The following is a 54342-nucleotide window of genomic DNA, read 5'->3' on the forward strand; positions in this document are numbered from 1 at the left end:
CACCTCACCAAATTTTGGTCTGTTGTTTAACGTGCTCAGCCAGCACCTCGTTCGTTGCGCCGTTGCGCTGGAACGGGGCGTAATTTAGGGGAAAGGGCTGCCGGGGTCAACCACTTTTCCCCTTATTTTTCATAATCTTTATCGAATGCCTATCCCTTGAACAGAATGCCGGTTTTTTAATCCTGTTCAGGGCTTGTCGAGGATGATCAGACTGTCCGGCAGCTCGTTCTGGTCCCGGGTAGCGGGGAAGGCGTCGGTCAGAATGGCGCTGGTCCGCTCGATGCACTCGAGGAAACCCTGTTCCACCTCCTTGTTGCGCACCCGGCGGGTGAAGTCATCGATGATCTCCTGCCACTGACCGTTGTCGATGTGCTGGGCGATGCCGTCATCCACCAGGATCTCCACGTAGTGCTCGGCCACCGAGACGAAGATCAGCACCCCGAGCCGATCCCGGGTGCGGTGCAGCCCTTGCTCGACAAACTGCAGGCGTGCCATCAGGGCGGCCCTGTGCTGGCGCACCTGTTTCGGGATCAGGTACATCTTGATGGGGGTCCAGTGGAACAGGATGCTCAACACCAGCCAGACCGACCACTGCACCAGCAGGATCTCGTACCAGCCGAGCCAGAAGCCGAGCTCGAACACCAGCAGCGGTGTCAGCATGGCCAGCAGGGCCGCCCACAGGGTGGGGATGTAGCGATAGCCGTCGCTGGCGGGGGCCAGCACGGTCACCAGCTCGGCATCGGTTGCCTGCTCCGCCTGTTTGACCCTGGCCTGCAACGTGTGAAAGAACTGTTTCGAAATCATGTGTCGTCTCTTAATCCCTGTTACCAACCACCGGAAGCGCCGCCGCCACCAAAACTGCCGCCTCCTCCGCTGAAACCACCGCCACCACCAAAGCCGCCGCCGGAGCGACCGGCACCGAAGCCACCGGCGAGGTAAGCGGCGCGGCGCCGGCCACCTCGACCACCACCGCCGCCACCGCCACGCAGGTTGTGCAGCACGATCATCACAATCACCATCAGGATGAACAACCAGGGGCCGCCCAGCTTGTCCTTGCTGGCGTTGTCTACCGGTTTGTACTCGCCCGCCAGCGCCTGCATGATCGCCTGGCTGCCGGCCACCACCCCGGCCACCATGTCGCCGCGTTTGAACGCGGGCAGGATCCGGGTCTGGATGATGTTGGCGGCGATGGCGTCGGGCAGGGCCCCTTCCAGTCCGTAGCCCACTTCGATACGCACCTTGCGCTCATCCTGGGCGATCAAGAGCAGTACGCCGTTGTCCTTGCCTTTCTGGCCGATCCCCCAGTGCCGGCCGAGCTGATAGCCGTACTCTTCGATGGTGTCACCCGCCAGCGTGTCAATGGAGACCACCACCAGCTGGATACCGCTGCGCTTCTCGAATGCCGCCAGCTGCTGGGTGAGCTGGTGGGCCTGCTTGCGGGACATCAGGTTGGCCTCGTCCACCACCCGCCCGCTCAGGGCGGGGAAGGTGGGGGCGGCGGACACCACCGCCGTCCACAACAGCAGGCAGGGCAGCAGGGCACGGATCACGAGGTTCATTGGAAGCTGACCTTGGGCGCCTCATCGGCACCGGGTTTGGCGCTGAACGTGGGTTTGGCCTCCAGATCCGAGTAGAGCAGCTTGGACCAGATGACGCCCGGGAAGGTGCGGATCTCGGTATTGAACTGGCGCACTGCCTCTATGTAGTCGCGCCGCGCCACCGAGATGCGGTTCTCGGTGCCTTCCAGCTGGGCCTGCAGGGTGAGGAACTGCTGATCAGCCTTGAGCTCGGGATAGCGCTCGACCACCACCATCAAGCGGGAGAGGGCGCCGGAGAGCTGGTTCTGGGCCGCTTCAAACTCCTTGAGCTGGGCAGGATCGCTCACCTGCAGGCTGCCGACCCGGGCTCTGGCATCGGTCACCGCCTTGAGGGTCTCCTGCTCGTGGCTGGCGTAGCCCTTGACGGTGGCCACCAGATTGGGGACCAGATCGGCACGGCGCTGATACTGGTTCTCGACCTGGCCCCAGCTCGCCTTGACCTGCTCATCCAGGGTGGGAATGTTGTTCATGCCGCAACCGGTCAGGCCCAGCAGCAGCGTCAGGGTCAACAGGGCGCGGGTTGCCCGTTGCCAGAGTGAAGTGCCCATCTTGTTGTTCTCCATTGATATTTTTTACAGATAACGGCTCACCATAGCAGCTTGTGGTCAACCGCCACAACGGGCGGGCAGCCTGGGTTTGTGATAAGCCATCGAAACCTTGGGCAACTGCGGCTTGTCCTTGAGCCAGGAGGCCAGCTCGGCGCCGCAGCCGTTGCCGGGCGGGATCGGGGCCTGGGGCTGGCAATCCGGGCTGTCGGCCGGGCAGCGCAGGCGCACATGAAAGTGGCTGAAGTGGCCGACCCAGGGACGCAGCTTGCCGACCCAGGGCTCATCGGCCGCCCGTTTGCATACCTCGGCCTTGAGCACAGGGTTGATGAAGATGCGGGCCACCTCGGGCTTGCTGGCCGCCAGGCGCAGCAGATTGAGCTGCTGAGGGCCGAAGCGTCCGGGCAGCACCCGGTAGCTGGGTTCGTCGATCAGCGCCCACTCCTTGGGGGCATCCTGCTCCCAGCGGGAGATGGGCTGGTTGGCCATGCGAAACCAGATGTCGGCATCGAGGCCGGTCTGATGGCTGCGATGGCCGGAGGTGAACGGGCCGCCGCGGGCCATGGCGAGATCGGCGATGTAGAGATCCGGCATGCCGGCCATGCGGGTCTGGTTGGCCAGGGTGGTGAGGTAGGCGATGAGCTCGGGGTGGCCGTAGTAGCGCAGTCGTTTGGTGCGGATCACCTGATAGCCGGGGCCGCTCAGCGGCAGCGCCACCCCGTTCTTGAGGCAGCCGGCGGCGTAGCCGCCAATGGCCTCGGCCTGGCGGGGGTGAGGTTCGGCAAGAAAGGCACTGGCCATGAAGAGCAGGGTGGTGGCAAGCATGAGACTCCCGACAAGCGTGCAAATGGACTCAGATGGAGGGAATCATATCAAGAGTGCGGCGAAGCCGTCATCCAGCTGGCGGCACGGGTTGCATCCTGCGGGGCGGCTCGCGCACAATGCGCGACAAAAATGGCGCGTCCAGCGTCTATGAATAAGGAGAGATGAATGAAGGTCAGTGAGCTGGTGAACAAAACGGGGCTGGTCTGGCTGATGCCCCCCGCCCGCCGTTTCTATCCGGTGATGGCGGTTTTGCTGCTGGCGAGCCTGCTCACCGTGCTGGCCGCCATCGCTTTGGGTTACCCACAGATGGGGCTGCTGCCCTGGGTCGGGCTGGTGTTCGGCGGTATCGTGCTGCTGATGATGGTGCTGCCTCGCAGCTGGCAGCGCTGGCGGCTGGCGGAGCTGGCCTGGGACGAGACCCATCTCTATCTGCTCAATGGCAGCAACGATCAGGCGCTGGCGCTGCCCAGGGCGGCATTGGTCGGGGTCGAGCGGGATCGCAAGGTGGGCCACGATGGTCAGTGGCTGGCCTTCAGCCTGGATCTGGCGCTCGATGAAGAACAGCTGGCCGCCGCCACCGCGCTGATGGGGCTCGGCCGTGAGGGAACCCACGCCGTGGCACCCGGTATCTATCGTTTCGGCTTTAAGCGGGCCTGGCATGGCCGGCGTACGCTGCAGGGGCTGCTGGATGCCCTGCTCCCCATATGAGCTGACTATTTTCTCGACAATCTTTGCCAAAGCTCAGATACTGCCAGTGACTCGAATTGATCTTGTCCGCTCTGTTCGCCCAACAGATCAATGAGTTGAGTAAACGGAGCGGGGAAGTGCCCGGACACGACGTCCCGGCAGGTCCGGCATGGGGGGTGTGCCCTTACCTTTGTGTTGGTGATTGGATAGAGAAGGCACCTTGAATCGAGAGTGGATGGCATGAAGATTTACGTAGGTAATCTGTCGTACCGGATGACGGCCGACGAACTGAAAAGCGTGTTCAGCCAATTTGGGCAGGTAGACAAGGTCGATATCATCATCGATCGCGATACCGGTCAGTCCAAGGGGTTTGGCTTCATTGAAATGCCTGTCAATGGCGAGGCCGAAAAAGCCATCGCCGGTTTGCATGGCACCGAGATTGGTGGCCGTACGATTACTGTCAACCAGGCCAAACCGAAGACAGATGCACCACGTGGTCGCCCCCAGCGTCATCGCTGAGCTGCCTCGATAACGCAAAACGGCATGGGTTTCCCCCATGCCGTTTTTGTTTCTGGCGTTTGCCGGATAAATCAGGGCACGTCGTAGCCGAGCGCCGCCTTGCGGATGCGGAACCACTGCTGACGGCTGAGGACGATGGACTGGGAGGCCACGGCGGCGGCGATCCGCTCCCGCTTGCCGGAGCCTATCAGCGGCAGTGGCTGGCTTGGCAGCATCATGACCCAGGCATAGACCACCTGCTCGATCTGCTCTGCGCCCACCTCATGGCGGATCTGCTCGAGCTCGGCGCGCAGCGGGGCATATTCGGGGGCCTGGAACAGGCGTCCCCCCCCGAGGCAGGACCAGGCCATCGGCTTGATGCGCAGCTGCTGGCACTGATCCAGGGTGCCGTCCAGGGTGGTGCTCTGATTGAGCGGCGAGATCTCCAGCTGGTTGGTCACCAGCGGGAAGGGCAGGCGTGACTGCAGCAGCTCGAACTGGCGGGCTGTGAAGTTGGAGACGCCGGCATGCTTGATCTTGCCCGCCTGCTTGAGGGTGATGAAGGCATCGGCCACCTCGTCGGCATCCATCAGGGGATCCGGGCGGTGGATCAGCAGCAGATCCAGGTGATCGGTGCCGAGCTTTTGCAGGGAGGCCTCGGCGCTGGCGATGATGTGCGCCTTGCCGGTGTTGTAGTGATTCAGCGCGTGCTCCGGCTTGGCGGTGAGGGCGATGCCGCACTTGCTGACGATCTCCATCCGGTTGCGCAGGGAGGGGTCAAGGCGCAGCGCCTCGCCGAAGGCCTGCTCGCACTGGTAGCCGCCATAGATGTCTGCGTGATCGATGGTGGTGACCCCCAGATCCAGGTGGTACTTCATCAGATCCAGCAGGGCGCTCGGGGAGAGCTGCCACTCCATCAGGCGCCAGTAGCCCATGATGAGACGGGAGAAGGTCGGGCCCTCGGGGTGGAGGGGGAGGCGAGATACGGACATGGAGGCTCCTTGGCTCATAAGGGTAAAAAGATGCTGCCCGCATCTTGGTCTCTTCTGGTGGGCAAGGCAATAATGCGGCTTTTGTTAATTCGAACTTTGGTTCTGAGGGAGAGGAAATGGACGGTTTTGCCGAACGCTTGCAGAGCTTGATAGGAACGGGCAGCGTCAGCGCCTTTGCCCGCAAGGTGGGGTTGAGCGAGGCTCTGATCCGCAAATATCTGAAGGGTGCTGAACCCGGGCTTGGCAAGGCGAACCAGATTGCCATGGCCGCCAACTGCTCGCTGGAGTGGCTCGCCACCGGCTGTGGCTACCTCTATCGGCAGGCTGAGGTAGTGGATCGGGAAGCCCTGGAGGCGGCCGGCAGCCTGTTACAGGAGCAGAAGCCCGGATTGTCGCTGCCGGAAGCAGACGCGCAGGTGATCCTGCTCGCCTATTACCAGTTCTTGCGCAGCCACAAGCAGTCTGACGGGTTTCTCGATCTGGCGCGGGCCCGCGAATTTGGCAGGCACCTGCATGAGGCATAAGCCCGGATGGGGATGGCCCGGCTACGGCCGGGGATTATTCTGATACCCTCTAAACAGATGAGGGCAGCGGGGAGAGGGCGATGGGCTATCTGATCTTGGGCAGCGGCGGCTTGGGCACGGCACTGGCACATGAGCTGTCCGCTCGCGGCGAGGAGCTGGTGCTGGCTGGCCGGCAACTGCCAAAAGGGGTGGATCCCGCCTGTTATTTCCCGCTGCAGGAGGTGGACGCCCTCTCCTTCGATGCCCTGTTCACCCTCTATGACACGGCGGCGTTGCCGAGCGTGGTGATCAACACCATAGGTCTGCTGCACGACATCAACTTCATGCCGGAGCGGCGGGTGGAGGAGGTCAACCCCAGGTGGCTGTGCGACAGCCTGCTGGCCAATGCCTGGCCGCACCTGGCTCTGGCCGCCTGCCTGAGCCGGCGCATGACGCCGGACACCCGGCTCTGGCTCTGCACCCTCTCCGATCTGGCCGGCAGCCTCGGCGCCAACGAGACGGGCAGCCGTTACAGCTACCGGATGAGCAAGGCGGCGCTCAACATGGGGGCGAAAACGCTGGCCCACGAGTGGCGCGAACGCTTTCCCGCCGCCGGAGTGATCACCGTCCATCCCGGGCTGATGGATACCCCCATGAATCAACCCTTCCTGCATGAGCTGGCAACCGAGACCCTGCAGGATCCGGCGCTTGTGGCGCCGCGTCTGCTTGATCTTCTCAACCAGTTGTCGCCGGCCCAGTCCGGCAGCTTCCTCGACCTGCAGGGCCAGCCGCTGCCCTGGTAAGCCGTCACCGGCTTCACATTCCGGAAACGGTCCGCTTGCCAAGCCAGCCATGGCTGGCTAACGTCATGCTCCAGCTTCAGGAGGGATGTCATGCGCTATATCGATTTACGAAGTGATACGGTCACCCAGCCCACGGATGCCATGCGCCAGAGCATGCTGCATGCCGAGGTGGGGGATGATGTATACGGGGAAGATCCCGGCGTCAATGCACTGGAGGCCCGCGGGGCCGAGCTGCTGGGCAAGGAGGCCGCGCTGTTTGTCCCCTCCGGCACCATGTCCAACCTGCTGGCGGTGATGAGCCACTGTCAGCGCGGGGAGGGGGCCATCGTGGGCCAAGGGGCCCACATCTATCGTTATGAAGCCCAGGGGAGCGCCGTGCTGGGCTCGGTCGCACTGCAGGCGGTGCCCATGCAGGCTGACGGTTCGCTGGCGGTGGCCGATGTGGCCGCGGCCATCGCCCCTGACGATGCCCATTTTGTGCAGACCCGGCTGGTCTGCCTCGAAAACACCCACAATGGCAAGGTGCTGCCGCTTCACTACCTGCAGGCGATGCGCGAGTTCGTCGACGAACGCGGGCTGCAGCTGCATCTGGACGGGGCGCGCCTGTTCAACGCCGCCGTGGCGAGCGGTCACGGGGTACACGAACTGGCTGCTTCCTTTGACAGCATCTCCATCTGCCTCTCCAAGGGGCTGGGGGCGCCGGTGGGATCGCTGCTGGTGGGCTCTCGCGCCTTCATCGCTCGCGCCAGACGGCTGCGCAAGATGCTGGGGGGCGGCATGCGTCAGGCGGGGATCCTGGCCCAGGCCGGTCTGTTTGCCCTCGAGCAGCACGTCGCCCGCCTGGCGGACGATCACCGCCGGGCCAGACGTCTGGCCGAAGGGTTGGCCGCCTTGCCCGGTATCACCCTGGATCTGGCCCAGGTGCAGACCAACATGGTCTTCCTGCAGCTGGCAAAAGAGCAGAGCGGCCCCCTGCTTGCCTTCATGAAGGAGCGGGGGATCCTCTTCTCCGGTTACGGCGAGATGCGGCTGGTGACCCATCTGCAGATCACCGATGACGACATCGACGAGGTGATCGACGCCTTCACCGAGTACCTCGGGGCCCGCTGAGCGCCTCACCACAAAACAGGGCGCCAAGGCGCCCTGTTTTCATTGTGCTGCAAAGTGTCTTCATGCCTGGCGCTGGCCGCGCATCAGCATGGCTTCGTCGGTGGCGTCGTAGATCATCACGGCGATGTGGGTCACCTGACCGCCAAAATCGGCCAGCGGCACCAGGGTCAGGTTCTGGAACATGTGGGGTGCTGAGCCCGTGATGGGGCGGTAGTTGGAGAAGCGCAGCAGGTAGGGTTTCTGTTCCCAGGTGCTGAAGGCGCGGTTGTTGAGCTTGAACACCATGTTGGCCTTGCGCTCGAACCAGGCGCGATCCACGTCGGGGAAGAGGTCGAACAGCACGCCATCGCGCACCTCGCCGGCCAGCCGGCCGCTGTGGCTCTCCATGAAGCCGTTCCACACCTGCACCCTGTACTCCTTGTCGAGCACGACCAGCCCCACGTCCAGGTTCTGGACTATGTTCATCAGCCAATGAAATTCACGGATTTCCATGGTCACTCCTAGAGCATGTGCATGATTTTGTTGTTCATGGTGGCGATGGAATCTTCGGTAAACAGCAGCAGCAGATCGCACTGCACCGCGTAATCCTGGACCCGGTAGTTGATCTCGATGGCCAGCGTGCGGCGCCAGCGACTCTTGTTGGTGTTGATGAGCTCGTTGATGGGTCTGTGCTGGCCGAGCACCACGGGATGACCCTGACTGAAGGGGGTATCGAGCTGGCTGGCGTAGCCGCGCAGGAAAGCGCCGATCAGCACGTTGGCGGTGTCCATCAAGAGCTCCAGCTCGGCGTTGCGATCGAGCGTGCCCTGATGGTTCATCAGCCGGGCCAGATCCTTGAAGCTGGAGTCGTGAAACAGGATCAGCGCCTCGCCGGCGATGCCGGCGCCGATGAAGCCCTGGCAGACGGCGGAGAGGGTATCCGAGTCGGCGGCGGCCGAGAGGGCCATGTGCAGCTCGGACACCTCCAGCACGTTGACGTTGGGGATGGGCAGCACCACGAAGGCGTTGAGCAGGCGGGCCAGCAGGTCGGCGGCCTGACCCATGGAGACGTTGGCGAGCTCCTGATAGGCATCGCGCACTTCGGGGCTGATCTTTATGCCGGTATCTATGCTGCCGGCATCGACCATCGCCTGAGCTGCGGGGCTGGCGGCTTCCGGTATGGCGCTGCCCTTGGCCTGCCACAGATCATGCTGCTTCAACAGGGCGCTGAGGGTCTCCGGGGCGGCCGGTTTCTTGATGAAGTCGAGCGCCCCCAGTCCCATCACCCGCTGATAGGCTTCCGGCTGGATGTCGCCGGAGACCACGATCACCTTGTTGCGCAGCCCTTCGCGCTTGAGGGTCTCCAGTACGCCGTAGCCGTCCATCTCCGGCATGGTCAGATCCAGAAAGATCAGATCCCCATGCCCCATCAGGACCTGCTCTATCCCTTCCAGCCCGTTGGCGGCGTAGTGGAGCGTCACGTCCCAGTCTGCGGGGAGGGCGCGGGCCAGCTGTTTACGGGCGAATCCTGAGTCATCACATATCAATACATTCATAGTGTTAGGCCGGCCTGGTCAACGAGGATTGCTATAAGTGTGGCCCGCCAACGGTCAGATGCAATGAGACAGGCTGGTCGCCGGTGAAAATTGGTTGTCCCACTGCAGGCTCCGGTAGCGCGCTGAGTATTTTTCAACAAAATCAGCGAACATCTTAACACGCAACGGGGCAAACTGAGGTTGGCAACGCAACATGTAGAAGGGGCGGTTGCCAGTTTTCCAGTCGGGCAGCACCGCGACCAGCTGCTCATCCTGCAGGAAGGGGTGCACGTAGTGGAGCGGGGCGTTGACGATCCCCAGGTGCCGTCTGGCCGCGCGAACGGCGGCCTGGGTCTGGTTGACGGTGAGCCTGGCGGCCCGCTTGATCTGCACCGTTTGCTCCTCCCGGTCGGTCAGTTGCCAGTGCTGATGGGGCCAGCAGTAGATGAGCGCATGCTCCTCCAGCTGGCCCGGATGGGAGGGGGTGCCCATCTTCTCCAGATAGAGGGGGGAGGCAAACAGGCCGTATTCGATGTGACCTAGGCAGAGCGCATTGGGCAGGGACTGGGGGAGCTCACCGTTGAAAAACACCAGATCCCGGTCGTTGTCGAACAGGTGTTGATGATCGTTGGTCTGGGTGATGTCGAACTGCACCTCGGGGTAGCGCAGGCCAAAGTCCGCCAGCATGTCGACCAGGATGGTGTTGGAGAGGGCGATGGGGGCCGCCAGGCGGATTACGCCGTTGAGGTCGGCCTCTTTGCCCTGGATCTCGCCAGTGGCCTGCTCGATTTCACCGAGCGGGGTGCACAGGCGCTCGTAGTAGCGCAGTCCTTCATCGGTCAGGCGGAGTTTGCGGGTGGATCTGTGTAGCAAGGAGCAGCCGAGCTGCTCTTCCAGCTGAGAAATACGTCGACTGATGGTGCCGGTGGGCATGCCCAGTGCGGCGGCCGCGTGGGAGAAGCCTCCCTCTTGTACCACCTTGACGAACAGATAGAACTCTTCGATGTACTTCATAAGCGGTGTTCTGGGTGTAACAAGGCAGTGACCTTAAGAAGTGCGGCCAGCCTTGGCAAGCTCAATTCGGCGTTTAATTGATCTGGATTAGATTCGACTCCCGCTGGTACTGGTGCAAAAGTCGGACAAATTCGGCCGGATCCCGGTCCAGGCTGTTGTCCGGCACCAGCAGATCGTAGCCGAGCAGATCACGCAGCCGGGTCATGCGGTTGGCCAGCATGGCGATCACCCCCTCATAACGTTGACCGGAGGGGGAGCGAAAGTGACTCTCTTCCAGCAAGCCTTCCCCCTGAAAAGGGTCGCCGCAGCCCCCGCCGATGCATTCGGGTTGCTCACTGCGCAGTGCCTGCAACAGGACGCCACGCTGCTCGGTCAGCAGGCGCACTGCCAATCTGGGTGTGATCAATGTCAAAAAATCGTCGTAATCTTTGATCTTCAAACCTATGTAGGGCAGGGGGACCAGATCCCAGCCCAGATGAATGCGTGGCTGGTCGATTCGCTGAATATTTCTCCATTTCAGGATCCAACCGCCGTATTTGTGGTGATATTGCAGACAATCGTGACAGAGCGACAGGCTGAAATGGGGCTCGACCAGCTTCAATGAGCCGATAAAGATCATCATCAGACCCGCCAACAGGCCGGAGACCGGGGGGATTAGTGGTTGTTCACCGAGTAAAAAAAGTATAAAAATCATAGCAATGCTTACTATGATGCCCAACAATACCAACGTGAGTCCGTTTTTCCTGACCATGGGTTTCACATGTAGCGTTTTCATATGAAGTCAGCCCCTTGCGCATGCTTGTTTCCATTATGGGCTGGATCCGATTTTGTACCAGCATCGGTTGCCCGGGAGGGCTCTCCGCCGCTGGGTTTCCCAGTGATCACATACCATGAATCACCATATTAGATGAATACGCTAGACGAACGGTTATTGAACGGGATGGATGTGTTGCATACCCCAATCTGGGTGTATGACATCCGGCATCACCATATCTATTGGGCCAATCGCGCCGCTTTGAATGTGTGGGAGGCCAGCTCGCTGGACGAACTGCAGTCGCGCGATTTCTCGGCCGACATGGCACAGGCCATCGATCTGCTGTTGCAGCGCTACCTCGGGGACTTTCAGCAGGGGCGCAGCTACAGCGAGTGGTGGACCCTCTCCCCAAAGGGGGTAAAGAAACAGGTTTATTTGCGCCTCTCCGGTATCCAGCTGGCGGGGCGGCTGATGATGATGACCGAGGCGGTCATCGATGCCGACACCCTCTATCAGGAGTCCTCCCTCGCCACCGGCGATACCCTGGCCTGCCTGTTTGACAACCTGGGCCGGCTCGAGAGCGGCAATCACCACTTCGAGATGTGCTTCGGCGATGAGGTACATCACCTCTCCCAGCTCTTCTCCGGCAATGACGACGCCTTCTATCAGAAGCTCTCCCGGCTCGATGAAGTGGTGGCAGAGGGGGAGTGCCGCACCCTCAAGGGGATGCGCTGGTTTCAGTACCAGTTTCGTCACATCCAGCAGGGGGCCCAGATCCTGCTCACCATGCGTGACATCACCGACCGCAAGCTGGAGGAGCTGGAACATCGCCACCTGGCCTGGCACGACTCGCTGACCGGGCTGCTCAATCGCTATGGCTTGATGAAATCGCTGGAAGCCTATTGCGGGCTGGGCGGGCGCTTCGCCCTGGTGTTCATGGACCTGGACAACTTCAAGCTGGTCAACGACAACTACGGCCACAAGGCCGGTGACCGGCTGCTGGAGCGGGTCGCCGGCCGGCTCAAGCAGATCTGTCCGCGCGATGTGGAGCTGGCCCGGCTCGGTGGCGACGAATTTACCGCGCTGGTGCCGCTCAGCCACTCCAGCGATCGGGCGCAGGAGGTGGCCGATCTCATGCTTTCCCAGATGACCAAGCCGTTGCAGTTGAGCGGGGTGCCCGAGGTGACCATAGGCGGCAGCATCGGCATCGCCATCTATCCGGATGATGCGGACGATGGCGACAACCTCATCACCCGCGCCGACATGGCCATGTATCAGGCCAAGCAGATGGGGCGGCTGCGCTGGCAGCGTTTCACCCCCAGCATGCAGCAGACCCTGCATCGCAAGCTGACCCTGAAGCAGTTTCTGGCCAAGGCCATCGGGCGGGGGGAGCTCAGCCTCTGCTACCAGCCCCAGGTGGATGTGGCAAAAGGCAGGTTGCTCGGGTACGAGGCGCTGCTGCGCTGGCACAATCCCGTATTGGGCCATGTCTCGCCGGTGGAATTCATCCCGCTGGCGGAAGAGATGGGGCTCATCCGCGAGATAGGTGGCTGGGTGTTGTCGACGGCACTGGCCCAGATGGCACACTGGCAGAAGGAGTGGCGGGTGAGCGTGCCGGTGTCGGTCAATCTATCCGGCTTTCAGCTCTCGTCCTCCCTGCCGGAGCTGGTGGCCCAGCAGCTCAAAGAGTTTGGCGTGGATGCCGGCCTGCTCACGCTGGAGCTGACCGAGACGGTATTGATGCTGGACATGAAGGGGTGCATCGAGATCCTCGATGGCCTGAGCGAGCAAGGGATCAAGATTGCCATCGACGATTTCGGCACCGGCTACTCGTCGCTGGCCTATCTCAACCGGCTGCCCATCGACACCATCAAGCTGGATCGCTCCTTCGTGGTGGGGCTCAACCTGCCGGTGATCCGGGCCACCGTCGCCATGGCCACCAGCCTGGGCCTTGGCATCATGGCCGAAGGGGTGGAGGACGAACACGAACTGGCCGCCCTGCGCACCCAGGGCTGCCACGTGTTTCAGGGGTTTTTGTTCAGCAAGCCAATGTCGGTGGCGCAGGTGGAAGAGAGCGGCTTCGTGGTCAGCTGCAAGGCGGGCAACTATCCGCTGGCCGGTTAGCCGGTGTGCGTGTTGTAATGCTGGTACGGGGGGCCTTGGGCCCCCCGTAGTTTTTGGGTAGAGTGTGGGCTTCTTCATATGGAGGCAACATGAACCCGACTCTCGACCTTATTCTTGCCCATCGCTCCATTCGTCAATTTACCGCCGAGCCCATCAGTGAAGCCCAGCTCGACCAGATCCTGAGTGCGGCCCAGGCCGCCTCCAGCTCCAGCTTTCTGCAGGCCAACAGCATCATCCGGGTGACCGACAAGGCCCTGCGCAGCCAGCTTGCCGAACTGGCGGGGCATCAGGCCTATGTGGCCCAGGCGGCCGAGTTCCTGCTCTTTTGCTCGGATTATCATCGCCACTGCGAGGTGGTTCCGGATGCCCAGACCGGCTTTGTCGAACAGCTGTTGATCGGCGCCATCGACGGCGCTCTGATGGCCCAGAATGCCCTGCTGGCAGCCCAATCCATGGGGCTTGGCGGAGTCTATATCGGCGGGATCCGCAACAACCCGGCTGCGGTGAGCGAGGCGGTGGGTCTGCCGCATCAGGTGATCCCGCTGTTCGGCCTCTGTCTCGGCCATCCGGCTCAGGCGCCTGAGCAAAAACCCCGCTTGCCCCGCGCTCTGGTGGTGCATGAAAATTGCTATCAGGCCGAACTGGATCGGGAGCTGCTTGCCAGCTATGACCGGCAGATCGAGGCGTATTACCAGTCCCGCAGCAGCAACAACAAGCAGCAGAGCTGGAGCGGCCAGATCCGGGGCATTCTTGGCAAGGAGGCGCGGCCCTTCATGCAGGATTTCCTGCGATCCCGGGGCTTCAGCCTCAAGTAATGAGCCCGATGGGCGATACTAAGGGGTAATGGCGGTGTCGCCAGCGCCGCGTGATCCCGGTTTTCCCCCGTTTTTACGGCTACCTTGCGGCATAAATCGGGGGCAAGCCTTGCGGTGCGGACTACCTTAACTAGGTAAGCTGTTGTAGGATCACGCAATTGAATTGGGACAGGAGTTTGGACTTCCTATGATTTTAACCTTGGTATTGCTGTCTATTGGCGCACTCCTGTTTCTGGTCATCGCCTATAACGTGATGCAGCAATATAAGCAGAAGGCTGAGGCCGACAAGCGTCACGCCATCGCCCGCTACAAGTCGGTGGTGGATGAAACCGAAGAGATGCTGCTCAACGTCAACCTGGTGCCCTTCTCCAAGAACATAGTGCTGCTGTTGCAGCACCGGATCCTCGATGCCTATCGTGCCATCGCCCTGGTGATGCCCAATGCCCAGATCAAGCAGCGCATTGTCGATGTGCAGACCCAGATCAAGAACGTGCAGGAGAATTACAGCAGCCAGGATGAGGGGCACTTCAAGACCCCCGAATCGGATCGTCAGGCCATCCAGATGTTGCAGCTGGTCAAGAAGATGCGGGCCGTGCTGCGGGTCGAACACAACAAGGGCAAGATAGATCCGCAGGGCTTTGCCCAGGAGGATCGCCGCCTCGAGCTGATGCAGCTCAAGGTCAACATCGCCAACCTGGTGAAGCGAGCCATGGATGCCCAGATCCAGGGGCAATACGGCACCTGTCGCCAGCTCTACACCAAGGGGCTCTCCGCTCTGGCCAGCGTCGCGGATAAAGATCCCTACCTGATGGCGCGGGAAGAGGACATGCGCCAGGGGCTGGCCGGACTCGACGCCCATCTCCAAGAGCACAGCGAAAAAGAGCTGCAAAACATCAAGGACAAAGAGGCGGACGAACTGGACGTCTTGTTCCAACCCAAGAAGAAATGGTGATCATGTCACATCCACTCGATACCACACTGGGGCCGATGGCCCCATTTGTTTGCCAGCTGTTGACCGAGCTGGACGCACTTGCCATTCATCCCGCCGCCATCGAGGTCGACCACCTCTGCTATCGGGCCGCCACCCTGGTGGAGTACCAGACCCTGAAGGGGCTGCTGGCAACCCATGGCGACCTGCTGGTGGAGGGGATGATCGGCGGACGGCCCATCGCCACCTACCGCCTGCATCAACCTGTGCCCCATGCCCACGGCAGCGTGCCCTGCATCGAGCTGGCGGCGCCCAAACCCGGTCGCAGCCATCAGGCCGGGCTGGAACATATCGAGCTGGTGGTGCCTTCGCTGGACGCCTTGCTGACGGCCCATCCCGAGGTGGCCTTCAAGACCGGCAACCTGAATGATGAACGCAATCCCGATGTGGCGGTGATGCTGGCCTCTGGGCAGATCAAATTCCATCTGCGCACCTTGGCCGAGGTGATCGAGGAAGAGCTGGCGAGCGGCGCCGTGGTGCCGGTGCCTGCCGGATACTACGACCAGGCTTGATGAGACGGAGCCGCTTGACTGGCCCCGTCTGATATCAGGAATGGCGTCAGGGATGACAGATGCGGGGGCGGGCGGGGCGTCCCTTCAAATGGCCGAGCCAGAGGCTCAATCCCGCCGTGATGACCAGTACCAGCTCGATGCCGAGCACCAATCCCCCGAGTCCTCCCTGCTCCCAGAAGGGGTGAAGATAAAGTCCCCCCAGACTGGCCCCCAGATAGTAACCCACCAGATAGAGCGATGAGGCGAGCGCCCGGTTGTGCTCCACGTGCTGGCCGACCCAGGCGCTGGCGCAGGCGTGGGCCAGAAAAAAGCCGAAACTCGAGATGAGCAGACCCGACAGGATGGCTCCGAGCGAGCCGCACAGCAGCAGGGCGCTGCCGAGCGCCATCAGGGCTATGCCGATCAGCAGCAGACGCTGTGCCCCCCAGCGATGGGCGCAGCGCCCGCTGAGGGAGGAGGCCACCGTCCCCGACAGATAGGTCAGAAACAGCATGCCGAGCCACTGGGTCGGCAAGGAGAAGGGGGGGCTGGCCAGCAGGAAGGTGAGGTAGCTGAATTGGTTCAGAAACACCATGAAGTTGAGGCCGCCGATGAGGTAGGCCCCCACCAGCAGCGGGTTGCCGAGGTGGCTGGTGATGGCCTGGCGAAACTGGCCCGGCTTGGCGATGATGGGCACGAAACGGGTCTGGGCCGGCAGCAACCAGATGACGAGGGGCAGCAGGGCCAGGCTGATGAGGCCGATGCCGAGAAAGGTGTGCTGCCAGTCGCCAAACCAGCCGGCCAGCAGGCCGCCGACCACCCGGCCGGCGATGCCCCCCAGCGAGTTGGCGGCGATGTAGACGCCGACGGCGGAGAGCAGGGCCCGCTTGCTGAACTCTTCCCCCATGTAGGCGATGGCGGTGGCGGGCAGCCCCGCCAGCAGCACACCCTGCAGGATCCGCAACAGCAACAGCTGTTCAAACTGGCTGACCAGGCTGATGAGCAGGGAGATCAGGATGGCGCCGGCCAGGCTCCACAACATGATCCGGCGCCGACCGAAGCGATCCGCCAGCCGGGCGCAGACGAGCAGCGAGGCGGCGAGCCCTGCGGTGCAGCCGGCCAGAGTCCAGCCGGCCGACAGCGAGCTGACGGAAAATACCTCGGCCAGCAGCGGCAGCAGGGGGTGGGTTTGATAGAGATTGAGAAACACCAGGAAGGAGCCCAGGCTGAGGGCCAGGGTGGCGCGGATCCATTCACGACTACCGACTTCGATCATATGCAATTGTCCTGACAGCTTTGTTGCAGGTTAGTGCGCGCCAGAACATAAATATAATATATTTAAGTTATCCATCTGATAAACCAAATTGATATGGACCTCAAACAGCTCACCTATCTGCTGGCGGTGCGGGATGCCGGCTCCTTTACCAAGGCGGCCAACGGGTTGCACGTGGCACAGCCCGCCATCAGCATGGCCATCGCCAAGCTGGAGCAGCAGCTCGAGCTGCGCCTGTTCGACCGTCAGGATCGCAACGTGCGGCTCACCCCGGAAGGGGAGGTGCTCTGCCGTCATGCCGAGCGCCTGCTGCGCCAGATGCACCAGGCCGAGGCCGAGATGGCCGAGCTCAAGGGGCTGGAGCGCGGAGAGGTGCGCATCGGCATCCCCTACATGATGGGCTCCTATTACTTCCCGCCGATCCTGATGGCCTTCAAGCACCGCTACCCCGGCCTCAAGATCCGGGTGGAGGAGGCGGGTACCCGCGAGCTGTTGAGCCGGATGGTGGACGGCTCGCTGGATCTCGCCATCCTCATCACCAGCGATCTGCCGCCGGCGCTGGAAGGGGCCCAGCTGCTGCGTGAAGAGATGTTGATGGTGGTGGGGGAGGAGCATCCGCTGCGTCAGGCCCGGAGTGTGTCGTTGAGCGAGTTCTTCAGCCAGGAGCTGGCGATGTTTCGCCGTGGCTTCTATCACCGCGAGCACATGGAAGCGCTGGCTCAGGGGCTGGGCTGCGAGCCCGACATCGCCTTTGAGAGCAACCTCATCCCGCTGCTCAAGGCGGTGGTGAAGCAGGGCTTTGCGGTGACCACCTTCTTGCGGATGGCGCTGGACGAAGAGCCGGCCCTGACCGGGATCCCGTTCGCGCCCCCGATCTTTCTCGATCTCTGTGTGGCGTGGCGGCGGGGGGATCCGCTCTCCATGGCCAACCGGGCCTTGCGGGATTTTCTGCTGGCGCAGGCACAGCCATAAATGGCCAAGAAGGAAAGGCTATCAGGCAAAAGTTTGTTAGTATTAGTTCAAGTCGCCTTTAGAGCCTAACATCATGAAACTCCAACAATTGCGTTATATCGTTGAGGTTGCCAACCACAGACTGAACGTGTCGGCAACGGCAGAGAGTCTCTACACCTCTCAGCCAGGGATCAGCAAGCAGGTGCGCATGCTGGAAGATGAGCTGGGGATCCAGATTTTCGAGCGCAGCGGCAAACACCTGACCCAGATCACCCCGGCTGGACGGGACGTGATCAAGATTGCCAACGAGATCCTAGGCAAGGTGGAGAGCATCAAGTCGGTGGCGAGTCAGCACACTCACCCCGAACAGGGCACGCTCCATATCGCGACGACCCACACCCAGGCCCGTTATGCACTGCCTGACGTGATAAAAGGCTTCATCAAGCGCTTTCCCAAGGTCTCCCTGCACATGCATCAGGGCACGCCGACCCAGATCAGCGAAGCCGTGGTCAAGGGACAGGCGGACTTTGCCATCGCCACCGAGGCGCTGCACCTGTACGAAGATCTCATCATGCTGCCCTGCTATCACTGGAACCGCAGCGTGATCGTGCCCAAGGGCCACCCGTTGACCCAGGTCGGCAAGCTCTCCATCGCCGACATCGCCCGCTTCCCGCTGGTGACCTATGTGTTCGGCTTTACCGGTCGCTCCGAGCTCGATACCGCCTTCAACCGGGCCGGTTTCGAGCCCAACATCGTCTTCACCGCCACCGACGCGGACGTGATCAAGACCTATGTCCGGCTGGGGGTAGGGATTGGCGTGATGGCGACCATGGCGCTGGATCCCCAGGTCGATACCGATCTGGTGGCCCTCGATGCAAGCCACCTGTTTGCCCACAGCACCACCAAGATCGGCTTTCGCAAGGGCTCCTTCCTGCGCACCTACATGTATGACTTCATGACCCGCTTTGCCCCCCATCTGACCCGGGATGTGGTGGAGCGGGCCATTGCGCTGCGCTCCAGCGACGACGTGGATGCCATGTTTGCCGATATCGAGCTGCCCATCCGCTAGCGCCGCGGCGATACGAGAGCAACAAAAAACGCCTCCCGATGGGAGGCGTTTTTCATGGCGACGAGCGGCGAGGCGGGATCACTTCTTGAACATGTGATCCAGCTTGTTGGCCTTGGTCGAGAGGTAGAACTCGTTGTGGGGATTGCGCCCTTCCTGCAGGGGCACCCGCTCAGCCACCGGAATACCGAAGGATTCCATCGCCTTCATCTTGCGCGGGTTGTTGGTCATCAGCTTGAGGGATTTCACCTCCAGCTGCTTGAGCATGTCAGCGCAGATGGTGTAGTCGCGCATGTCGGCGGCAAAGCCGAGCGCCACGTTGGCTTCAACGGTGTCGGCGCCCTGATCCTGTAGATGATAGGCCCGGATCTTGTTGAGCAGACCGATGCCGCGTCCTTCCTGACGCACGTACAACAAGACGCCACGGCCCGCCTTGGCGATGTTTTCCAGTGCGGCCTGCAGCTGGAAGCCGCAGTCGCAACGCAGACTGAACAGGGCATCGCCGGTCAGGCACTCGGAGTGAATTCGGCCCAGCACCGGCTCATCACCCGTGATATCGCCCATCACCAGCGCGGCGTGATCCTTGCCGGTGCCGGTTTCCTGAAAGCCGACCAGCGTGAAGGTGCCCCAGGGGGTTGGCAACTTGGATTTGGCCACGAGGGTAACGCTGCTCATAGGTTGCTCCTTACTACAGCTGCTTAAAAAAGGGCGGCCAGTTTAGCGCGCCTTGTCCGGAACAACCATAAGAACAAAACCTTGCACTGTTTAATGGCTTGCCCCGTTGTACACAAAGAGGACAGTTGCGACCGGTTTTGCGCAATTGTGTGTGCTGGCGACTGCCAGGCTCGGCACATTTGGGTATAATCGGCGCCCATTACCCCATCCCTCCCGGGATGTGTGCAACAAGTGTGCAGGAGAGACGTTATGCCGCAGATGGCCCCCGTGATGACAATTGATGGCCCAAGTGGTGCCGGCAAGGGCACCCTGTGCCAGTTGCTGGCGGAAAAACTGGGTTGGCACCTGCTCGACTCCGGCGCCATCTACCGGGTGCTGGCCCTGGCGGCCTTGCATCACGATGTCGAGCTCGATTCCGAAGCCGCGCTGGTCCCCCTGGCCGCCAATCTGGACGTGCAGTTCCAGGTCGATGCCGAGCAGGTGAAGGTCGTGCTGGAAGGGGAGGATGTTTCCCGTACCATTCGTACCGAGGAAGTGGGCAATGCCGCGAGCAAGATTGCCGCCTTCCCGCGGGTGCGCGAAGCTCTGCTGCGCCGTCAGCGCGCTTTTCGCCAGGCCCCCGGCCTCATCGCCGACGGCCGCGACATGGGCACCGTGGTTTTCCCCGAGGCGGAAGTGAAGATTTTCCTCGACGCCAGCGCCGAAGAACGGGCGGCTCGCCGCTATAAGCAGTTGCAAGATAAGGGCTTTGATGTTAACTTTGAGCGTCTTTTAACCGAGATTCGGGAGCGTGACGATCGCGACAGAAATCGCGCCGTTGCCCCCCTGAAACCGGCAGAAGATGCTCTCGTGGTGGATTCAACCGCCATGTCCATAGACGAAGTGCTGACAACGGTGCTCGCCTATGCGGAGCAACAACTCGGCGATGCCAGCGCAAGCTGACATCCGGTCGTCTGCACCATGGATGGCGCAGATTATTTAAAACAACCCCGCTTGTGCTGGATGACAAGTGGATGTTTCATTTGTGACATAAACAATGATCGAATCTTTTGCTCAACTCTTTGAAGAGTCCCTGAATGCCGTTGAAACCCGTCAAGGTTCCATCGTCAAGGGTACTGTCGTTGCTATCGAAAATGGTTTCGTACTGGTTGACGCCGGTCTGAAATCCGAGTCCGCTATCCCGGCTGAAGAATTCAAGAACGCCATGGGCGAGCTGGAAATCAACGTAGGCGACTCCGTTGACGTGGCTCTGGACTCTATCGAAGATGGTTTCGGCGAAACCAAGCTGTCCCGCGAAAAAGCCAAGCGCCACGAAGCCTGGCTGCAGCTTGAAAAAGCTTACGAAGAGCAAGCTACCGTTATCGGTATCATCAACGGCAAGGTCAAGGGTGGTTTCACCGTTGAACTGAACGGCATCCGTGCCTTCCTGCCGGGTTCTCTGGTTGACGTGCGTCCGATCCGTGACACCGCTCACCTGGAAAACAAAGAACTCGAGTTCAAAGTCATCAAGCTGGACCAGAAGCGCAACAACGTTGTTGTTTCCCGTCGTGCCGTGATCGAGACCGAGAACACCTCCGAGCGCGAAAGCCTGCTGGCTAACCTGCAAGAAGGTCAAGAAGTTAAGGGGATCGTCAAGAACCTGACCGACTACGGTGCATTCGTAGATCTGGGCGGTGTTGACGGCCTGCTGCACATCACCGACATGGCGTGGAAGCGCGTTAAGCATCCTTCCGAAATCGTCAACGTTGGCGACGAGATCGCAGTCAAGGTTCTGAAGTTCGACCGCGAGCGTACCCGTGTATCCCTGGGTCTGAAGCAGCTGGGCGAAGATCCCTGGGTTGCTATCGCCAAGCGTTACCCGGAGACCACCCGTCTGTCTGGCCGCGTGACCAACCTGACCGACTACGGCTGCTTCGTTGAAATCGAAGAAGGCGTTGAAGGCCTGGTACACGTATCCGAGATGGATTGGACCAACAAGAACATCCACCCGTCCAAGGTTGTTAACGTTGGCGACGTGGTTGACGTGATGGTTCTGGACATCGACGAAGAGCGTCGTCGTATCTCCCTGGGTCTGAAGCAGTGCAAATCCAACCCGTGGCAGCTGTTTGCCGAAACCCACGCCAAGGGCGACCGTGTTTCCGGCAAGATCAAGTCCATCACTGACTTCGGTATCTTCATCGGTCTGGACGGCGGCATCGACGGCCTGGTTCACCTGTCTGACATCTCCTGGAACAACCAGGGTGAAGAAGCAGTTCGTGAATTCAAGAAAGGCGACGAAATCGAAGCCGTTGTTCTGCAAGTTGACCCGGAGCGTGAGCGCATCTCCCTGGGCGTCAAGCAGATCGAAGAAGACCCGTTCAATAAGTACCTGTCTGACAACAAGAAAGGTGCTATTGTGAAGGGTAAGGTTACCGAGGTTGATGCCAAGGGTGCCGTGATCGAACTGGCTGACGGCGTAGAAGGCTACCTGCGTGCCTCCGACGCTGCTCGTGACCGCGTAGAAGACGCCACTCTGGTGCTGTCTGTTGGTGACGAAGTTGAAGCTAAATTCATGGGCGTTGATCGCAAGAACCGCACCGTGAGCCTGTCTGTCCGCGCCAAGGACGAGGCTGACGAGCGTGTTGCCATCGACAACCTGAACCAACAAGAAGAAGTTGTGTTCAGCAATGCCATGGCTGAAGCGTTCAAAGCCGCCAAGGGTGAATAATCCTTGATGCAAGAAAAGGGCGGCGTGTCACGCCGCCCTTTTTTATCTTGGCGTAATGAATATTGCATGTGATCGGGGAAGGAGATTTAACGTTATGACCAAATCAGATCTCATCGAACAATTGGCTGCCAGCCGCATGCATATGCCGGCCAAAGATGTCGAAGCCGCCATCAAGGAGATCCTTGAGCAGATGGCGTCGACTTTGCAAAACGGCGACCGGATTGAAATCCGCGGATTTGGAAGTTTTTCATTGCACTATCGTGCACCCCGTGTGGGCCGCAACCCCAAGACCGGGGACAAGGTTGAATTGACCGGGAAATATGTTCCGCATTTCAAGCCCGGCAAAGAGTTACGCGAGCGCGTGAACATCATCGAATAATGCAGAAAATGGCATACCTGGGTATGCCTTTTTTGTTTTTACGGTTTCTATTGTGGCAATTGTCCGGTTTTGCCAAGTCTTTTCCCATTCGCTCTAGAGTCTGCCGGTGATTTTAAGGATAATCAGCCTCTCATTAGCTACTGACAGGGAGCTCCTATGAAGCGTATCTTGGCCCTCATTCCGCTGGTGCTGGTGTTTATCCTGACGCTGGCCATCGGTTCGCAAAATGGCCAGCTGGTGCAGTTCAATTATCTGATTGCCCAAGGGGAGTTCTCGCTCTCCATGTTGCTGGGATTCTTCTTTGGTGGTGGCTTCCTGCTGGGCTGGCTGGTCTTCGGTTTGCTGTTCTTGCGCCTCAAGATGCAAAACCGCACCCTCAATCGCACCATGCGCCGTCAATCCCGTGAATTGGAGCTGGCCCGAACGGCTGCCAAGGAATAATGTCCCTCGATGCTTGAACTGCTTTTCCTGCTGTTGCCCATTGCCGCCGGCTACGGCTGGTATATGGGGCGCAGGAGTGTTCGCCAGGACACCCAGAAACAGAGTAACCAGTTTTCCCGCCAGTACGTGGCGGGCCTCAATTATTTGCTCTCCGATGAATCTGACAAGGCGGTGGATCTCTTTATCCAACTGCTGGAAGTGGACAGCGAGACCATCGAAACCCACCTCTCCCTTGGCAACCTGTTCCGTCAACGGGGTGAGGTAGACCGGGCCATCAAGATCCACCAGAACCTCATCACCCGCCAGCTCACCATGGAGCAGCGTCAGCTTGCCCTGCAGGAGCTGGCGCGGGACTTCCTCGCCGCCGGTTTGCTCGATCGGGCCGAGAAGCTGTGGCTAGAGCTCACCGAGGACGGGGAGTATGAGGAGACGGCGCTGGCCCAGTTGCAGCTCATCTATCAGCAGCTGCGTGATTGGGAGAAGGCGATCGCGGTGAGCGAGCGGTTGCAAAAATTCCAGGGCAAGAAGCTGGCCCCCACTATCGCCCATTACCAGTGCGAGCTGGCCGACATGGCCCTGCGCGAAGAGAATCGCAAGCAGGCCCAGCTGCGTTTTCGCAAGGCCTTGGCCGCCGACGGCAACTGCGTGCGTGCCTCGCTCGGCCTCGGCTGGCTGGCCAAGGGGGAGGGCGATCCGCGCCAGGCGGCCCGCGAGTTTGAGCGGGTGCTGACCCAGGACATCGATTTCGCGAGCGAAGTGCTGGAACCCCTGTGCGAGAGCCTGGAGCTGTGCGGCGAGGAGGCGCGTATCCCCGAGCTGCTCGGCCAGGCCCAGGAGGCGCGGGCCGGCTTCCCGGTCACCTTGCGGCTGGCCGATTATGTGGAGCGCCACAACGGGCGCGAGGCAGCTTCCGAGCTGGTGCTGCGCCAGCTGCGGCGCACGCCGTCGCTACGCGGCTTCCAGCACCTGATGGCGCTGCAGTTGCGTGGTGCTGAAGAGGGGCAGGCCAAGGAGAGCCTGACCATGCTCAAGGCGCTGGTCGACGAGCAGATCAAGATCAAGTCCACCCACAAGTGCCGGCAGTGCGGGTTTGCCACCCACTCCCTGTTCTGGCAGTGCCCCTCCTGCCGCCAGTGGGGAGCCATCAAGCCGATCCGCGGTCTGGACGGGGAGTAAGAGCCACAACAATGTCATCAACCAGGCCCCTGTGGCCTGGTTTTTTCAGGCCGGGCCGGACTCGCTCCGGACGGCGCATAACCATCGATAGGAAGTGAGATGCTAGATCCCAAAGTACTGGTTGCGCTGGATTATCAGCACGAGGCCGATGCCTTCGCCTTCATTGAACGTATCTCCCCGGCCCAGTGCCGTCTCAAGGTAGGCAAGGAGATGTTTACCCTGTTTGGCCCCCAGTTCGTGCGTCAGCTGGTTGCCAAGGGGTTCGATGTCTTTCTGGATCTGAAGTTTCACGACATTCCCAACACCGTCGCCAAGGCGGTCGCCGCCAGTGCCGAACTCGGCGTCTGGATGGTGAACGTGCACGCCAGCGGTGGCGAGCGGATGATGCGGGCCGCCAAGGAGGCGCTGCTGCCTTATGGTGACAAGGCGCCGTTGCTTATCGGGGTGACCGTGCTGACCAGCATGGAGCAGTCCGACATGGCGCCGCTGGGCCTTGATGTGACGCCGGCTGAGCAGGTGATCCGGCTGGCCAAATTGACCAAGGAGGCCGGGTTGGACGGGGTGGTCTGCTCCGCCAACGAAGCACACGAGCTCAAGGCGCTGCTCGGTGACGAGTTCAAGTTGGTGACGCCGGGGATCCGCCCCACCGGTTCGGCCGCCGGGGATCAGCGCCGGGTCATGACGCCGCTGGCGGCGGTGGAGGCGGGTGCCGACTATCTGGTGATTGGCCGCCCCATCACCCAGGCGGCCGATCCTGCCGCCATGCTGGCCGGCATCAACGCAGAGCTGGCGGGTCGCTGATAAAAAAAGAGAATGCCGGCCCGATGGGGCCGGCATTGCATCCGGTGCAGGCTCACTCCTTGACGGCGTGGGGGCGCAGGGTGACCGGCAGCAGGCCGAGCAACAGGCCGGCGCCCGAGCCAATCAGATGTGATTCAATGTGTACCCTGGCCCCGATGAGGGCGGACACCGGACTTTCCCCCGCACTGTAGAAATCCACCCCAAGCTTGATCGCTACCCCTGCCAGCATCAACCAGCCGGAGTGACGGCGATAGCGGATATCCTGCAGCGCGCCCCACACGAACAGGCCGTGCAACGCTCCCGACAGCCCCATGTACCACTGGGTCTGCGGACACCACCACCAGATGCCGAGCCCGACGGCGCTCCCCAGCAACAGCAGCAGCAGCGGCAGGCGACAGCCTGTCAGGTATTCACGAAACAGGCTGTAGAGCACGCACAGCCCGCTCAGGTTGAGCAACAGGTGCCACAGATTGGTGTGGGCCAGATTGCCTGTTATGATGCGCCACCCTTCACCCTGGGCTATCAGGGTGCGATCGAAGGAGAGCTGGTGATTCGGCACGGTGAAAAAGAGCAGCAAACTGGCGAGTGAAAGCGTGATGACCCAGAGCAATCCTGATTTTTCTGACAACATGAAACAGTCCGACGACAACAAGAGTCGATACTGTACACGTTGCACCAGAGCCCTCAAAGCCTGTCTGTGCGATTATATTCGGCCGGTTTCACCCCATGCGCCCCTGCACATCCTGCAGCATCCGGGGGAGGTGGGTCATCCCAAGGGAACCGCCGTCCTTTTGGCCGCCTCGCTGGCGCAGGCCCGTCTGCATGTGGGTGAACAGGTGGCCGACGTCCCCGAGCTGGCGGCCTTGTTGGCCGATCCCGCGCTGCAGTGTTATCTGCTGTGGCCGGATGAGGAGGCCATCACCCTTGCCGAGGTGAGAGAGAGGGAGACGGCTGAGCCGGCTCGCCGAGTCTGTTTTCTGCTGCTCGATGGCACCTGGCGCAAGGCCTACCGGATGCTGCACAGCAACCCCGAGTTGCAGCAGTTGCCGCGAATTGGGCTGGATGCCGTCGCGGGGCAATATTCCATTCGCAAGAAGCCGTTTCCTGAGGCGCTCTCGACCCTGGAAGCGGGCTACCATCTGTTGTCCCAGTGGGAGGGCGCACCCGATCGCTTCGCCCCGCTGATGACCCTTTTTACCCATTTGAACCGGCAGTGGCATGATTTTGCCCAGGGCCGACGCAGTTGAACTGCCCAGAGGAGTGACATACGTGAAAAAAGCCGTCGTGGTATTCAGTGGTGGTCAGGACAGTACCACCTGCCTGGTCCAGGCCTTGTCCCGTTATGACGAGGTGCACGCCATCACCTTCGATTATGGCCAGCGCCATAGTGAAGAGATCGAGACGGCGCGCCGTCTGGCCAGCCGGCTCGGCATCGCCGCCCACAAGGTGATGGACGTGACCATGCTGGGGGAGCTTGCCATCTCGGCCCTGACCCGGGACGAGATCCCGGTGAGCTTCGAGCTGCAGGAGAATGGCCTGCCCAATACCTTCGTGCCGGGCCGTAACATCCTGTTCCTCACCCTGGCCGCCATCTACGCCTATCAGGTGGGCGCCGAGGCGGTGATCACCGGGGTGTGCGAGACCGATTTCTCTGGTTATCCCGATTGCCGCGACGAGTTCGTCAAGGCGCTCAATCAGGCCGTCTCCCTGGGGCTGGATCGTGCCATCCGCTTCGAGACCCCGCTGATGTGGCTCGACAAGGCCGAGACCTGGGCGCTGGCGGATCACTACGGCCACCTCGATACCGTGCGCCAGCAGACGCTCACCTGCTACAACGGCATTGCCGGCGATGGCTGCGGCGCCTGTCCGGCCTGCGATCTGCGCAGCCGCGGCCTGCAGCAGTACCTGGCCGACAAGGTGGGCGTGATGGCGCGTCTGCACCAAAAAACCGGGCTCGGTGAGAAAAGCGGATGCTGAGCCTGCGTCTCGGCCATGCTTGGGGTATAATCCGCGACTTTTGCAACCAGCCGTGACCAAGATGTACTACCCAATCAACGAGATATTCCAGACCATCCAGGGGGAGGGGGTCTTCACCGGCCTGCCCGCCATTTTCGTTCGCCTGCAGGGTTGCCCGGTGGGATGCCCCTGGTGCGATACCCGTCATACCTGGGTGGTCGATCCTGCTCGTGAAGTGGGCGTGCAGGCGGTGCTCGACTGCTCCAACGAATCCGATGGCTGGAGCAAGATGAGCACGGAGCAGATCCTGGCCAGCTTCCAGCAACTTGGCTATCAGGCGCGTCACGTGGTGATCACCGGAGGCGAACCCTGCCTCTATGACCTGCAGGATCTCTCTACCGCCCTCATTGCGACAGGCTATCAGGTGCAGATTGAAACCAGTGGTACCAGCGAGATCCAGACCCATGAGCGGACCTGGGTCACCGTATCCCCCAAGATCAATATGAAGGGGGGCCTGCCGGTGCTGGTCTCGGCCCTCGAGCGCGCCAACGAGATCAAGCATCCGGTAGCCACCGAGCGCCACGTGGAGGAGCTGGATGCGCTGCTGGCCACCGCTCGTCTGCGCGACGACGTGGTGATTGCACTGCAACCCATCAGCCAGAAACCCAGGGCGACCCAGCTGGCCATGGCAACCTGCATTGCCCGCAATTGGCGACTCTCCATCCAGACCCACAAATATCTGGATATTGATTGAAATGGAGTGGTTGTCCGACGAGCGGGTCTTGCTGTCGCTGGCCAACAAGATGCCGTACGGCAAATATCGGGGGCGGCGCATCATCGATATTCCGGAGCCTTATCTGGTGTGGCTGGCCCGCACCGGTTTCCCGGCCGGATCGCTTGGTCAAACGCTGGCGCTTGCCTATGAAATCAAGCTCAACGGGCTTGAATCCATGATTGTTCCCATTATTAACAGGATGTCGGTATGAGGATATATACGAGGCAGGGCGACAAGGGCATGACTCGGCTGGCCGATGGCGTGCAACTGGCCAAAGACGATATGCGGGTGGAAACCTATGGCTATATCGATGAATTAAATTCTCATATAGGTCTTCTTATTGCCGAGGTACCCGCAGCGGAAACCGGATTATTAGCAGACCTGTTATTGCTGCAACAGGAATTGTTCGATCTTGGCGGGGAGCTGGCATTTTCCAGTGACGCTCAGGAGGCCGCCATCTGGCAGGTGAATAACGAGTGGACCCTGCGGCTGGAACAACAGATCGATGCCTACAGCGCCAATTTGCCGCTGCTGCGCAATTTCATTCTGCCCAGCGGCTCCCGGGCGGCGGCGCAAGCCCATGTGGTGCGCACCCTGACCCGGCGCTGCGAGCGTCTGCTGCTGACTTTGGGCCGCAGCGAGCAGCTCAACCCGGCCATTTTGCCCTACATGAACAGGCTGAGTGACTGGTTCTTCACCATAGCCCGCTACCTGCTGGCCTGTACCGCGACGCCAGAAGTGCTCTGGGTCAAGGCGGCAGAGCGGGGCTGACGGCAGGCAATAAAAAACCTCGCAAGGCGAGGTTTTTTATTGAGCCTATTCTGCTTTATCAGATGGCAAAGTCTTCGACGGATTTACCTTCGGCGACCGCCTTGGCAATCACGGACGGCATGCGACCCTGACCGGTCCAGGTTTTTTCCACGCCGTTGTCCATATAGCGATATTTGGCCGGGCGAGGGGCACGTTTGCTCTTGGTCGCCTTGGCCGGTTCGGCTGCGACTGTGCCAACCAGTTCAGCCGGATCAATACCGGCGGCTTTCAGCATTTCGGCATATTCATTAATTTTGCGCTGATGTTCTTCACGAGCCTGACGCTCGGCGGCTTCATCCTGCTGGCGTTCGCCGACAATCGCGGAGAGCTTTTCCAAGCCTTCTTCCAATTGTTCCAGCGTCAGCTCACGGCAAGCGGCGCGCAGGCTACGGATATTCAGCAGTACTTTCAAAAATTCGTTCATAGTGTTCACCACGCGAGCAAAAGAGTGAATTAAATAAAAATAGTTATTTTGGGCTAATTTATACGGCCGTTCGGGATTAAGTCAAGCGAGTCGAATTAATAAATTCATGCCTGGAATTAAGTAATGCAATTGAATTCAGGCCCGATTCAGCAATATTGGCCAGTGGCATACTCGACTGAGTTCCAAGTAGATGAAAATAGCGACAAAATCATAATTTTTGCACCATTTGACTACCTCTTTGCCCTTTTGATCTTGCTTGCTTGGGGATTTAATCAAAAAACTTGCTATAACGTGTCGGCACGATAAAATGTGCCTCGAATACCTTTAAGTAGAGGCGCGCTGCCTATGACTACTTGTGCGGAGGGTGATGCCGATGATGCACAAGGAAAGGAGTCAGCGCCGAAGTGGCCAGGCCATCATACCGGGCTGCTGGTTCTGCATCTAATAGGTGCAGGACTGCCATAGTCATCCACTATGGAGCGCTACCTGAAGGGGCTGAGGAGTATTACCTCCCCATGGGTTTTGTTTCTTTATCCTCTCGGTAGATCTCCACCTGCTGTCTTTAGGTGCAAAGAGATCATGGACATCGTTCACTACGCCGACTCCGGTTGGTCAATCATTCCCCCTCTGCTGGCCGTCGCACTGGCGATCCTCACCCGCCGTGTGCTGCTGTCGCTGGGCGTCGGTATCGTTACCGGCAGCCTGCTGCTGAACCAGTTTTCTCCCCTCGACTCCCTGCATTACATGCTGAACACAGTGCTCAAGATCTTCTGGGTCGACGGGGCGCTCAACCGTGACAACATCAATATGCTGCTGTTCATGCTGCTGCTGGGCGGCCTCATCAGCCTGATGAGCGTCTCCGGCGCGACCCGGGCGTTTGCCGAGTGGGCCGCCAAGCGTGCCAGGACCCGCAAGGGGGCCAAGGCGCTTACCGGCATGATGGTGTTTGCTTTCTTCATCGACGACTTCTTCCACAGCCTGTCGGTGGGGGCCATCTGCCGTCCGGTCACCGACCGCTTCCAGATCTCCCGCGCCAAGCTGGCCTACTTGCTGGACTCCACCGCGGCGCCGGTCTGCGTACTGATGCCCATCTCCTCTTGGGGGGCCTACATCATCGCCCTGGTGGGCGGCATCATGACGGCTCACGGCATCACCGGGCAGAGCCCCATCTCCGCCTTTGTCGAGATGATCCCGATGAACCTCTATGCGGTGTTCACCCTCATCATGGTGCTGGTGGTGATCGCGTTTCAGCTCGATATCGGTCCGATGCGCCAGCACGAGCAGTGGGCGCTGGAAGGCAAGCTGTGGGATGAGTCCAAAGGCCGCCCCATCGGTCTGGACATGGAGAGCCCGGAGGAGAGCAACGGCGGCATGATCGACATGGTGCTGCCGATCCTGACCTTGACCGCGGCCACCGTCTACTTCATGATCGACTCCGGTGCCGCCGTGCTGGCCGCCAATGGCGAGCCGTTCAGCGTGCTCGGTTCGTTCGAGAATACCAACGTGGGTTCCTCCCTGGTCTACGGTGCCCTGTGCAGTCTGGTGGTCTCCATCGGTCTGGCCATGCGTCTGAAGCTCGGTGCCAAGAACTGGCTCAAGGCCGCGCCGCAAGGGGTGATGGCCATGCTGCCGGCCATCAACATCCTGCTGTTTGCCTGGACCATTGGCGCCGTGGTGCGCGATGTGGAGACCGGCAAGTACCTGGCCTCCCTGGCCAACGGCAATCTGCCGGTGGAAGTGCTGCCGGCCGTGGTGTTCGTGCTCTCCTGCGCCATGGCGTTTGCCACCGGCACCAGCTGGGGCACCTTCGGCATCATGCTGCCGCTGGCGGGTGACATGGCGGCGGCCAGCGATGCGGCCCTGATGCTGCCGATGCTGGCCGCCGTGCTGGCGGGGTCGGTGTTCGGGGATCACAGCTCGCCCATCTCCAGCACCAGTATCCTGTCGGCTACCGGCGCCGGTTGCCATCACATTGATCACGTGATGACCCAGCTGCCCTATGCCCTGGCCATCGCCTTTGGCGCCGCCCTCGGGTATCTGGTGATGGGGCTGATGCACTCGGTGCTGGCAGGCTTCAGCGTGAGCGCCCTCTGGTTCGTCATCTTCTCCAGCTACCATTTGCGCAAGGCAAGGTCCCAGGCGGACCTGGCAGTTGCTTAAAACGTACAAGGGGCCGCAAGGCCCCTTGGTTTTGTTGGGGGCTTTGGTTAGCATGCGCCCCATAAATTCAGTTTCGGAACAGTATCATGGCTTCACTGCACTACAAGTTTGCCACCATGAATTCAGGCAAATCGACCCAGCTCATTCAGGCGCACTTCAACTATCTGGAGCGGGGCATGCATCCCTTGGCCATGACACCCGCCATCGACGACCGCTTCGGGGTCGGGGTGATCAGCGCCCGGGTGGGGTTGGAGCTGAGAGTAGAAGTGTTCAGAGAGAGCTGTGATCTGTTCGAGATGGTGAAAGCCCGTCATGCCGAGAAGCGTATCGATGTGTTCATCGTCGATGAGGCCCAGTTTCTGACCAGGGAGCAGGTCTATCAGCTGGCCCGTATCGTCGACGAGCAGGACATTCCGGTGATCGCCTACGGCCTCAAGACCGATTTTCGCGGCGAGCTGTTTCCCGGCTCCTACCACCTGCTCTGCCTGGCCGACAAGTTCGAGGAGCTCAAAAGCATCTGCTGGTGCGGCAACAAGGCGCACATGAACTCCCGGGTCAATGAAGCAGGCCAGGTGATGCGCGATGGCGAGCAGGTGGAGATCGGCGGCAACGATCGCTATGTCTCCCTGTGCCGCAAGCACTACCTGGAAGGGCGGGCCTTCAAATAACCCGCGGCTGATGGGGATAACATGAACAAAAAAGGCGCCAATCTGGCGCCTTTTTTGTTGCTGGTGGTTCAGTCAATCTCGATGTCGACGGGGGCTATGATGGGATCGGCCACCGGCAGGCGGTGGAACAGCTGGCGAAAGTGCTGCTGCACCCGGCCGATATCCACCAGTGACATGCCGGAGGCGAAGCCGAACCAGACGTAGAGGCCGGTGAGATCGCGAAACATGGGAGGCAGATAACGGGGCGCACTGATCAGTCCCTCCAGATAGTGCTGATAGAGCACCGGGATATCGTCCAGGGTCACCTTGCCGACAAACAGCATGGGCAGGATCTCGGGGACTCCCTCCAGCACGGCGCTGCGGATGAAGTTGACCGTCTCCACATAGCCTTTCACGTAGGAGAGATCCTTGGTGAAGCAGGCCCCCCCCTCGACCATGCCGCCGCGAAACACCCGCTGGGTGATCTTGTAGGCATCGTGTTCGCTGGCACCCTGGCCGACGAAATGGCGGAACACCTCGATGAAGTCGGCGCCGTGCTCCGCCATATCGATGGCCATCACCCGATCCGAGATGCGCTTGGCCCTGTCCGGAAAGGAGCTGAAAGTGAGGGTCTCTATCAGTACCGCCAGCCCCTCCTGGCAGGCGGTGATGCGCGGCGAGCCGGCACTGAGCCAGGTGGCATAGGGTTGCTGGCGCCCGTTGAGGGTAGTGCCCACATGCACCCAGCCCTCATGGACCTCCAGCACTTGCAGGTCGAGTTCGGAGAAACGGGCGTGGGAGTTGAGCTTGATGTAATCGCCGCCGGCCGCGGCATCCGAGACGATGCCATCGCTCAGCTTGACCTGCACTGTGCCGTCACTGAAGTAGTTCGACAGCTTGCCCTGCAACCTGGCCACCGCCGCTTCCCCCTCGAACTCCTTGGGGTAGGGACGCACCAGGTGGCGGGCGCCGGGCAGGGAGAAGATGTCGCACAGCCTGGCGCCCAGCTCCTTGAGGGTCTTGCGATCGCCGCGCAGGTGATCGCCGGCCGAACCGTAGAGCAGCCGGCTGTAGCGCAGAAAGTCCGGTTGCCCGCGCTGGCGCAGCATCTCGATGACCACCATGTATTGATCCACCGTCTCCTGCAGGATGCGGCCAAGATCATCCTGGGGACCGAGCCGGCGCCGGATCCTGTCCCGCAGCTCCTTGAGTTCCAGGTACTTGTTGCGGGGATCGAAGCCGAGGGGAAGGCCATCATAGAAGGCCTTGTCGACGGCTGGCAGCGTGCGCCCTCCGCTGGCCAGAAAGTCGGCCTGCAGGTGACGGGGCCACTTGATGGCATCCAGAATGCGGATGGGCTTTTGCAGGATCAAGAGTTCATCCGAGAGGGATTTCAGATGCAGACGGTACTTTTCTTGGATGGTCATTTAGCCCCCTGTGGGGCGAGTGTGGCGCTGGAATGGGCTGAGTATATGCAGGCTGCTTGCCAAAAAGAAGCGAGGGCCGTGCTTATCCGGCCAGTGCGCTTTTGGTTGCCGGAAAATTGGTTTAGACTGCGCCCCTTGATCCCAATTGTGTCGTGGAAATGATGAATATCCCCAGCTCCGAAATGATAATGCGTTGGTTGCAGCAGGCTCGTATCGAGCACTATGTCTGTGATCAGTGCCATGGTATCCACATTGTCTCCCTGCAGTCCGTCGAGGGCATCCAGGAGAGCCGGATCTTCGTTGAAGAGGAAGGGGTGCTGTTTTCATCCGAGCTGGAGGTGCGTCCCTCCGCTTTGCTGCCGCTGGTGGCCGAGCTGGGTCGCCTCAACATGCAGTACCCGTCGCTCAAGGTGTTCCTCGACATCATCGATGACAACCTGCCGCGGCTGGTGGTGGGGCATACCGTCTTTACCAAGGCGGGGCTCTCCGTCGAGCAGTTCCTGCTGTTTGTCGAGAGCACCATAGCCGCGACCCATGAAGTGGTCTCCGAATGCGAGCGGTTGGGCTTCCTGAATCTGCCGGAAATCCAGGTTGCGCCGGAGTCTGTGCACTGATTTGTGCGTTAAATGTGCGAACGGTTCGTCTGATGCAAAAAGCCGTTGACGCCGGCGGGGCTTTCCCCTAAATTACGCCCCGTTCCAGCGCAACGGCGCAACGAACGAGGTGCTGGCTGAGCACGTTAAACAACAGACCAAAATTTGGTGAGGTGTCCGAGTGGCTGAAGGAGCACGCCTGGAAAGTGTGTATACGGCAACGTATCGAGGGTTCGAATCCCTCCCTCACCGCCAAATAAAACAAAAGGGCCTGTCGAAAGACAGGCCCTTTTGTTTTATCCGGTGACGGGGGGGCTTGGTTCGGGCCCTGGTTCGACAGGCGGGCAGGACAGCCCGCCTGGACGGCCAGAGGCCGCCCGCAGGGCGAGCGCCAGGGACGGTGCGAGTCAATCCCGACCCATCCTCAGATGTTAAAACCGACCTGATGGTCGGTTTTTTGTTTTGGGGAAGAAGTATCAGCCCATGTCGAAGAGGGAGGGTGAGAACCCTCGCCGGGTTCGAGCAGAGCAGCTTGCTGCGATGAACGGCAGCCGGCCCCCGATGTTTCCTATTGTCAACGCACGGCTCAGTCGCTATCACGCCCGTGCGGGTCATCAGGTTGAAATAAGTTCTGATTTGCGCAATGCATTGCGGGGTTTTTAGTTTCTTACTCTGCATATGCAATTTTGTTTGGATGAATATGCTGGATGCGCAACTTGTTGCGTTGTTGCGATGATGGCTTGATTGGTGATCGATTCAACCTATTGTTTTAAAACAATAAAATGAATTGGCATGGTCACTGCTAACGGATTCGGTCGAGTGTCATTACCGTTCAACCAATCAGGAGCAATTCCATGCCAACTCCATGTTATATCAGCATCGAAGGTAAAACCCAGGGCAATATCACCGCCGGTGCTTTCACCTCCGATTCCGTCGGCAACATCTTCGTGCAGGGCCACGAAGACGAGATGCTGGTGCAAGAGTTCCAGCACGTCGTTACCGTACCGACCGATCCGCAATCCGGTCAGCCTGCTGGCCAGCGTGTCCACAAGCCGTTCAAGTTCACCGTTGCGCTGAACAAGGCCGTGCCGCTGATGTACAACGCGCTGGCTTCCGGCGAGATGCTGCCGAAAGTGACCCTGAAGTGGTACCGCACCTCCGTCGAGGGCAAGCAGGAGCACTTCTTCTCTACCGTGCTGACCGATGCCACCATCGTCGACATCGACTGCCAGATGCCGCACTGCCAGGATCCGGCGAAGTCTGACTTCACCCAGCTGATCCAGGTCTCCATGGCCTATCGCAAGATCGATTGGGAGCACACCGTTGCCGGTACCTCTGGTGCGGACGACTGGCGCGCACCGATCGAAGCGTAATTCTCAGTCAAAGGGCACTGCTTGCGGTGCCCTTTTGCCGTTTCTGGCATTTCCCGCTCCGTTTCAATCACACGTGTTTTTTCTTCTGCCCGTTTGCCTGAGGTGAGGGGGCACAAGAAAAAATCCGAGTTTACGTCTTGCCGCACGCCGTCAAGGGCGTGCGGTAGCCATGGTGTCAGAATAACCGGGGCGAAGGCGGATCTCTCACACGGCTTGAAGTGCCCCGCCTGATGGGGCTGCACGATATCTCAGGGGCGAGCAACGATGGCAGACAGCACAGGATTACAATTTACCGTCAAGGTGGGGGCCCTGCCCGAGAGCACCTTCGTGGTGGCCGAGTTTGCGCTGGATGAAGCGCTCAACCGGCCGTTCAACCTGCGCCTGGAGCTGGCAAGCGCCCAGCCCGACATCGACTTTGGTGCCGTGCTGGACCAGCCGTGCGAGCTGCTGGTGTGGTACAACGGTGCGCTGCAGCGCCGGGTGTGTGGGGTGGTCAGTGACTTCGCGCTGGGTGACAGCGGCTTTCGCCGCACCCGCTATCAGCTGCTGGTACAGCCGGCCCTGTGGCGTCTGTCGCTTCGCCAGAACTCCCGCATCTTTCAGGCACAGAAACCCGATGAAATTCTCAGTATCCTCTTGCAAGAACACGGCATCACCGACTACGCCTTTGCGCTGAAAAACGAGCACGCCAAGCGGGAATACTGCGTTCAGTATCGGGAGAGCGACCTTGATTTCGTGAACCGCCTCGCCGCTGAAGAGGGGATGTTCTACTTCCACGAGTTTGAAGCGGGCAAACACCGCATCGTGTTTGCCGACGATGCAGCCGCGCTGACTGCCGGCCCCGAGCTCTTCTTCAATCTCGGCAACCGCTCGCTGGAGCAGGGCCCCTATGTGCGCCAGTTCCACTACCGGGAGGCGGTGCGCCCCTCGGATGTGGAGCTCAAAGATTACAGCTTCAAGACCCCGGCTTATGGCCTCTCCCACAAGAAAGTGGGGGCTGAGCTGACTCACCAGCGCGATACCTATCAGCACTTCGACTACCCGGGTCGCTACAAGCAGGATGGCAGCGGCAAGGCCTTTGCCCAGCACCGCTTGGATGCGCTGCGCAACGATGCGGTGGCGGGCAGTGGCAAGTCCAACTGCGCGGCCTTGCAGCCGGGGCAGAGCTTCTCGCTGACCGAACACCCCAACGGCAGCCTCAACACCGACTGGCAAATCGTGCGTATCCAGCATACCGGCTTGCAGCCGCAGGCGCTGGAAGAGGAGGGGGGCTGCGGCCCGACTGTCTACCACAACGAATTCGGGGTGGTGAAAGCCAGCACCACTTGGCGGGCGCGTATCGGCAGCCCGGAGGCCCCCCACAAACCCATGGTGGATGGCCCGCAAATCGCCATGGTGGTGGGGCCCGATGGGGAGGAGATTTACTGCGACGAACACGGCCGGGTGAAACTGCAATTCCCGTGGGACCGCTACGGCAGCTCCAACGACCAGAGCTCCTGCTGGGTGCGAGTCTCCCAGGGTTGGGCCGGCGGTCAGTACGGCATGATGGCCATCCCGCGCATCGGCCACGAGGTCATCGTGTGCTTTCTGGAAGGGGACCCGGACCAGCCCATCGTCACTGGTCGCACCTACCACGCCACCAACTGGCCGCCCTACGAGCTGCCGGCCAACAAGACCCGCACCGTGCTGCGTACCGAGAGCCATCAGGGGGAGGGCTTCAACGAACTGCGCTTTGAAGACCAGGCGGGGCAGGAAGAGATTTACATCCACGGTCAGAAAGACCTGAACGTGCTTATCGAAAATGATGCCGCCTGGCACATCAAGCACGACCAGCACACCGATATCGACAATGAGCGGGTGACCCGTATCAAGGCCAACGACCACCTGACGGTGGAGGGCGAGAAGCGCGACCAAGTGAAGGCTGACTACTCCCTGACGGTGGATGCCAGCCTGCACCAGAAGTTGGGGCAGTCTCTGCTGGTGGAAGCCGGGCAGGAGGTGCATATCAAGGTGGGCGACAAGCTGGTGCTGGAGGCGGGTTCCGAGATCACCCTCAAGGGGGGCGGCAGCTTTGTCAAAGTTGACCCGAGCGGCATCAAGCTGGTCGGCCCTGCGATCAAGCTCAATGCCGGCGGCAGCGCAGGCTCAGGCTCTGGCTGGGGTGGCAAGGCCCCCGTGGTGCCCAAGGGAGTTGAGGTGGTAAAAGCCCCTGAACTGGTTGAACTGGTCAAAGCGATTGCCACCGAGAAGGCGATGGAAGCGTTGCTCAAGGCGCTGGAGCCCGATAGCGATTATCAGCCCTCTGCTTGATGTTCGACGAACAACTTAGGATTGAATGACAAAGATGAAAATCGTCTATCCCATGCAACTGGCGGGTGAAAATGGCTCCAGCGAGATTGCATCCCTCGATGAATTTATCAAGAAGATCAATGGTCTCAAGAGCGGTACCTTCCCGATAGGCCGCAACCGTATCTGGCACGGTGGTATCCACTTCAGTCAAAGCGGGGGCTGGCACCCGAGCGGTGCTGTGCGCGCGATTGCTGACGGGGAGATCGTGGCCTACCGACTGGCGACAAAACCAGCCAAGGCGACCCGTAGCTCCGAAGAGGGCAAGCCAGAGAGAAAGATTGACTTGTATACCTCCCCTTCGTTTTGTCTGGTACGCCATTGCTACGAAGCCGGTGAGCAGAGCAAGAATCAGCTGACCTTCTACAGCCTCTACATGCATATTGCGTGTGAGAACAGCTACAACAGTCCCGAGGCTGCGCGAGTAAGGGTCAAGGGGACAGGTGTGTCCACCTATGAACCGGTGGTAGAGGGACATCCTCCCAAGCTGACACGTCGGCTGTCTGGCGATAAACCTATCTATGCGAAAAGAGGGGCTGACGTGAAGTTGGTCGGCCAGGAAGTGAAGAGCCTGCTTAACCACAAAGATGAGCCCCACGATTACTATTTGGTGCACTACGTTGATGACCCGGACAGCCTGTTCCATATTGCGGCAAGCCAATTACAGCAGGAATTTCCACAAAAGCCGAAGTGGATGACACCACCGGAAGGCAAACCGGCCCGCCATAAGGTCCCTGGTAATACATGGCTACGTAAAACTGCTGATACCACTGTGGGTAGCATGGGGCTACCTGCTGGCAGTGAGGTGGTGGTATCCAGTGAGCCACCACAGATGGTGAACCTCAATGGCGGCACGACTGAGTTTCGTAAAGTACAGGTGTTCAAGGCGGGTAGTGGTACCGTCAAAGATAGCGCCAATCAGGTGATGACCAATGCCAGCAAAGGAGCCACCGGTTGGCTGGCAAAAAGCAAGATAGGTGCAGGGCTGGCTGCCGAGCCAAGCATCCCCATCGAATTCAAAGACGATGCGCCGGTTGTTAATCGCAACGCAAATCCGATACCGGTGCAGGCCGGAGAGATCATCGGTCATTGGGGTGAGCATGAGCTAGCCACTGTCGGAACCCGCGGCTTCGAGAAAGGCGCCGACAGCAAAGCTGTGCACTTTGAGATGTTTGTTGCGAAGAATGACAAGCAGGCGCTTGAAGATTGCATCAATAACAAGGCGCGGGTAACCGGTGGCCAGGGCTACCTGCTAGTAAAAAAAGAGGTTACCACCTATCGCCTTACCAACGATAGCCAACATGGTTTTCACGGTGTTGCGAATATTGGGCCACAGGTCTTACCGTTGGCGGTGAAAGAGTCTGATATTGTCACTCACGGTGCCAACAACTTTGTGAAGGTGCGTGAGCGGACTGCTGCGGACGGGGAGTTGGCTGGCGAGTTCGTATTGCAGGGTGGTGATGTCGAAGTGGTCAGTCAGCACGACTGGCACAAGTTGGGCGTCAAGTTGGTCGATGGCAGTAGTGACCCCGACGGATTTTTAGATAAAGCTGATACCGAAGGTAAAGAAGGAGGCGAGTTTTTTAGCACTCTCTATGACAAGCTGGTGACAGACAGGGACAACGATGGCACCCTGAGCGGCAACGATATCAAGGCCGCGTTGGCCGATGAGGTGTTGGCGGGCAAGTTGCGGATGTTGTTTATCAAGCACAAAAGCGAATGGGTAAAGCCAGGCCAGGAGTGGCCGCGCTTAAAACAGGAGTTGGCTAAGCAGCCGAAGCTCTATGAATATGCGATGCAGGTACACAACAATATGGCGTGGATGGAAGATGCCAGCGAGATATTGGTTGATACCCAACCTTGGTTTATTCATCCGGCTGGAATGTTTGGATTGGTTGGTAGCCAAAAGCGTGGCTTTGTATTTACTCTCGATATAATGAAACGTATCTATACCAATTTTCAGGGCAACAATAGTAAGGATAATGAGTTACAAGGAATAGCTGATGAACTGAATGAACATATTGAATTCTATCAGCTTGATACCCCGTTAAAGAGAACCCATTTTTTCGCACAAATTCTACAGGAAACAGGGCCGGACCTGAATGTAATTGAAGGCGGTGTCTGGAGTGTTAGTGCTATAAAAACTTTTCGGGGGGGCAGAACTCGTCGCTATCCTGATGGGCGTCTTTATGCAGATGTCCATGGATATGTTACAAAAACAGAAAGACCACGTAGATATATTAAAAGCGATGGCAACGATGTTACCATTGACGATCAAATTGCCATTGTTAATACAATATATGGTAATAGAACTGAGCTCGGTAATGGTTCCTATAGCTCTAATGATGGATGGAACTATAGAGGAAGAGGCCTGAAGCAAGTTACAGGAAAAAGTAACTATACAAGTTTTAATGACTGGCATAAAAGCAATCAGTCGAAATGGCCTAATGATATAATTAATGCTCTTGATGATTTTGAAATATTATCCCAAATGAAGTTTGCTACAAGGTCAGCAGCATGGTTTTGGATAAGTAATAGTAGTAATGCAAATCCTGATTCACGTGCAAAATGCTTTGATTATGCAAATGAAGCCAGCGATGCAGCAGTGGATAGAATTACTAACATCATAAATCTTAATACAGACTCCAGACAAAAAAGAAAAAATAACTTCTGGCGCTTATGGAATGAGGAGGTTCTCCATGACCAATAAATATATATTAATCCCCCTTGCCATTTTCTCATCGCATTCTTATGCGGGCGAGTATATTTTAGGCTCTCTGTGTGGCAGCCAAGAGCAAGTATATGCGTCATGTACACTTAAAAATAAAAAAATAGTTTCATTTTGCGGTGTCCCTGTAGGCGATAAAAACAAAGATATGATATTGGTTCAATATAGATACGGCACACCTAAAAAGATAGAGTTAAAATATCCTGAAGAGGCAATGAGCCCAGAGGGAATTTTTTTTAAAATTGATAGCTCATGTGGTGTTATTGGTGGGCCAGATGAGAAGAATAAAATGTGTGGTAAGGAGGGAATTAAACGTGCTGTTGCTTTAACATTTTATTCTGGATTGTTCAGATATTCATTTTTCTATCAAGGAAATTTTAATGACCATACTTTAGAATCAGAAAAAATGGGGCTAAAAGTTGACAGAAAAGAGCGTAACGAATATAAAAAAATGTTTTCTCTCAACTTTGTGATGAAAACCATAGCGAAACATTTAATGTCGATTCAGACATATTTGAAGAATTTAAGATAAATTGACATGAATTTTATTTCTTAAGGCAAAAAGGGAGAGGCTTTTATATTGTAGATTAAGCTCTTCTCTCCGAATATCTGGGCTTTAGATGTGATGGAGGTCACGCTATGGCTGCGGAATTGGCTGAGAGCATCTGTGCTTTTTGGCAAGCTAGAGGCGTATTCCAAGTGACAGAAAGTCTATTCGGATCTCCGACAGAAAACCACCTGAGAGGCAAGGATAATAGCCAAGGAAGGCGCTGCATTAATTTGTGTCAATCAGATTGTTTTTTAGCATATCAGCTCTTTTAAAAAATAGCATATTAGGAAAATATAGAAAGAGGCGGCCTATCTAAGTCGCTTCTCTTATTTTATCGGTGGTTCCCCAGTAAGTCTATGCGGTGGAAAAAATATGGAACACCCAAGTTTTTCCCCTGCTAGATGCTTACCCATTTAATCATTATAAGACTGGTGAAAACTGGTATGGACGGCTTTTTCGAGATTGGCGAATTTATGTAGAGCAGCGTATTATAATTCTAAATAAACTTAAATGAATAAGTATTTGGTCTTGTTTTTACTCTGCTGTCTTAAATTTGTCGTGCTGAATATATTGGCGTAGACTATCGATGCTTTGTTAGTCCCAATGATAAAATTAAAATGCGAATGATGTGGGCCTCCACTATAGGTTGGGTTGGAGGATATGTTCAATATGGGAAAAACAAAGATAAAATAACTATAGTCCAAGTTAATTATAAAGAAGAGATGAATGATGAAGGTCGACCATATGCTGTTAATATTGACTGGATTGAAATAGTTGATGGCAAGGTAAATGGGCTGTATCACTTTGATTATCAAGGCGCTAACTTTGGCAATGTTTTTATATAAATGCTAAAGGAAAGAAATTTTATTTTTCTCAGGCATTAGAAAATTATGAGAACTGTTTTTGATTACGGTGGTTGTGAAATACTGGGGCGTCTTATTCATCGAGTGTACAGTTCTAGTTATCACCTGACGGCGTTGTTGCCCAAATCAACCATCAAGTCATCACTTCCCCAGCTCCGGGTGACCGCTACACTCTGGGTTTTCTGACTGGCAGGTCCAGGGTATTCAGTTTGTTTATGGCGATTACATACGCTATGACTTCTCCCACTTGGCTGTTGTAGTTACGCAGACTAATTTTCACCGCCAGCAACTGCTTGAACCGATATTGCCCAGCAGGTATTGATAATAGTGAGTGCAAATTTGTGAGGTTATAATGAGGAAGTATGGTTTTTTCATTTTAAATTTAATTTTTCCCACTTTGTTTGTGAATGCGGCTGATATTATTCAAGGGCCCTATAGAATAAGTAATGATACAGCGAGCGTTAAAATTGAGAAAAATAATGACATAAACTGCCAGTTATCTATGGTTATATATGATAAATCATCACATTATGAGTTGGATAAAATATGTGAGAACGGCGATTACCCGAATCTCAGGAGCATTTTTTTCTTTACTCTGAAAGGTGTTAATCATATAGGGACTATAGTTTCATGGCATAATAAGCACCAGGCAGAAGGGATTGATGAGACAAATTTTGAAGTTAAGATTTATAAAAAGAACGCTGGTGGAGAATATACTGTTGATAAGGCAAAGACTTTGGATCCAGTTTTAAGTGGAACAGAGGATGGAGCCGGTGATGGAACATATAAGTTTAACAATGCAATATCGGTAAAGAAATATATGAAAGAAAGATATGGTTAAGAGGTTGGCAAGGTGCGATAGACATCCAGTGAGAATATGAGGTGCACACCTTTTTCATAGCTGTTTAGCTGCATGTTAAAGAGTATTGCTGGCAGTTGGTAAGCTGGTAGTAGCATGCACAAATATAGTTACCACCTGACACCGGTCTCAAACCGGTGTCTTGCTTACACCACTCTAAGAGCGCACCTTCTTCGGAACCAATTTCAGAGCCTTCTTGAGCATGCAATAAGGGGACCTGTCCCTCCATCATTAGGCCCTGACAAGACCACTGCTTGTTGTAGTGTTCTAGGTAGCTGTCCAGACCTGTATGCATCTGCTCCACGGGTTCGTCCGGGCAGTGATCATCGAGTAGGGGTCGATGTAGCCGCGCGATAAAGCTGTTGCTTACCTTGGTTTTCCGGTGGCGAATCCCTTTCAGACGCAGGAACAGCTCGTAAGGATGATAGTAAGGGCACCGATAGAACTTACGAGACACTATAAAACTGCGCCTATGAACTTCGAAGAGCAGCTGTGTGTTTCAGCATGGATGGGGTCACTGGCTGCTTGCTGCGGTAGCGTCGTCCTCAGGTGTGTTGGTTGTAGCAACCCAAACAGCTTGCAGGTACACCTCACCAATCCTCTTAAGCGAATAAGCGAAGGTATCGACCGCTATCCGCTCTCCGGTGTAGTGAACCTCAATATGGTGTTCTCTGAACTCGGACTGAAGCGTTCGAGCAGGCGAATTTGCTCATCATTGAGCACAATCGTTTGTTCTTGGTGATTTTTCTCGAGGCGCAACAAGCGGTCGCGTTTGGAATGCAGGTCGTGACGTTGTCATACGCCACGCACACCACCCGTACCGACACTGATGCCTTAAAGACATTCTGCAGGCAACTATCAGGACGCAAGAAGAGAGGGGTATTTTTACTGGATTTAAATAGATAGGATTGAATGTTTTCTGAAAGGCGATAATGGGGTGGCTGATGGGGCTCGAACCCACGACAACCGGAATCACAATCCGGGACTCTACCAACTGAGCTACAGCCACCACTGAAAATATCCATTAATGCCCGCATCGGAGAGATGCATATCATCAATGGCGCGCCCTGCAGGATTCGAACCTGCGACCCACGGCTTAGAAGGCCGTTGCTCTATCCGACTGAGCTAAGGGCGCATTGCCTCGACAAGCCTGGCGGCATGTCGAAAAACCTGGTCGGTGATAAAGGATTCGAACCTTTGACCCTCTGGTCCCAAACCAGATGCGCTACCGGGCTGCGCTAATCACCGAAAATCTCGTCTCCAGCATAGCGACAGCTGCTGTACTGGGCAACGGGCCGGCATCATACCCAAGCGGGAAAGCCAGCGTCAACGAATTTTTCCGCCAATGAATTCAAATGCCTACTTATTGCCCTCCATGCGAGAGCCGCTAACACCCGTGGCAAAAAAATGCGACAATGCGCGGCAGTTGAACACATGGTGAGTGAAGAACGATGTCTGCCAAAATCATTGATGGAAAACAGGTTGCGCAAACGATTCGCAATCAGGTCGCAGCGCAAGTCCAACAGCGGTTGGCACAAGGAAAACGGGCGCCGGGCTTGGCGGTGATCTTGGTCGGGGTAGATCCTGCCTCTCAGGTCTATGTCGGCAGCAAGCGGCGTGCCTGTGAAGAGGTGGGCTTTATCTCCCGCTCTTACGATCTGGATGCGACGGCAAGCCAGGAAGAGTTGCTGGCACTGATCGATAAACTGAATGAAGACGCAGACGTTGACGGTATTCTGGTGCAGCTCCCCTTGCCGGCTCACTGCGATACGACTCAGGTATTGGAGCGTATTCGCCCCGACAAGGATGTGGATGGTTTCCACCCCTACAACGTGGGTCGGCTGGCACAGCGAATTCCGGCACTGCGCCCCTGCACGCCCAAAGGTATCATGACCCTGATTGAAACGACCGGGGTCAAGACACACGGCTTGCATGCGGTGGTGGTCGGTGCGTCCAACATCGTTGGCCGGCCGATGACACTGGAGCTGCTGTTGGCCGGTTGCACTACCACTACCTGCCACCGTTTCACCCAGGATCTGGAAGAGCAGGTTCGCCGTGCCGATCTGCTGGTGGTCGCCGTTGGCAAACCCAATTTCATCCCGGGTGAGTGGGTCAAGCCGGGGGCACTGGTGATCGACGTGGGTATCAACCGGTTGGCGGATGGCTCTTTGGTCGGTGACGTGGAGTTTGAAACAGCCCGTAACCACGCATCCTTCATCACGCCCGTACCGGGTGGGGTGGGCCCCATGACGGTCGCCAGCCTGATGGAAAACACCCTGAGCGCCTGTCAGAACTATCACGACAACGCAAAATGATCTTTGCCTGACCCGTCAGGAGAATTCGCTTCTCCTCTGGCTCGCAGCAATAAAAAAACCGGCAAGCCGCAAGGTTGCCGGTTTTTTTATTTATCCAGTTCGACTCTTACATGTTCTGTGCTTCGTTTGGCACAATGACAGAGGCATGATTGCCTTTCGGCCCCTGCTGCAGTTCGAAGTTGACTGCTTGACCTGCTTTCAACGTCTTGTAGCCTTCCATTTGTATCGTGGAGTAGTGGGCGAAAATATCTTCACCACCTCCTTCCGGACAGATAAACCCAAATCCTTTTGCGTTGTTAAACCACTTGACTGTTCCGGTTGCCATACATCTACATCCTTTTATTGATTACCTTGAAGTCGTTGAGTAACCTGCGCCAGCCCTTTATAACTAGTAACATAGCCCATAGCAGACGGGCGCCGATTAGCAAGTAACCAATCTAGTCTAACTTTTGAGCGAGTCAAGGAGTTGTTAACAACTGATGTGATCTGGTTAACAAGTCTATTGACCAATCTTGTGTTAGGCGGTAGTAATCTAGAGGTACCAAAGCGCGACTATGAGCAAGCAGAAAGAACTCTTTGCTAATGAAGAGATTGCAGAGGCAGAGAAAACCAAGCTGCAACCGCCACCCATGTACAAGGTCGTTCTGAACAACGACGACTACACACCGATGGAGTTCGTGGTGGAGGTGCTGCAAAAGTTCTTTGGTATGGATTTGGACAAGGCCACTCAGGTGATGCTGAGCGTGCATTATAGTGGTAAGGGAGTCTGTGGCACATTCACCGCCGAGATTGCCGAAACTAAAGTGGTCCAGGTCAACACCTATGCACGTAACAACGAACATCCACTGCTCTGTACCATGGAAAAGGCTTGAATCTGATGACTTGATGGCGATGACGACACCACATTGTTGCTGTACTAGGGGAGGTGCCTATGTTGAATAAAGATCTAGAAAAGACGCTGAACGAGGCTTTCAAACTGGCCCGTGACGAGCGCCACGAATTCATGACCGTCGAGCACCTGTTGTTAGCCCTGCTGGATAACAGCTCAGCCAATGAGGCGCTGAGTTCTTGTGGTGCTGACGTGGAGCAGATGCGCAAAGAGATCAGCGCATTCATCAGTCAAACAACCCCGCTTATCCCCCGTGATGATGAAGACCGCGAGACCCAGCCCACACTGGGCTTCCAGCGCGTGCTGCAACGCGCCGTGTTCCACGTTCAGTCCTCCGGCAACACCGAGGTCAGTGGAGCCAACGTGCTGGTTGCCATCTTCAGCGAGCAGGAGTCCCAGGCTGCTTACTTTCTGAAAAAGGCCGAGATCAGCCGGCTGGATGTGGTCAACTTCCTCTCCCATGGAGTACGCAAAGACAGCAAACCGGACAACAGCAGCAACAACGTCGAGTCTGACGATGAGGTCTCTGCTGCCCAGATTGAGAGCTTTGCCACCAACCTCAATCAGCTGGTACTGGAAGGGCGTATCGATCCGCTCATCGGGCGCGATCAGGAGCTCAACCGCACCATTCAGGTGCTCTGCCGCCGTCGCAAGAACAACCCCTTGCTGGTGGGCGAAGCGGGGGTGGGCAAGACAGCCATCGCTGAAGGGCTGGCCTACCGTATCGTCAAGGGTGATGTACCCGAGGTGATTGCGGGCAGTACCATCTACTCCCTGGATATGGGGTCGCTGCTGGCAGGGACCAAATATCGCGGTGACTTCGAGAAGCGCCTCAAGGTGCTGCTCAAGCAGATCGAGCGTCAGGAAGGGGCCATCCTCTTTATCGACGAGATCCACACCATCATTGGGGCAGGGGCTGCCTCCGGTGGTCAGCTGGATGCGGCCAACCTCATCAAGCCACTGCTCTCCAATGGCTTGCTGCGCTGCGTCGGCTCTACCACCTACCAGGAATACTCCCAGATCTTTGAAAAAGACCGCGCCCTGGCGCGTCGCTTCCAGAAGATCGACATCGTCGAGCCCAGCGTGGATGACACTACCCGCATCCTGATGGGCCTCAAGAGCCGCTATGAGGCGCACCACGGGGTACGTTACACCGTCAAGGCCATCCGTGCCGCGGTGGAGCTTTCCGCCAAGTACATCAATGACCGCCATCTGCCGGACAAGGCGATCGACGTGATCGACGAGGCCGGCGCGGGTCAACGCTTGCTGCCGGTGAGCAAGCGCAAGAAAGTGATCAATGTGCAGGAGATCGAAACCATCGTCGCCAAGATTGCCCGCATCCCGGAGAAATCAGTCTCCTCTTCCGACAAGGAAGTGCTGAAGAATCTGGAGCGCAATCTCAAGATGGTGGTCTTTGGCCAGGACAAGGCCATCGAGGTGCTGACAGACTCCATTCGCCTCTCCCGCTCAGGGCTAGGTAATGAGCGTCGCCCAGTGGGCTGCTTCCTGTTTGCCGGCCCGACCGGGGTAGGCAAGACCGAAGTCACCCAGCAGCTCGGCAAGGCGCTTGGCGTCGAGGTGCTGCGCTTTGATATGTCCGAGTACATGGAGCGCCACACCGTCTCTCGTCTGATCGGGGCGCCTCCCGGTTATGTGGGATTTGAGCAGGGGGGTCTGCTGACCGACTCTGTCCTCAAGCATCCGCACTCAGTGGTACTGCTGGACGAGATCGAAAAAGCGCATCCGGACGTGTTCAACCTGCTGCTGCAGGTGATGGACAACGGCACTCTGACTGACAACAACGGGCGCAAGGCGGATTTTCGCAACGTGATCCTGGTGATGACCACCAACGCAGGGGTACAGGAGACCCAGCGCAAGTCCATCGGCTTCCAGCAGCAGGATATGAGCCACGATGCCATGGCGGTGATCAACAAGACGTTCAGTCCGGAGTTTCGCAACCGGCTTGATCACATCATCTGGTTCAACCATCTGGACATGCAGATCATCCATCAGGTGGTCGACAAGTTCATCGTCGAGTTGCAGGTTCAGCTGGATGCGAAAGGGGTATCCCTTGAAGTGTCCGAGGGTGTCCGCCACTGGCTGGCCGAGAAAGGGTATGACAGGGCCATGGGGGCAAGACCCATGGGACGGGTCATCCAGGAACACCTCAAGAAACCCCTGGCCAACGAGATCCTGTTCGGGGCGCTGGTCGATGGGGGGGTTGTGAAGGTTGAGTTGATAAACGACAGCCTCAGCTTTGACTATCAGGTCAATGTTGAAGCCGTTTCCCACTAAGCATTGAACAGTTGAAAGACCACAAAAAACCCCAACCGAAAGGTTGGGGTTTTTTGCTGAATTCCTGGCTTAGCGAGAGCGGAAAACAATACGTCCCTTGGAGAGATCGTACGGAGTCAGAGCTACCGTTACTTTGTCTCCAGTCAGGATACGGATGTAGTTTTTGCGCATCTTGCCGGAAATATGAGCGATAACCACGTGACCATTTTCCAGTTCCACACGGAACATGGTATTGGGCAGGGTTTCGAGAATAGTGCCCTGCATCTCAATACTGTCTTCTTTAGCCATTGAATCCTCTTGATAAGCCACAACAAAAATCCGCTGGATCATGCCGGATTTAAGGCTATGTGTAAAGTTTACTCGGGCTTGCTGTCGATATTTTTCCATTCTCCCTGTATCAGGCGCTCATGAGGCAGGTACTGGCTCTTGTAATTCATCTTGCGGCACTCCTCCACCAGGTAGCCCAGATACAGCCAGCTGCGGCCGGTACGCCTGGCCAGTTCCAACTGGCTCAGAATGGCAAAGGTACCGAGTGAGCGGTCGGCATGGTCCGGATCGAAGAAGGTGTACATGGCACTGAGGGAGTGGGGCAGCAGATCCGTGGTGGCCACGCCGATCAGCCGATGGTTCTTGCGCATCTCGAGGTAGAGGGGAGGCATCCAGTCGCAGTGGAGAAACCCCTTGTACTGGGTGCGGCTGGGGGGATACATGCTGCCATCATGATGGCGTTCGCGAATGTAGCGTTCATAGAGCTGGTAGTATTCGGGCTTGTCGTCGTAGCTCAGCACCAGCTCGATATCCCGGTTGAGCTGACGGATCCGCTTCTGGCTGCGGCTGGGCACGAACCGTTCGCTGTGGATGCGCAGTGACTGGCAGGCATTGCAGGCCGGGCAGTGGGGGCGATAGATGTCGTTGCCACTGCGGCGGAAGCCGGCCGTCAGCAGGCGCTCGTAGCCGCTGGCGTTGAGCAGGCTGTGATCCATCAATACCAGCAGCTGTTCCTGTTCATGACCCAGATAGCTGCATTGATGCTTGGGGGTCAGTCCTACCTTGAGGATCACTTCTTCGGTCATAGTGTCATGCTCCCCGCCTGCCAGCAGCCGGCCGCCAGTGGTTGCCGACTCAGCTGGGTCAGCGTCGTCAGGAATTTGCTTCTCGGCCACTCCTCTATTCCCATGGTGGCCAGAAAGTCGTTCTGCATCTGGCAATCGATCAGGGCCCCGTCATGCCGGGCAAAGTGCTGGCAGAGGGCTACCATGGCCAGCTTGGCGCCGTTGTCGATGCGACTGAACATGGACTCGCCACAGAACACCCGGCCGAGGGAGAGGCCGTAGAGGCCGGCCTGCAGCCGGCCATCCTGCCAGATCTCGACGGAGTGGGCATGGCCAAGGCGGTGCAGTTGTCGATAGGCGTCGATCATGGGTGTGCTTATCCAGGTTCCACTGGCACTGCGACGGGGGGCGGCGCAGGCCGCTATCACCTCATTAAAGGCGCGATCGATGGAAATATCGAATGGGGTACGGTGGATAAATTTGCGCAGGCTGCGGCCGATGTGCAGTTGCGCCGGCTGCACTACGCCTCTGGGGTCGGGTGACCACCACAGTAGCGGCTGGTGGGGTTCGTTCCACGGGAAGATCCCCTTGTGGTAAGCTGCCAGCAAACGGGCGGGGGAGAGATCGCCACCGATCGCCAGCAGGCCGTTGGGTTCATCCAGGGCGTGCTCGGGGTCGGGAAACCAGCACAGCTCATCATCCAATTGGGTAAGATAGCGAGACATAAGGCAACGAGGTTCATAGATGAAGGCCATTATCCTGATAGTATCCAGCTTGTTCTGCTTTGTCACTGCGCCCGCCTGGGCCCAGGTCTACGAGCGCAATACCGCCAGGCCCGTGAATCAGGTGGTGTTTGGCCAGGTTGAAACGGTGCGCAACATCACCCAGCGTCAGATCATGGAATCCGAGCGTTCAGGCTGGAAAACCCTGGGCGGCGCCGTGCTGGGTGGTCTGCTTGGCAACCAGTTCGGTGGCGGCCATGGTCGGGAAATCGCCACTGCCGTCGGGGCTCTGGCGGGCGCCGCTGCGGTGCAGCAGTATCAATCCGGCGGCACAGTGGTGGAGAACAAGCTGGTGGAGCTGCTTATTCGCAATGAACAGAACGGACTGATCAACGTCATTCAGGATTACGATCCGGCCATGGTATTCATGAACGGCGACAAGGTGCGCATCCTCTATTTCGACGATGGCGTGCGGGTCGACAAGACCTACTGAGCAGGGTTGTGACATGAGGGGGATGGCAGGAGGGGAACCCGACGTGTGCCCTGGGAGGGGCTGCGGTCGGGCGGTACTACACGACGAGCATCCGGGATGGTGCGATCAGGCCGCTGAGCCTTGAGACACTATCTTGTCACGACCGGTGTTCTTGGCCTGATAGAGCAGGCGATCCGCTTCGCTCAATGCCTCGTCCATGGAGACGCGCCCGACCTGAATCACCCCGAAACTGGCGCGAACGAACAGCGGCGTTTCCCGTGACAGCGGTTGCTGGCGCATCTGCTGGCGCAACCCTTCCAGCCGCTTGAGCAGCACGGGCACGGTGCAGTGAGGCACCATCAGGGCAAACTCCTCGCCGCCAAAGCGGGCGATCATGGCATCGGGGAAGAACTGGGTGAGCAGACGGGTGAGGTGACACAACAGCTGATCGCCGATGGCGTGACCCCAGTGATCGTTGACCTGCTTGAAGTGATCCACATCGAGCACGCACAGTGCAAGCGGCGTCTCCTGGCGCTGGTGTTCCTCGAACCATTTCTGACCCTCGTTGAACCAGTAGCGCCGGTTGTAGAGCCCGGTCAGGTAGTCACGATTGGCCGACTCCTGGATGCTGTTGAACTGTTCCAGCGCCTCCAGATTGTGGCTGACCCGGCACTGCAGCTCTTCCGGCTCGAACGGCTGGTTGAGGAAGTCGTTGGCACCCTGTTTGAGGTAGCGGGCGGAGAGGCCGCGTTTGTCCGACACCGAGATCCCGATGATGGCGAGCTGCTGCTTGCTGTAGCGCTCGCGCAACATACGTACCAGGCTGATCCCGTCAATTTCTGGCATATAGTAGTCGACCAGCACCAGCCGGATGGCCGGGTTCTGTTCGAGCTGGGCCAGCGCTTCACGGGCATGGCTCGCCTCGTGCACCTGCAGCAGTTGCTTGCGCAGCTGGGCCATGGTGCGGTGGCGGGAGGTACGGGAATCATCGACCACCAGTACTTCGATACGCTGGTTGAGGTAGAGGCGATGGACCAGGCTGACGGCATACTGCAGGGAGTGACGTGAATCTTTCATCACGTAATCGAGCACCCCGGCCTCAAGCCAGGCTTCCCGTTTATCCTCGCTGATGTCGGCGGTGAGGATCACCACCGGCAGGCCGCGCTCCAGCAATACCTTGACCGCTTCTCCGCTGGGGGCATCCGGCAAGGTGAGATCCACCAGGGCAACCACATACTCTTCTCCCCGACAGTGTCGGGCCCCTTCCAGGGTTTCGAACGCATCGATTTCCAGCCCGGTTTGCTGGGCAATGGCCTGGATCAGCATGCGACGAATAGTCAGACTATCCTCGACAATCAATATTTTCTGTTTCATCCGGCTCCTTAAAGCAAAAAGGCATGCCTCGCGGCATGCCTTTTATATCCCTTGTGCTTATTGCGCGTCCAGATAACGCTCTGCATCGAGGGCGGCCATACAGCCGGTACCGGCGGAGGTGATGGCCTGACGGTAGGTGTGGTCAGCCACGTCACCGGCGGCAAAAACCCCTTCGATGCTGGTCTGGGTGGCAAAGCCGTCCAGGCCGCCACGCACCTTCAGATAGCCGTTCTGCATCTCCAGCTGGCCGTCGAAGATCTGGGTGTTGGGCTGGTGACCGATGGCGATGAATACCCCCATCAGCGGCAGATCCTGGGTGGTATCGTTCTGGGTGTTGCGCAGGCGCACACCGGTCACCCCCATGTCGTCACCCAGCACTTCGTCCAGGGTCTGGTGGGTGTGCAGCACGATATTGCCGCTGGCGACCTTGTCGTGCAGGCGCTTGATCAGGATCTTCTCGGCGCGGAACTCGTCGCGGCGATGGATCAGGTGCACCTTCTTGGCGATGTTGGCCAGATAGAGTGCCTCTTCCACGGCGGTGTTGCCACCGCCGACCACGGCCACTTCCTGGTTGCGATAGAAGAAGCCGTCACAGGTGGCGCAGGCGGAGACGCCACGGCCCTTGAAGGCCTCTTCGGAAGGCAGGCCCAGGTACTTGGCGGAGGCGCCGGTCGCGATGATCAGCGCATCACAGGTGTATTCGCCGTTGTCGCCCTTGAGGCGGAACGGACGCTGGGTCAGCTCCACTTCATTGATGTGATCGAACAGGATGCGGGTATCGAACTTCTCCGCATGCTCTTTCATGCGCTCCATCAGGGCCGGACCGGTCAGACCCTCGGGGTCACCGGGCCAGTTCTCCACTTCGGTGGTGGTAGTCAGCTGACCGCCTTGCTGCATGCCGGTGATGAGCAGCGGATTGAGGTTGGCACGGGCGGCGTAGACGGCCGCGGTGTAACCAGCCGGGCCGGAGCCCAGGATCAGCAGTTTGCTATGAGTGACTTGGCTCATGATGTGATTTCCGAGACGTGATGAGTTTGCGCGATTGTAGGTAATTCGTGATATGGGGTCAAAGGCCAGTGCGTCGATTGCATCAATCGGCCTCAAGGCCCTTCATGAAGGGGAAGCGCTCTCTTGTCACGGGTTGTCCCTGGCTGTCGTCATGGGCCCGGGCGAGCAATGCCTGGTGGCCCCACGGCCGACAACAAGAGGAGTGGGGCTCGTGCGTCCTGATTGCCGGCACAAGTGAACCAGACCCCGCTCACATGGAGACAAGCTCGCCAGGATTGACAGCTTCTGGCGCAATGGGGCCCGCCGTGGGCGGGACGTACATCTATAAGAAGGAGGGAAACACGAGAGGGCGGCTGCCGGCTTGGCGGCCCTGGCTAATGGTTGTGGTGACTCTGCCCTGGCTAAAAGCTCGGCGAGGCAGGACAAAATAGCAGCAGTGGCAGCGTGATAATCTGCATTGGCAAACTCATTGCCGCTTCCTGCGCCGCTTTGGGCGAAAACGGTATGGTTTCGTGCTGTTAGTTAACGTACACTGGCCAGAACCATGCCTAAGCGGTATTCATGGTTTTTTATTTCTTCAGGTACACCGATAATCATGCTATCCCTCGACTATCGATTGGTGTTTTGTGTTGCGCTCGTTTTCAGCAACATTTGCGCCTAGCATATTCAGGTATTGACAGGATTTGTGACCATAATTATAAAATGACTGGTGATTCTTACCAAAAAATAGCCAAAGGATGGAATAAATGATGGAAGCTAAGAGTCGGCTAAAGGATTTGGACAGGATTGACCGCAACATTCTGAATGAGCTGCAAAAGGATGGCAGAATTTCGAACGTTGAGTTGTCCAAACGTGTTGGCCTGAGTCCCACACCGTGTCTGGAACGGGTTCGTCGCCTCGAGCGACAAGGGTATATCGAAGGATATGCCGCCATTCTGAACCCTCATTATCTGGATGCGTCTCTGCTGGTATTCGTGGAAATCACCCTCAATCGCGGTGCCCCGGATGTATTTGAACAGTTCAACAAGGCTGTTCAGGTGCTCGAAGAGATCCAGGAGTGCCATCTGGTCTCCGGCGATTTCGACTATCTGCTCAAGACCCGAGTCAGCGACATGTCGGCCTACCGCCGCCTGCTGGGGGAAACCCTGCTGCGTCTGCCCGGCGTCAACGACACCCGCACCTACGTGGTGATGGAAGAGGTCAAACAGAGCAGTCGGCTGGTGATCAGCACCCGTTGAGTTGGGTTATGCTGTGGCTTGCCAGCCTTGCGACAAGTCACGACATTCAGAAACGAGCGGCCGGTCCGCTCGTTTCTTCTTATCGTGCCGGTTGTGAATACGGTCGGCACATCGGGCACTGGCTGACAACCGGTGGGCTTTTCAGGGATACTAGGCCCCCTTATCCCCCTGCATTACATGTTTTCAGAAAGGAGCCGGAGTTTGGCCGATAAAAAGCTGTTTACTCCTTTATCAGGTACACAACGGATCTTCGAAGCCGTCTTGATCGCCATCACCCTGATGGCTGCCTATCTCTTGCTTGCCCTGTTGTCCTACCACCCCGCCGATCCCGGTTGGTCCCAGACCTCCTGGCAAGGGGAGGTGAAGAACCTCGCCGGCAGCGCGGGGGCCTGGCTCGCCGATATCACCATGTTTACCTTCGGGGCTTTCTCCTACCTGGTGCCCCCCCTGGTCGTGCTGCTTGGCTGGAGCCTGTTCTGGCGCCCGAGCCGCTTGCTCGATGTGGACTACCTCACCCTGTCGGTGCGCATCGTCGGTTTCATCCTGACCGTGCTCGGTATGTCCGCCATCGCCAGCATGAACTTCAATGACCTGCAGAATTTCTCCGCCGGCGGCCTGGTGGGGGACGTCATCTCCTCCGCCGTGGTGCCGCTGTTTGGCGGCGTTGGGGCCAACCTGCTGCTGCTCTGCTTCGTGGCCACCGGCATCACCCTGTTTACCGGCTGGTCCTGGTTGA

General features: G+C 58.1%; 57 protein-coding genes, 4 tRNA genes, 2 pseudogenes and 1 riboswitch (1 of these 64 only partly in view). Of the genes and pseudogenes, 38 read left to right on the forward strand and 25 right to left on the reverse strand.

The genetic code is table 11. The annotated features are described in order from the left end of the window. Nucleotides 1-186: 186 nt before the first annotated feature. The 4 genes from AB5Y81_RS10375 to mepA are packed head-to-tail and all read right to left on the reverse strand — an operon-like array spanning nt 187 to nt 2968. Complete coding sequence (locus tag AB5Y81_RS10375; RefSeq protein WP_054545085.1) at nt 187-804, reverse strand: TPM domain-containing protein; 618 nt, start codon at nt 802-804, stop codon at nt 187-189. Between the two features lie 20 nt (nt 805-824). Then, entirely contained in the window at nt 825-1559 is a 735-nt protein-coding gene (locus AB5Y81_RS10380) for a YgcG family protein (RefSeq protein WP_017781668.1), read from the reverse strand. After that, nucleotides 1556-2161 carry a LemA family protein gene (locus AB5Y81_RS10385; protein ID WP_017784544.1) on the reverse strand — a complete coding sequence of 202 codons (606 nt, stop codon included), beginning with the start codon at nt 2159-2161 and terminating at the stop codon, nt 1556-1558. Before AB5Y81_RS10385 ends, AB5Y81_RS10380 begins: the two co-directional genes overlap by 4 nt. A 42-nt stretch (nt 2162-2203) precedes the next feature. Beyond that, nucleotides 2204-2968 carry a penicillin-insensitive murein endopeptidase gene (mepA, locus tag AB5Y81_RS10390; RefSeq protein ID WP_010634266.1) on the reverse strand — a complete coding sequence of 255 codons (765 nt, stop codon included), beginning with the start codon at nt 2966-2968 and terminating at the stop codon, nt 2204-2206. A gap of 165 nt (nt 2969-3133) precedes the next feature. On the opposite strand from mepA, the gene AB5Y81_RS10395 reads away from it, so the two are divergent. Continuing rightward, complete coding sequence (locus AB5Y81_RS10395) at nt 3134-3676, forward strand: hypothetical protein (protein WP_017787266.1); 543 nt, start codon at nt 3134-3136, stop codon at nt 3674-3676. A gap of 219 nt (nt 3677-3895) precedes the next feature. Continuing rightward, the gene (locus AB5Y81_RS10400) at nt 3896-4174 is read left to right on the forward strand and encodes an RNA-binding protein (RefSeq protein ID WP_026141388.1); all 279 of its coding nucleotides are present in this window, start codon (nt 3896-3898) and stop codon (nt 4172-4174) included. Between the two features lie 71 nt (nt 4175-4245). Here AB5Y81_RS10400 and AB5Y81_RS10405 read toward each other — a convergent pair whose 3' ends face one another. Next, nucleotides 4246-5145 carry an aldo/keto reductase family oxidoreductase gene (locus AB5Y81_RS10405; RefSeq protein WP_005299866.1) on the reverse strand — a complete coding sequence of 300 codons (900 nt, stop codon included), beginning with the start codon at nt 5143-5145 and terminating at the stop codon, nt 4246-4248. Nucleotides 5146-5261: 116 nt separating this feature from the next. Here AB5Y81_RS10405 and AB5Y81_RS10410 point away from each other — a divergent pair, with 116 nt between their 5' ends. The 3 genes from AB5Y81_RS10410 to ltaE all read left to right on the forward strand — a co-directional run bounded on the left by AB5Y81_RS10410 (nt 5262) and on the right by ltaE (nt 7561). Further along, nucleotides 5262-5669, forward strand: a complete 408-nt coding sequence (locus AB5Y81_RS10410; RefSeq protein WP_279484484.1) for a helix-turn-helix transcriptional regulator — start codon at nt 5262-5264, stop codon at nt 5667-5669. An 80-nt stretch (nt 5670-5749) separates the two neighbouring features. Then, nucleotides 5750-6451: a short-chain dehydrogenase gene (locus AB5Y81_RS10415; protein ID WP_139724647.1), complete on the forward strand. Its 702-nt coding sequence runs from the start codon at nt 5750-5752 to the stop codon at nt 6449-6451. Nucleotides 6452-6541: 90 nt separating this feature from the next. After that, the gene (ltaE, locus tag AB5Y81_RS10420) at nt 6542-7561 is read left to right on the forward strand and encodes a low-specificity L-threonine aldolase (protein ID WP_279484483.1); all 1020 of its coding nucleotides are present in this window, start codon (nt 6542-6544) and stop codon (nt 7559-7561) included. 60 nt (nt 7562-7621) lie between these two features. Here the strand turns inward: ltaE and AB5Y81_RS10425 are convergent, their stop codons facing one another. The 4 genes from AB5Y81_RS10425 to AB5Y81_RS10440 all read right to left on the reverse strand — a co-directional run bounded on the left by AB5Y81_RS10425 (nt 7622) and on the right by AB5Y81_RS10440 (nt 10864). Next, the gene (locus tag AB5Y81_RS10425) at nt 7622-8053 is read right to left on the reverse strand and encodes a PAS domain-containing protein (protein WP_010634261.1); all 432 of its coding nucleotides are present in this window, start codon (nt 8051-8053) and stop codon (nt 7622-7624) included. A gap of 8 nt (nt 8054-8061) precedes the next feature. Next, nucleotides 8062-9096, reverse strand: a complete 1035-nt coding sequence (locus AB5Y81_RS10430) for a response regulator (protein ID WP_279484482.1) — start codon at nt 9094-9096, stop codon at nt 8062-8064. Nucleotides 9097-9150: 54 nt separating this feature from the next. After that, nucleotides 9151-10089: a LysR family transcriptional regulator gene (locus tag AB5Y81_RS10435; RefSeq protein ID WP_005299884.1), complete on the reverse strand. Its 939-nt coding sequence runs from the start codon at nt 10087-10089 to the stop codon at nt 9151-9153. Nucleotides 10090-10162: 73 nt separating this feature from the next. Beyond that, a complete protein-coding gene (locus AB5Y81_RS10440) occupies nt 10163-10864 on the reverse strand; it encodes a DUF2982 domain-containing protein (protein ID WP_005299887.1) in 702 nt (233 codons plus the stop codon). Nucleotides 10865-11029: 165 nt separating this feature from the next. On the opposite strand from AB5Y81_RS10440, the gene AB5Y81_RS10445 reads away from it, so the two are divergent. The 4 genes from AB5Y81_RS10445 to AB5Y81_RS10460 all read left to right on the forward strand — a co-directional run bounded on the left by AB5Y81_RS10445 (nt 11030) and on the right by AB5Y81_RS10460 (nt 15282). Then, nucleotides 11030-12967 (forward strand): bifunctional diguanylate cyclase/phosphodiesterase, encoded by a 1938-nt coding sequence (locus tag AB5Y81_RS10445; protein WP_010634259.1) that lies wholly within the window; start codon nt 11030-11032, stop codon nt 12965-12967. 89 nt (nt 12968-13056) lie between these two features. Further along, a complete protein-coding gene (nfsA, locus tag AB5Y81_RS10450) occupies nt 13057-13782 on the forward strand; it encodes an oxygen-insensitive NADPH nitroreductase (RefSeq protein ID WP_279484480.1) in 726 nt (241 codons plus the stop codon). Nucleotides 13783-13969: 187 nt separating this feature from the next. Continuing rightward, nucleotides 13970-14734 (forward strand): hypothetical protein, encoded by a 765-nt coding sequence (locus AB5Y81_RS10455; protein WP_005299895.1) that lies wholly within the window; start codon nt 13970-13972, stop codon nt 14732-14734. Beyond that, nucleotides 14728-15282 carry a VOC family protein gene (locus tag AB5Y81_RS10460; RefSeq protein ID WP_279484479.1) on the forward strand — a complete coding sequence of 185 codons (555 nt, stop codon included), beginning with the start codon at nt 14728-14730 and terminating at the stop codon, nt 15280-15282. The genes AB5Y81_RS10455 and AB5Y81_RS10460 overlap by 7 nt, the downstream gene beginning before the upstream one ends. A 46-nt stretch (nt 15283-15328) precedes the next feature. Here the strand turns inward: AB5Y81_RS10460 and AB5Y81_RS10465 are convergent, their stop codons facing one another. Continuing rightward, nucleotides 15329-16537: an MFS transporter gene (locus tag AB5Y81_RS10465; protein ID WP_279484478.1), complete on the reverse strand. Its 1209-nt coding sequence runs from the start codon at nt 16535-16537 to the stop codon at nt 15329-15331. A 93-nt stretch (nt 16538-16630) separates the two neighbouring features. On the opposite strand from AB5Y81_RS10465, the gene AB5Y81_RS10470 reads away from it, so the two are divergent. Both AB5Y81_RS10470 and cysB read left to right on the forward strand, forming a co-directional pair. Then, a complete protein-coding gene (locus tag AB5Y81_RS10470; protein WP_010634255.1) occupies nt 16631-17506 on the forward strand; it encodes a LysR family transcriptional regulator in 876 nt (291 codons plus the stop codon). 73 nt (nt 17507-17579) lie between these two features. Continuing rightward, entirely contained in the window at nt 17580-18554 is a 975-nt protein-coding gene (gene cysB / locus AB5Y81_RS10475) for an HTH-type transcriptional regulator CysB (protein WP_010634254.1), read from the forward strand. A gap of 78 nt (nt 18555-18632) precedes the next feature. On the opposite strand, the gene ribA is transcribed toward cysB, so the two are convergent. Beyond that, on the reverse strand, nt 18633-19226 hold the full coding sequence (gene ribA, locus AB5Y81_RS10480) for a GTP cyclohydrolase II (RefSeq protein ID WP_010634253.1): 594 nt from the start codon (nt 19224-19226) through the stop codon (nt 18633-18635). 249 nt (nt 19227-19475) lie between these two features. On the opposite strand from ribA, the gene cmk reads away from it, so the two are divergent. The 6 genes from cmk to pyrF all read left to right on the forward strand — a co-directional run bounded on the left by cmk (nt 19476) and on the right by pyrF (nt 24730). Then, nucleotides 19476-20168, forward strand: coding sequence for a (d)CMP kinase (cmk, locus tag AB5Y81_RS10485; protein WP_017786162.1), 693 nt, complete (start codon nt 19476-19478; stop codon nt 20166-20168). A 94-nt stretch (nt 20169-20262) separates the two neighbouring features. Continuing rightward, the gene (gene rpsA / locus AB5Y81_RS10490) at nt 20263-21933 is read left to right on the forward strand and encodes a 30S ribosomal protein S1 (RefSeq protein WP_005299919.1); all 1671 of its coding nucleotides are present in this window, start codon (nt 20263-20265) and stop codon (nt 21931-21933) included. Nucleotides 21934-22027: 94 nt separating this feature from the next. Beyond that, complete coding sequence (ihfB, locus tag AB5Y81_RS10495; protein ID WP_005299934.1) at nt 22028-22312, forward strand: integration host factor subunit beta; 285 nt, start codon at nt 22028-22030, stop codon at nt 22310-22312. A gap of 156 nt (nt 22313-22468) precedes the next feature. Continuing rightward, the gene (locus tag AB5Y81_RS10500; RefSeq protein WP_005299936.1) at nt 22469-22753 is read left to right on the forward strand and encodes a LapA family protein; all 285 of its coding nucleotides are present in this window, start codon (nt 22469-22471) and stop codon (nt 22751-22753) included. A 9-nt stretch (nt 22754-22762) separates the two neighbouring features. Further along, nucleotides 22763-23929, forward strand: a complete 1167-nt coding sequence (gene lapB, locus AB5Y81_RS10505; protein WP_279484477.1) for a lipopolysaccharide assembly protein LapB — start codon at nt 22763-22765, stop codon at nt 23927-23929. 99 nt (nt 23930-24028) lie between these two features. Beyond that, a complete protein-coding gene (pyrF, locus tag AB5Y81_RS10510) occupies nt 24029-24730 on the forward strand; it encodes an orotidine-5'-phosphate decarboxylase (protein ID WP_279484476.1) in 702 nt (233 codons plus the stop codon). 52 nt (nt 24731-24782) lie between these two features. Here the strand turns inward: pyrF and rrtA are convergent, their stop codons facing one another. Continuing rightward, nucleotides 24783-25361: a rhombosortase gene (gene rrtA / locus AB5Y81_RS10515; RefSeq protein WP_172442662.1), complete on the reverse strand. Its 579-nt coding sequence runs from the start codon at nt 25359-25361 to the stop codon at nt 24783-24785. On the opposite strand from rrtA, the gene AB5Y81_RS10520 reads away from it, so the two are divergent. From AB5Y81_RS10520 to AB5Y81_RS10540, 5 genes are all read left to right on the forward strand, one after another. Next, nucleotides 25291-25977 carry a tRNA-uridine aminocarboxypropyltransferase gene (locus tag AB5Y81_RS10520; RefSeq protein WP_017785431.1) on the forward strand — a complete coding sequence of 229 codons (687 nt, stop codon included), beginning with the start codon at nt 25291-25293 and terminating at the stop codon, nt 25975-25977. The two genes, rrtA and AB5Y81_RS10520, sit on opposite strands and share 71 nt — an antisense overlap. Before the next feature lie 22 nt (nt 25978-25999). Next, complete coding sequence (gene queC, locus AB5Y81_RS10525; protein WP_208199922.1) at nt 26000-26707, forward strand: 7-cyano-7-deazaguanine synthase QueC; 708 nt, start codon at nt 26000-26002, stop codon at nt 26705-26707. Nucleotides 26708-26768: 61 nt separating this feature from the next. Next, nucleotides 26769-27440 (forward strand): 7-carboxy-7-deazaguanine synthase QueE, encoded by a 672-nt coding sequence (queE, locus tag AB5Y81_RS10530; protein ID WP_279484475.1) that lies wholly within the window; start codon nt 26769-26771, stop codon nt 27438-27440. Between the two features lies 1 nt (nt 27441). Continuing rightward, entirely contained in the window at nt 27442-27672 is a 231-nt protein-coding gene (locus AB5Y81_RS10535; protein WP_005299948.1) for a DUF3820 family protein, read from the forward strand. Beyond that, nucleotides 27669-28232 carry a cob(I)yrinic acid a,c-diamide adenosyltransferase gene (locus AB5Y81_RS10540; RefSeq protein ID WP_005299950.1) on the forward strand — a complete coding sequence of 188 codons (564 nt, stop codon included), beginning with the start codon at nt 27669-27671 and terminating at the stop codon, nt 28230-28232. Before AB5Y81_RS10535 ends, AB5Y81_RS10540 begins: the two co-directional genes overlap by 4 nt. Nucleotides 28233-28290: 58 nt before the next feature. Here AB5Y81_RS10540 and AB5Y81_RS10545 read toward each other — a convergent pair whose 3' ends face one another. Continuing rightward, a complete protein-coding gene (locus AB5Y81_RS10545; protein WP_005299952.1) occupies nt 28291-28695 on the reverse strand; it encodes an H-NS family nucleoid-associated regulatory protein in 405 nt (134 codons plus the stop codon). A gap of 321 nt (nt 28696-29016) precedes the next feature. Further along, a riboswitch (Lysine riboswitch) is annotated at nt 29017-29188 on the forward strand. Nucleotides 29189-29274: 86 nt separating this feature from the next. On the opposite strand from AB5Y81_RS10545, the gene AB5Y81_RS10550 reads away from it, so the two are divergent. Together AB5Y81_RS10550 and AB5Y81_RS10555 are read left to right on the forward strand one after the other, a co-directional pair. Then, on the forward strand, nt 29275-30855 hold the full coding sequence (locus AB5Y81_RS10550; RefSeq protein WP_010634245.1) for a Na+/H+ antiporter NhaC family protein: 1581 nt from the start codon (nt 29275-29277) through the stop codon (nt 30853-30855). Between the two features lie 86 nt (nt 30856-30941). Beyond that, complete coding sequence (locus AB5Y81_RS10555) at nt 30942-31523, forward strand: thymidine kinase (protein WP_017780003.1); 582 nt, start codon at nt 30942-30944, stop codon at nt 31521-31523. 68 nt (nt 31524-31591) lie between these two features. Here the strand turns inward: AB5Y81_RS10555 and AB5Y81_RS10560 are convergent, their stop codons facing one another. Continuing rightward, on the reverse strand, nt 31592-32929 hold the full coding sequence (locus AB5Y81_RS10560; RefSeq protein ID WP_279484474.1) for a flavohemoglobin expression-modulating QEGLA motif protein: 1338 nt from the start codon (nt 32927-32929) through the stop codon (nt 31592-31594). 158 nt (nt 32930-33087) lie between these two features. Between AB5Y81_RS10560 and AB5Y81_RS10565 the strand changes: the two genes are divergently transcribed. From AB5Y81_RS10565 to AB5Y81_RS10595, 7 genes are all read left to right on the forward strand, one after another. Then, entirely contained in the window at nt 33088-33543 is a 456-nt protein-coding gene (locus AB5Y81_RS10565) for a YbjN domain-containing protein (protein ID WP_005299960.1), read from the forward strand. Nucleotides 33544-33689: 146 nt separating this feature from the next. Continuing rightward, nucleotides 33690-33777, forward strand: a tRNA-Ser gene (locus AB5Y81_RS10570). A gap of 599 nt (nt 33778-34376) precedes the next feature. After that, complete coding sequence (gene hcp1, locus AB5Y81_RS10575) at nt 34377-34895, forward strand: type VI secretion system effector Hcp1 (RefSeq protein ID WP_010634242.1); 519 nt, start codon at nt 34377-34379, stop codon at nt 34893-34895. Nucleotides 34896-35159: 264 nt separating this feature from the next. After that, on the forward strand, nt 35160-37205 hold the full coding sequence (gene tssI, locus AB5Y81_RS10580) for a type VI secretion system tip protein TssI/VgrG (protein WP_368146643.1): 2046 nt from the start codon (nt 35160-35162) through the stop codon (nt 37203-37205). Between the two features lie 34 nt (nt 37206-37239). After that, on the forward strand, nt 37240-39951 hold the full coding sequence (locus AB5Y81_RS10585; protein WP_279484472.1) for a hypothetical protein: 2712 nt from the start codon (nt 37240-37242) through the stop codon (nt 39949-39951). Then, nucleotides 39941-40501, forward strand: a complete 561-nt coding sequence (locus AB5Y81_RS10590) for a hypothetical protein (RefSeq protein WP_368146645.1) — start codon at nt 39941-39943, stop codon at nt 40499-40501. Before AB5Y81_RS10585 ends, AB5Y81_RS10590 begins: the two co-directional genes overlap by 11 nt. Before the next feature lie 635 nt (nt 40502-41136). Next, the gene (locus AB5Y81_RS10595) at nt 41137-41364 is read left to right on the forward strand and encodes a hypothetical protein (RefSeq protein WP_279484470.1); all 228 of its coding nucleotides are present in this window, start codon (nt 41137-41139) and stop codon (nt 41362-41364) included. Between the two features lie 184 nt (nt 41365-41548). Here AB5Y81_RS10595 and AB5Y81_RS10600 read toward each other — a convergent pair. Continuing rightward, a pseudogene (locus tag AB5Y81_RS10600) lies at nt 41549-41686 on the reverse strand (IS5/IS1182 family transposase); the annotation flags it as partial. Nucleotides 41687-41734: 48 nt separating this feature from the next. Here AB5Y81_RS10600 and AB5Y81_RS10605 point away from each other — a divergent pair. After that, on the forward strand, nt 41735-42223 hold the full coding sequence (locus AB5Y81_RS10605; protein WP_368146646.1) for a hypothetical protein: 489 nt from the start codon (nt 41735-41737) through the stop codon (nt 42221-42223). Between the two features lie 174 nt (nt 42224-42397). Here the strand turns inward: AB5Y81_RS10605 and AB5Y81_RS10610 are convergent. The 4 genes and pseudogenes from AB5Y81_RS10610 to AB5Y81_RS10625 all read right to left on the reverse strand — a co-directional run. Then, nucleotides 42398-43075, reverse strand: a pseudogene (locus AB5Y81_RS10610) (IS481 family transposase); the annotation flags it as partial. 99 nt (nt 43076-43174) lie between these two features. Then, nucleotides 43175-43250 (reverse strand) — tRNA-His (locus AB5Y81_RS10615). Nucleotides 43251-43299: 49 nt separating this feature from the next. Beyond that, a tRNA-Arg gene (locus AB5Y81_RS10620) sits at nt 43300-43376 on the reverse strand. Nucleotides 43377-43412: 36 nt separating this feature from the next. Beyond that, nucleotides 43413-43489 (reverse strand) — tRNA-Pro (locus AB5Y81_RS10625). 203 nt (nt 43490-43692) lie between these two features. On the opposite strand from AB5Y81_RS10625, the gene folD reads away from it, so the two are divergent. Beyond that, nucleotides 43693-44556, forward strand: a complete 864-nt coding sequence (gene folD / locus AB5Y81_RS10630) for a bifunctional methylenetetrahydrofolate dehydrogenase/methenyltetrahydrofolate cyclohydrolase FolD (RefSeq protein WP_065017775.1) — start codon at nt 43693-43695, stop codon at nt 44554-44556. 106 nt (nt 44557-44662) lie between these two features. Here folD and cspD read toward each other — a convergent pair whose 3' ends face one another. After that, entirely contained in the window at nt 44663-44881 is a 219-nt protein-coding gene (gene cspD / locus AB5Y81_RS10635) for a cold shock-like protein CspD (protein WP_005300025.1), read from the reverse strand. 229 nt (nt 44882-45110) lie between these two features. Between cspD and clpS the strand changes: the two genes are divergently transcribed. Together clpS and clpA are read left to right on the forward strand one after the other, a co-directional pair. Then, entirely contained in the window at nt 45111-45428 is a 318-nt protein-coding gene (gene clpS, locus AB5Y81_RS10640; protein ID WP_005300028.1) for an ATP-dependent Clp protease adapter ClpS, read from the forward strand. A 59-nt stretch (nt 45429-45487) separates the two neighbouring features. Then, nucleotides 45488-47740: an ATP-dependent Clp protease ATP-binding subunit ClpA gene (gene clpA / locus AB5Y81_RS10645; protein WP_010634216.1), complete on the forward strand. Its 2253-nt coding sequence runs from the start codon at nt 45488-45490 to the stop codon at nt 47738-47740. 69 nt (nt 47741-47809) lie between these two features. Here the strand turns inward: clpA and infA are convergent, their stop codons facing one another. The 3 genes from infA to aat all read right to left on the reverse strand — a co-directional run bounded on the left by infA (nt 47810) and on the right by aat (nt 49517). Continuing rightward, nucleotides 47810-48028, reverse strand: coding sequence for a translation initiation factor IF-1 (infA, locus tag AB5Y81_RS10650; RefSeq protein WP_005300033.1), 219 nt, complete (start codon nt 48026-48028; stop codon nt 47810-47812). Nucleotides 48029-48096: 68 nt separating this feature from the next. Continuing rightward, a complete protein-coding gene (locus AB5Y81_RS10655) occupies nt 48097-48813 on the reverse strand; it encodes an arginyltransferase (protein WP_117404278.1) in 717 nt (238 codons plus the stop codon). Beyond that, nucleotides 48810-49517: a leucyl/phenylalanyl-tRNA--protein transferase gene (gene aat / locus AB5Y81_RS10660; RefSeq protein ID WP_279484468.1), complete on the reverse strand. Its 708-nt coding sequence runs from the start codon at nt 49515-49517 to the stop codon at nt 48810-48812. The genes AB5Y81_RS10655 and aat overlap by 4 nt, the downstream gene beginning before the upstream one ends. 19 nt (nt 49518-49536) lie before the next feature. Between aat and AB5Y81_RS10665 the strand changes: the two genes are divergently transcribed. Then, a complete protein-coding gene (locus AB5Y81_RS10665; RefSeq protein WP_279484467.1) occupies nt 49537-50007 on the forward strand; it encodes a glycine zipper 2TM domain-containing protein in 471 nt (156 codons plus the stop codon). Nucleotides 50008-50112: 105 nt separating this feature from the next. Here AB5Y81_RS10665 and AB5Y81_RS10670 read toward each other — a convergent pair whose 3' ends face one another. Together AB5Y81_RS10670 and trxB are read right to left on the reverse strand one after the other, a co-directional pair. Then, nucleotides 50113-51360, reverse strand: a complete 1248-nt coding sequence (locus AB5Y81_RS10670; RefSeq protein WP_024941339.1) for a diguanylate cyclase — start codon at nt 51358-51360, stop codon at nt 50113-50115. A gap of 57 nt (nt 51361-51417) precedes the next feature. After that, on the reverse strand, nt 51418-52368 hold the full coding sequence (trxB, locus tag AB5Y81_RS10675; RefSeq protein WP_024941340.1) for a thioredoxin-disulfide reductase: 951 nt from the start codon (nt 52366-52368) through the stop codon (nt 51418-51420). A gap of 746 nt (nt 52369-53114) precedes the next feature. Between trxB and lrp the strand changes: the two genes are divergently transcribed. Together lrp and AB5Y81_RS10685 are read left to right on the forward strand one after the other, a co-directional pair. Continuing rightward, entirely contained in the window at nt 53115-53606 is a 492-nt protein-coding gene (lrp, locus tag AB5Y81_RS10680; protein WP_005300047.1) for a leucine-responsive transcriptional regulator Lrp, read from the forward strand. Between the two features lie 201 nt (nt 53607-53807). Beyond that, nucleotides 53808-54342 carry the 5' portion of a DNA translocase FtsK 4TM domain-containing protein gene (locus AB5Y81_RS10685; RefSeq protein WP_368146648.1) on the forward strand. It continues 1991 nt past the right edge of the window, so only the first 535 of its 2526 coding nucleotides appear in the window; its start codon is at nt 53808-53810; its stop codon lies off the right edge, out of view.

Origin of the sequence: Aeromonas sp. s2 (assembly GCF_040907935.1) — a bacterium.
Lineage (GTDB): Bacteria > Pseudomonadota > Gammaproteobacteria > Enterobacterales > Aeromonadaceae > Aeromonas > Aeromonas dhakensis.

Excerpts from the sequence above, each read along its gene's own strand:
- rrtA (WP_172442662.1), bottom strand. The coding sequence starts at position 25,361 with ATGTTGTCAGAAAAATCAGGATTGCTCTGGGTCATCACGCTTTCACTC.
- AB5Y81_RS10430 (WP_279484482.1), bottom strand. The coding sequence starts at position 9,096 with ATGAATGTATTGATATGTGATGACTCAGGATTCGCCCGTAAACAGCTG.
- cysB (WP_010634254.1), top strand. The coding sequence starts at position 17,580 with ATGAAACTCCAACAATTGCGTTATATCGTTGAGGTTGCCAACCACAGA.
- AB5Y81_RS10565 (WP_005299960.1), top strand. The coding sequence starts at position 33,088 with ATGATGAATATCCCCAGCTCCGAAATGATAATGCGTTGGTTGCAGCAG.
- nfsA (WP_279484480.1), top strand. The coding sequence starts at position 13,057 with ATGAACCCGACTCTCGACCTTATTCTTGCCCATCGCTCCATTCGTCAA.
- pyrF (WP_279484476.1), top strand. The coding sequence starts at position 24,029 with ATGCTAGATCCCAAAGTACTGGTTGCGCTGGATTATCAGCACGAGGCC.
- aat (WP_279484468.1), bottom strand. The coding sequence starts at position 49,517 with ATGTCTCGCTATCTTACCCAATTGGATGATGAGCTGTGCTGGTTTCCC.
- AB5Y81_RS10425 (WP_010634261.1), bottom strand. The coding sequence starts at position 8,053 with ATGGAAATCCGTGAATTTCATTGGCTGATGAACATAGTCCAGAACCTG.
- clpA (WP_010634216.1), top strand. The coding sequence starts at position 45,488 with ATGTTGAATAAAGATCTAGAAAAGACGCTGAACGAGGCTTTCAAACTG.
- AB5Y81_RS10460 (WP_279484479.1), top strand. The coding sequence starts at position 14,728 with ATGGTGATCATGTCACATCCACTCGATACCACACTGGGGCCGATGGCC.
- AB5Y81_RS10540 (WP_005299950.1), top strand. The coding sequence starts at position 27,669 with ATGAGGATATATACGAGGCAGGGCGACAAGGGCATGACTCGGCTGGCC.
- lrp (WP_005300047.1), top strand. The coding sequence starts at position 53,115 with ATGATGGAAGCTAAGAGTCGGCTAAAGGATTTGGACAGGATTGACCGC.
- AB5Y81_RS10445 (WP_010634259.1), top strand. The coding sequence starts at position 11,030 with ATGGATGTGTTGCATACCCCAATCTGGGTGTATGACATCCGGCATCAC.
- AB5Y81_RS10655 (WP_117404278.1), bottom strand. The coding sequence starts at position 48,813 with ATGACCGAAGAAGTGATCCTCAAGGTAGGACTGACCCCCAAGCATCAA.
- AB5Y81_RS10560 (WP_279484474.1), bottom strand. The coding sequence starts at position 32,929 with ATGACCATCCAAGAAAAGTACCGTCTGCATCTGAAATCCCTCTCGGAT.
- tssI (WP_368146643.1), top strand. The coding sequence starts at position 35,160 with ATGGCAGACAGCACAGGATTACAATTTACCGTCAAGGTGGGGGCCCTG.
- ltaE (WP_279484483.1), top strand. The coding sequence starts at position 6,542 with ATGCGCTATATCGATTTACGAAGTGATACGGTCACCCAGCCCACGGAT.
- AB5Y81_RS10585 (WP_279484472.1), top strand. The coding sequence starts at position 37,240 with ATGAAAATCGTCTATCCCATGCAACTGGCGGGTGAAAATGGCTCCAGC.
- AB5Y81_RS10550 (WP_010634245.1), top strand. The coding sequence starts at position 29,275 with ATGGACATCGTTCACTACGCCGACTCCGGTTGGTCAATCATTCCCCCT.
- AB5Y81_RS10665 (WP_279484467.1), top strand. The coding sequence starts at position 49,537 with ATGAAGGCCATTATCCTGATAGTATCCAGCTTGTTCTGCTTTGTCACT.
- AB5Y81_RS10605 (WP_368146646.1), top strand. The coding sequence starts at position 41,735 with ATGAGGAAGTATGGTTTTTTCATTTTAAATTTAATTTTTCCCACTTTG.
- AB5Y81_RS10405 (WP_005299866.1), bottom strand. The coding sequence starts at position 5,145 with ATGTCCGTATCTCGCCTCCCCCTCCACCCCGAGGGCCCGACCTTCTCC.
- AB5Y81_RS10670 (WP_024941339.1), bottom strand. The coding sequence starts at position 51,360 with ATGAAACAGAAAATATTGATTGTCGAGGATAGTCTGACTATTCGTCGC.
- AB5Y81_RS10465 (WP_279484478.1), bottom strand. The coding sequence starts at position 16,537 with ATGATCGAAGTCGGTAGTCGTGAATGGATCCGCGCCACCCTGGCCCTC.
- infA (WP_005300033.1), bottom strand. The coding sequence starts at position 48,028 with ATGGCTAAAGAAGACAGTATTGAGATGCAGGGCACTATTCTCGAAACC.
- AB5Y81_RS10375 (WP_054545085.1), bottom strand. The coding sequence starts at position 804 with ATGATTTCGAAACAGTTCTTTCACACGTTGCAGGCCAGGGTCAAACAG.
- AB5Y81_RS10545 (WP_005299952.1), bottom strand. The coding sequence starts at position 28,695 with ATGAACGAATTTTTGAAAGTACTGCTGAATATCCGTAGCCTGCGCGCC.
- hcp1 (WP_010634242.1), top strand. The coding sequence starts at position 34,377 with ATGCCAACTCCATGTTATATCAGCATCGAAGGTAAAACCCAGGGCAAT.
- AB5Y81_RS10440 (WP_005299887.1), bottom strand. The coding sequence starts at position 10,864 with ATGAAAACGCTACATGTGAAACCCATGGTCAGGAAAAACGGACTCACG.
- AB5Y81_RS10535 (WP_005299948.1), top strand. The coding sequence starts at position 27,442 with ATGGAGTGGTTGTCCGACGAGCGGGTCTTGCTGTCGCTGGCCAACAAG.
- AB5Y81_RS10435 (WP_005299884.1), bottom strand. The coding sequence starts at position 10,089 with ATGAAGTACATCGAAGAGTTCTATCTGTTCGTCAAGGTGGTACAAGAG.
- AB5Y81_RS10400 (WP_026141388.1), top strand. The coding sequence starts at position 3,896 with ATGAAGATTTACGTAGGTAATCTGTCGTACCGGATGACGGCCGACGAA.
- lapB (WP_279484477.1), top strand. The coding sequence starts at position 22,763 with ATGCTTGAACTGCTTTTCCTGCTGTTGCCCATTGCCGCCGGCTACGGC.
- cspD (WP_005300025.1), bottom strand. The coding sequence starts at position 44,881 with ATGGCAACCGGAACAGTCAAGTGGTTTAACAACGCAAAAGGATTTGGG.
- AB5Y81_RS10500 (WP_005299936.1), top strand. The coding sequence starts at position 22,469 with ATGAAGCGTATCTTGGCCCTCATTCCGCTGGTGCTGGTGTTTATCCTG.
- rpsA (WP_005299919.1), top strand. The coding sequence starts at position 20,263 with ATGATCGAATCTTTTGCTCAACTCTTTGAAGAGTCCCTGAATGCCGTT.
- trxB (WP_024941340.1), bottom strand. The coding sequence starts at position 52,368 with ATGAGCCAAGTCACTCATAGCAAACTGCTGATCCTGGGCTCCGGCCCG.
- ihfB (WP_005299934.1), top strand. The coding sequence starts at position 22,028 with ATGACCAAATCAGATCTCATCGAACAATTGGCTGCCAGCCGCATGCAT.
- mepA (WP_010634266.1), bottom strand. The coding sequence starts at position 2,968 with ATGCTTGCCACCACCCTGCTCTTCATGGCCAGTGCCTTTCTTGCCGAA.
- clpS (WP_005300028.1), top strand. The coding sequence starts at position 45,111 with ATGAGCAAGCAGAAAGAACTCTTTGCTAATGAAGAGATTGCAGAGGCA.
- AB5Y81_RS10410 (WP_279484484.1), top strand. The coding sequence starts at position 5,262 with ATGGACGGTTTTGCCGAACGCTTGCAGAGCTTGATAGGAACGGGCAGC.
- AB5Y81_RS10555 (WP_017780003.1), top strand. The coding sequence starts at position 30,942 with ATGGCTTCACTGCACTACAAGTTTGCCACCATGAATTCAGGCAAATCG.
- cmk (WP_017786162.1), top strand. The coding sequence starts at position 19,476 with ATGCCGCAGATGGCCCCCGTGATGACAATTGATGGCCCAAGTGGTGCC.
- queE (WP_279484475.1), top strand. The coding sequence starts at position 26,769 with ATGTACTACCCAATCAACGAGATATTCCAGACCATCCAGGGGGAGGGG.
- ribA (WP_010634253.1), bottom strand. The coding sequence starts at position 19,226 with ATGAGCAGCGTTACCCTCGTGGCCAAATCCAAGTTGCCAACCCCCTGG.
- AB5Y81_RS10590 (WP_368146645.1), top strand. The coding sequence starts at position 39,941 with ATGACCAATAAATATATATTAATCCCCCTTGCCATTTTCTCATCGCAT.
- AB5Y81_RS10455 (WP_005299895.1), top strand. The coding sequence starts at position 13,970 with ATGATTTTAACCTTGGTATTGCTGTCTATTGGCGCACTCCTGTTTCTG.
- AB5Y81_RS10595 (WP_279484470.1), top strand. The coding sequence starts at position 41,137 with ATGCGAATGATGTGGGCCTCCACTATAGGTTGGGTTGGAGGATATGTT.
- folD (WP_065017775.1), top strand. The coding sequence starts at position 43,693 with ATGTCTGCCAAAATCATTGATGGAAAACAGGTTGCGCAAACGATTCGC.
- AB5Y81_RS10385 (WP_017784544.1), bottom strand. The coding sequence starts at position 2,161 with ATGGAGAACAACAAGATGGGCACTTCACTCTGGCAACGGGCAACCCGC.
- AB5Y81_RS10470 (WP_010634255.1), top strand. The coding sequence starts at position 16,631 with ATGGACCTCAAACAGCTCACCTATCTGCTGGCGGTGCGGGATGCCGGC.
- AB5Y81_RS10380 (WP_017781668.1), bottom strand. The coding sequence starts at position 1,559 with ATGAACCTCGTGATCCGTGCCCTGCTGCCCTGCCTGCTGTTGTGGACG.
- AB5Y81_RS10395 (WP_017787266.1), top strand. The coding sequence starts at position 3,134 with ATGAAGGTCAGTGAGCTGGTGAACAAAACGGGGCTGGTCTGGCTGATG.
- AB5Y81_RS10415 (WP_139724647.1), top strand. The coding sequence starts at position 5,750 with ATGGGCTATCTGATCTTGGGCAGCGGCGGCTTGGGCACGGCACTGGCA.